This is a genomic window from Marinicauda salina (assembly GCF_003122085.1).
Classification (GTDB): Bacteria; Pseudomonadota; Alphaproteobacteria; order Caulobacterales; family Maricaulaceae; genus Maricicauda_A; species Maricicauda_A salina.
In genome coordinates this window covers 619,923-674,857 of the sequence record NZ_QEXV01000001.1, presented here as the reverse complement: position 1 = coordinate 674,857, position 54,935 = coordinate 619,923, and the positions used below count along the sequence as shown (strand labels likewise).

The following is a 54,935-nucleotide window of genomic DNA, read 5'->3' as shown; positions in this document are numbered from 1 at the left end:
CCCTCGCGGGGCTGCATCACGTCGAAGAAATCGTCCTCGGCCGCCGCCGCGCCGGCCTCGCCGGCCGGGGTCGCGCTCTCATCGGTCCGCTCTTCCGTCACGCCGTCCTCTTTCCACCGCCGGGCGCGCCGAATCCCGGCCCGCCTACGCACGCAATTTTAACCGGTTCGCGCCATCATCACCATCCGGCGACAGACACGGAGACGAACCCATGCAGCTGGTCAAGCCGACCCTCTTCCGCGCCGCGCGGCTGTGGTGGTCGATCGCGTGGCGCAGCGCCGCCTTCGGCCTCGCCGGCGGCCTCATCGCGGCGGTCTTCATCGCCGTCATCGGCGTGATCGCCGGCGCCAGCGACGAAACCCTCGCCCAGTGGGCGCAGGGCGCGGGCTTCCTGATCGCGACGCCGTCGTGCATCTACGCGGCCTATTCGCGCATCGGCAAGGCGTGCGGCGATTTCCGCCTGGTGCTCGTGCGCGTCGACGACCCCCTCGAAATCTGAGACTTGCGGCCTGCGGGCCCAGTGAAATCCGCCTCCGGGCGACCGCCTGCGCGATCCGCCCGGAGGGCGCGCGAGCGCGCATAAGCCATGCAAGGTTGCAGCGCGCGCCAGCGCCTGCAAGTCATGTGCGTTGCAAAAACAACTGCTTGGATGTCGGTTGCAAGGCGTTGCATCCGGTTATCAAAAGTTTACAAAGATTAATCCTTCGTAAATTCGGTTAATACAGCAGTCAAAAGAGCAACTGCGATAGCCGTGCCAACTCCAAAACGACCGATATTAACATTTTCGCTTTTTTGAGCTCTTAAATATTTTAACCGCTGTTGCTGAACTGCATTCAAGTCGAGCGAGCCACGAAAATCTGCGTACCAACACGGGACGCTCGCCGAAAGCGCAATGAATTCCGCAGTTTAAATGGTTAACGTATTGTAAAAAAATCCTTGGCTCGCAGCGCCGTCTGTCATAGTATTCTTCACAGGGCAGGAGAGAGCCCTGCCGCTTTTCGGGTCTGAGGGGGTTAACGCCCGACCGGTCAGCGGCGCTCTGTGAACCTAAGGAGACAGGACAATGCTGAAGCTCTTCGTGAAAGCTCAAAACGCGCTCGCCGACGTCCGCAAGGACATCGAAGGCGCCTCGCTGGCCGAATACGCGCTGCTGCTCGGCCTCATCACGGTCGTGCTGGTCACCGCGGTCACCGCGCTCAGCGGCGCCATCGGCGGCGTGCTGAACACGACCGCCAACACGATCCAGAACGGCGGCTAATCCGGGACGGATTACGGGGCGGCCCTTGCGGCCGCCCCGGCCTTCCTTCCAGGACGCCCGGCTCCTGCGATCAAGCCCGGGCGCTTATTAACCCATCGCCGCAGCGAATCGCGCCACTCTGGCGCGACATACGCAATACGGACGCGCCCGCGGGCGCACGGGGACAAGTCCAATGCGCAACGCCTCCATCATCATGCTCATCGTCGCGGCCGTCCTGGGCGTCGCCGCGGTCATCGGCGTGCGCGCCCTTCTGACGGGCGCCGGCCAGCAACCCGCCCAGCAGGCCGAGCAGGCGTCCGAGCGCCGGGACATGTCCACGGTCGTCGTGGCGCGCCGGCCGATGGAGTTCGGCACCGAGATCACCCCGGAGATGCTGCGCGAAATTCCCTGGGCGGCGACGGAGCGGCCCGAGGGCTCGTTCCGCGACGTCAACGAGATCCTCACCGGCGAGCGCCGGGTCGCGCTGCGCGCCATCGCGCCGGGCGAGGTCGTGCTGGCCGACCGCATCTCCGGCTTCGGCGGCCGCGCCGCGCTGTCGGAAGTCATCGCCGACGGCAAGCGCGCGATCAGCCTTCGCATCAACGACGTCACCGGCGCGGCGGGCTTCATCCTGCCGAGCGACTACGTCGACGTGCTGCTGACCACCAATCCCGGTCGCGACGCGCAGACGGCGGTCACCGACGTCATCCTGCAGAACGTGCGCGTGCTGGCGATCGACCAGATCGCCGACGAGAGCCAGGGCGGCGCCGTCGTCGCCAAGGCCGCCACGCTGGAGGTCGAGATCGAGGACGCCCAGCGCATCGCGCTGGCCTCGACGGTCGGCACGATCTCGCTGGCGCTGCGCAATGTCATGAACGCCGCCGAGGGCGAGGCCGAGCGCGTGCGGACGATCCGCTACAGCGATCTCGGCCCGAGCCAGCAGGCCTCCGAGGACGGCGACGAGGAGTCCGACGAGGGCGAAGGCCAGACCGCGCCCGCGCGCGTCGTGCGGGCCGCGCCGCGGCCCTCGCGCTACACCAGCATGATCATCACGCGCGGACTGGTGTCCGAGCAGGAACGCGTCATCCGCGACCGGCCCGTGAGCCTGGCGGAGACCGATCCGTCCGCGCTGGCCGGCGGGGCGCCGTGAGCCGGCGCCGATGACGAAACCGGGACTCAAACCGCGCCGATCAAGGGGCAGGTTCAAGGGGGAGACGATGCGGTCCGCCAGACAATTCTTCCAGACTCTTCGCGCGCGCTGCGGGCTCATGCTCGCTGCGGGCGCGCTCGCCGTTTCCGGCCTCGCCGGCGCCGCGCAGGCGCAGAACGGCGCGCCCGACGGGCTCGAGCCGGCGCTCTATAACGAGCTGATCCGGCTCGGCACGGTGCAGAACCCCCATGTCGGCGAGGTGGTCGTGGCGTCGGGCAAGGCCGTGGTGCTGCGCTTCGACCAGTCGGTCGACGAGGTGCTGGTCGGCGATTCCGACGTCGCCGACATCCTGCCGCTCACCGACCGCAGCCTGTACGTGCTCGGCCGCAACACCGGCTCGACCAGCCTGACGATCCTCAACGGCGACCGGCACATGATCGGCTCGATCAATCTCCAGGTCGCCGTCGACCTGCTGCCGATCAAGATGCGGCTGCACCAGCAATTCCCCGAGGAGCGCATCGAGGTGCGCGCCGTCGGCGGCTCGGTGATGCTGTCCGGCGCGGTCAGCGACAGCGAGGTTTCCTCGACGGCCTCGGAGATCGCGAGCAGCTACGCCGGCGACCGGGTGCTCAACACGCTGACCATCCGCCAGCCCCAGCAGGTCATGCTGGCCGTGCGCGTGGCCGAGATCCAGCGCACCGCGGCGCGCTCGCTCGGCCTGTCTGTGGACGCCTTCTTCGACGCCGGCGACGATGTCGACGGCTTCTTCTCCGACGTCACGAACACCGAGTCGACGTCCTCGATCATCGGCAGCTTCACCGAGGGCTCGTGGAGCGTCGACGCGGTGCTCGACGCGCTCGAGGAGCAGGGCGTCGCCACCGTGCTCGCCGAGCCCACCCTGATGGCGCTGTCGGGCCAGACGGCGAGCTTCCTCGCCGGCGGCGAGTTCCCGGTTCCGGTGGGCACGCGCAATCGCGACGATAACGATGTCGATATCCAGATCGAGTTCAAGGAGTTCGGCGTCCGGCTGGGCTTCACGCCCACCGTGCTCGGCGACACCATCAACCTGGTCGTCGAACCCGAGGTGAGCGAGCTCGACCGCCAGAACGGCATCGAGATCGAGGGCATCGTCATCCCCGGCATCTCGGCGCGGCGCGCCACGACCACCGTCGAGCTCGGCCACGGCCAGAGCTTCGCCATCGCCGGGCTCATCTCGGAGCGCTTCGCCGACCAGATCGAGTCCGTGCCCGGCCTGTCGCGCCTGCCGATCATCGGCGCGGTCGGACGCAGCGCCGCCTTCCAGCGCGAGGAGACCGAGCTCGTCATCATCGTGACGCCCTATCTCGTCACGCCGTCGACCGACGCCCAGCTGGCCGACCCGCTTCAGGACTTCGTCCGGCCGAACACGCTGGAGATGTTCTTCCTGGGCGAGAACGAGGCCGGAGAGGGCTCGTCGTATCGCTGGATGAATTCCGACCGCCGCCGCCGTGACAGCGGCGTCGACGACGCCGGCTACGTGCTCCAATAGGGGAACCGAGACGATGAAACGCTTCGCCGCCGCCTTCGCCGCCGCCTCCGCCGCTCTCGCGGCGTCGGCGTGCGCGAACATCAACGAGCCGCTCTCGCCGCTGCACGGCCAGTTCGCCGAGACCAATTTCGAGGCGATGGTCGACGATCCCCGCCCGGTCGAGGGCGATCCGGAACCGTCGGCGCGCGTGATCGATGCGGCGGTCGACCGCTACCAGTCCGGCGACGTGATTCCGCCGCGGACCTCGGAGGCGATCGTGCGGCGGGGAAGCGGCGGCTAGATGAGGCTGTCGAAGTGTGAGGTGACGAGGTGCTTGCCCGGTTCTTCCGATCGACGGATGCGGCGACGCTTCCCTATATCGCCCTGATCCTTCTTGTGCTGCTGGGCCTGATCGGGCTCGGCTACGATTTCGGCCGCCAGTTCGTGATGCGCTCCGAGCTGCAGAAGGCAGCCGACGCGGCCGCCGTCGCCGGCGCCTACCAGCTCGACATGGCCGCCGACCAGTCCACGGTCGCCACACGCGTCGGCGAGGCCGTCGCCGGCGCGGCGATCACGGCCAACGAAACGCGTTTCGCCAACCTGCCCGGCGATGTCGAGATCGCGAGCTGGCGGGGCCTTCAGGACATTCCGCCGAACGACGACGATCCGATCGGCGCGGGTTATGAAGGCCCGCCCTACGCCTATGTCGAGGTGACGACCGAGGTCTCGGCGCAGGACTTCAGCTTTCTCCGGCTGTTCGGCGGCGACTCCCTCACCGCAAGCGCCACGGCGGTCGCCGGCCGCGGCCGGGCGGTGTGCTCGATCACGCCGATGATGATCTGCAATCCGATGGAATCCCCCAGCGGCGGCGGCGGTTTCGACCCTGCCGGCTATGTCGGGCGGCAGATCCTCGCGGTGAGCCGCGGCGGTCAGAACGCCCAGTGGGCGCCGGGGAATTTCGGCTTCCTCGCCGTCAACGATCCGGGCGCGAACGCGCTGCGCGAGGCGCTGGCGAGCGTCAACGGCGCCAACCAGTGCTACGACGTCAACGGCGGAGTCGAGACCGAGCCCGGCCGCATGACCCAGCAGACCCGGCGCGGGATCAACGCCCGCTTCGGCGAGGATCCGCCCTCGCCGTCGGCGGAGAACATCCAGACCTATCCGCGCGACGCCAGTTTCGATCCGGTCACCCGCATCGGCGACGGCGTGTGGGATCACGAGGCCTACTGGAGCGCCGCCCATCCCGGCGTTCCGTTCCCGAGCAGTTTCCTGGGGAGCGACCCGACGCGCTTCGAAGTCTATCGCTACGAGATCGACAACAACATGATTCCGACCGAGCCGCCTCCCGGCGGCGAGCCCCCGAACGGCGTGCCGGTCCATACCCCGTCGGGCATGCAGGACGACCGGCGGATCATCACCATGGCCGTGCTCAACTGCGTCGAGGCTGAACTCTCCGGACGGCAGACGATGACGGCGGTGTCCTATCTCAACGCCTTCATCACCGAGCCGATCCTCGATACGCCCGACGACGACTTCTACTTCGAGATCGTCGGCGGCAGCGTCGCCGGAAACGGCGGCCTCGTGCCCGTCCCCGCGCGGGACTGGGTCGAGGTGGTGCGATGATGCGGCGCGGGCGCACCCGCGCGGCGCGCCGTTTCGCGAAATGCGATCGCGGCGCGGCCCTGGCCGAGTTCGCGCTCGTGCTGCCGCTGCTCGTCGTCATGCTCGGCGCGGTGATCGAGATCACGCGCGGCGTCTACCAGTACCATGTCGTCGCCAAGGGCGTTCAGGACGCCGCGCGCTTCCTGTCACGCCGCGAGGAGGTCGTCGAGGACGGGAACTGCCCGCCCGGCGGGAACTGGTCGACGGCCGAGGCGCTGGCCAGGAATCTCGCGCTCACCGGCTCGACGAGCGGGAGCGACTACACCATGGCCCACTGGAACGATCCGAACACCATCACGGTCACGGTGAACTGCACCTCGGGTTCGACCATGGTCAGCCCGCTCGCCTCGGGCGCGGGCGCGACCATCCCGATCGTCGAGGTCACCGCCCGCGTGCCGTTCAACGATATCGGGCTGCTGGGCTTCCTGGGCATCGAGCCGCTCACCATCAGCGCCACCCACAGCGAAATGGGCGTGGGCGGATGATGCGGCGGTCCCGGCTCTTCTCCTTCGGACGCGACCGCGACGGCGCGACTCTCGCCGAGTTCGCGATCCTGCTGCCGGTGCTCGCGCTGCTGACCTTCGCGATCATCGAGTTCGCGCTCGTGCTGTGGCAGCACCAGCAGGCCCAGATCGCCGTCAGCCGGGCGCTGCGCCTGGCGACGACGCGGGCCCTGGTCGACCCGGCCGACTTCACCGATTGCAACGGACCGAACGGGAGCGCCGCCACGGAACAGGCCGGAACCTCCTGCAGCGCGGTGGCCGGCGGCGGCGTCTGGGGGCCCGAAACTTGCACCGTCTCGTCGCCGGGATATTGCGACCCCGCCTTGCTCGCCGACATGCTGGCGGAGGTTCAGGCCCTGTTTCCGGAAGCGGAGGCGTCTAACATGGTGGTCGAGCTGGAAGGCGCCGGTCTGGGATTCGTCGGCTTCGGCCGTCCCGTCCCGATGGTGAAGGTCCGACTGACGGGAATCGACTACCAGTTCATCGCGATCGGCGGCCTCGCCGGGCTCGGCGATCTCACCCTGCCGGACTTCGAGGCGACTGCCCCGGCTGAAGATCTGAGCGGAGCATGACCATCCCTATGAAATCCCTCTCGCCGGAGAAGAAGAAGGCCGCGCAGCGCTCGCTGCGCGCCTGGGTTTGCGGCGAAGACACCGCCAGGCAGATCGAGACGGTCGCCAAGGACATTCCCGATCTCAAGGCCGTGCTCGAGCGCGAGGACGATCCGCTCGCCGCGGCCTCGTCGCATTCCGCTTCCGGCGCCGACATCGCGCTGGTCGAGCTGCCCGAGACGACCGAGGAGACGCTCAGGCAGGTCGAGCTCCTCGCCAAGGCCTGGCGCGACGACGCCTCGTTCATCGTGATGCTGCGCGATCCGACCACCGAAACCGTGCGCCGCCTGTTCCGCGCGGGCATCAGCGATGTCCTGCCCGTGCCGTGCTCCGACGCCGAGCTGGCCCCGACGCTGATGCACGCCAGCGAGAGCCTCGATGCGAAGGGCGGTCGCCGCGGCGCCGGCCGCGTCGTCACCGTGCTCAAGTCCGCCGGCGGCGTCGGCGCGAGCACGATGGCGGCCAATCTCGCCGGTGAATTCCATCGCCAGACCGAGGGCCGCGTGGCGCTGGTGGATCTCGACGTGCAGTTCGGCGATCTCGCGCTCTATCTCGACATCAAGCCCCGCCGGACGCTGCTGGAGGCGCTGCAGGCCGGCTCGCGCCTCGACGAGACGCTGCTCGCCTCGCTGATGGAGCGCCACAAGTCCGGCATCGAGCTGATGGCCGGTCCGCCCTTCATCACGCCGCTCGATCGCGTCACCGACGGTTTCCTGTCGACGCTGATCCGGCTTCTGAAGAACGAGTTCAGCGTGGTCGTGCTCGAGTTGCCGTCGGGCTGGAGCGACTGGTTCAGCACGGTGTTCGAGCAATCCGACATGCTCGCCATGATCTGCGAACCGACCGTGCGCAGCGCGTCGGGCCTCAAGCGCGTCATCCAGTGCCTGGGCGACCTGTCCTTCGACGACGCGCCGAACTGCCTGATCGCCAACAAGGTCCGCGAAGGCTCGGATTCCCGCGAGCGCGTCAATCAGCTCAAGACCACGCTGAAGCGTCCGATCGAGACGATCCGCTACGACGAGCAGGCCGCCGGGCGGGCCACCGACACCGGCGTGCTGCTCGCCGAGACCGGGGCGAACTCCCACGCCTATCGCGACCTGCAGGGGGTCGCGTCGAAGATTCTCACGCAACTCGACCTGCCCGTTCGCGCCGCGGATCCGCGCGAACAGCAAGGCTTCAAGCTGCCGTTCATCGGGAGGCTGACATGAGCGCGGACGACGGCGCGCGCCCCGAGCGCGACTCCCGCAGCGAGTTCCGATTCTTCCGGCGCAAGGATCCCGGCGGGCCCGAAGAGAAGATCGCGCCCGAGGTGGGAGAGGCCAAGGCGGCCGACACGCCGGCGAACCGGCGGGGCACGCCCCTGCCCGACACGGAGGTGCGCCAGCAGTATCTCGACGTGAAGGTGCGCCTGCACCAGCGCCTCATCGAGGAGATCAATCTCGCCGCGATCGACAAGATGAATCGCGAGGAGCTCCGCGACGAGGTCCGCGACATCATCGAATCCTTCCTCAAGGAGGAAGCCGATCCGCTCAACAGCGCCGAGCGCGTCCGGATCGTCGACGACGTGATCGACGAGCTCCTGGGACTCGGCCCGCTCGAACCGCTGCTGCAGGACCCCACGGTGTCCGACATCCTCGTGAACACGCCCGCCGAGGTGTATGTCGAGCGACACGGCGTGCTCGAGGAAACCGACGTCCGCTTCAAGGACGACGATCACCTGATGCGCATCATCGAGCGCATCGTGGTCAAGGTCGGCCGCCGCGTCGACGAGAGCAACCCGCTGGTCGACGCGCGCCTTCCGGACGGTTCGCGCGTCAACGCCGTGGTCCCGCCGATCGCGCTGGACGGCTCCCTGCTGTCGATCCGCAAGTTCGCCAAAATCCCGTTCGACCTGGAGAAGCTTGTCGAGAACGGCTCGATGACGCGCACCTGCGCGGAGATGCTCAAGGGCGTCGTCCAGTGCCGCCTCAACCTGCTGATCTCCGGGGGCACCGGCACCGGCAAGACGACGCTGCTCAACGCGGTGTCGCGGTATATCGGCGGCAAGGAACGCATCATCACGATCGAGGACGCCGCCGAGCTGCAGCTCCAGCAGCGTCATGTCGGGCGGATGGAGACCCGCCCGCCGAACATCGAGGGCCGCGGCGAGATCACCCAGCGCGACCTGGTGAAGAACGCCCTGCGCATGCGCCCGGACCGGATCATCGTCGGCGAGGTGCGCGGCGGCGAGGCCTTCGACATGCTCCAGGCGATGAACACCGGCCATGACGGCTCGATCACGACGGTGCACGCCAACTCGCCGCGCGACGCGCTCGCCCGTATCGAGCAGATGGTCTCCATGGCCAATCTCGACGTGCCCGCCCGCGCCGTGCGCACCCAGATCGCCAGCGCGCTCGACGTCGTCGTCCAGATCAAGCGCTTCTCCGACGGCACCCGCCGCCTCGTGTCGGTGTGCGAGGTCACCGGCATGGAAGGCGAGATCATCACGCTGCAGGAGATCCTGCGCTTCCGCCAGGAAGGCGTGGACAAGCAGGGCAAGGTGCTCGGCCGGTTCGAGATGACCGGCGTGCGGCCGCATTTCTACGACGTCTTCGAGGCCAACGGGATCGAGATGCCGACCGCGCACGCGGCCGACGGCTCGAAGAAGGGATAGACCGGTGTCGGACGTCTTCGCCAACCAGGTCATCTACGCGATGGTGTTCATCGCGATTCTGCTCGGCGTGGAGGGGATGTTCCTGCTCGTGCGCAGCTCGTCGCGCGCGCGCCAGGCCGTCGAGCGGCGCATGCGCGAGGAGTCGACAGCGCCCGAGGTCCAGCGCGGCGCCAGTCTCAGGCGAGGCGCAGAAACGAGCTACGGGCCGATCTCGGACCTCATCGTCCGGCTCTTCCCGAGCATCGCCGCCTTCCTGGCCCAGACCGAGTCCCGCGCCTCGCCGGCGCTGCTGGCCGCTGGCGCGCTCCTGCTCGCCATCGTCGTCACGCTGCTCCTTCAGGCGCTTGTCGGGCTGCCGCCGCTTCCCGCGCTCGGAGTCGGGCTGCTCTGCGGACTGGGCGTCCCGATCCTCGGCGTCAACATCCTGGTGGGCGTGGAGAAGGCCAAGTTCCGCAGCCAGCTGCCCAACGCCATCGACCTGGTGGCGCGCGGCCTCGAGGCCGGCCATCCCGTGCCCGTCGCGCTCGGCCTGGTCGGCAAGGAGATGGACTCCCCGATCGGCCCGGCCTTCCGGCAGGCCATCGACGAGATCAATTACGGCCTCGACCGCGCCGTCGCCCTGCGGCATGTCGCCGAGAAATATCCCGATCCGAACCTGCGCTTCTTCATCGCCTCCATCGACATGCAGCGCGAGACCGGGGGCAACCTGGTGAGCGTTCTGAAGAACCTGACGCGCGTGATCCGCGAGCGCGAGAACATGCGCAAGAAGGCGTTCGCGCTGTCGGCGGAGGGGCGCATGACCGCGTTCATCGTCGGCAGTCTGCCCTTCATCGTCATCGGGGCGATCTTCATGCTCAATCCCGACTACTACATGCGCGTGCTCGACCGCGTGTCCTTCATCATCTCGATGGTGGCCGCGTTCTCGCTGTGGGGCGCGGGATTGTTCTGGATCTGGCGCATGGTCAACGTGAAGGTCTGAGGCGTGGCTGAACTCTTCACCCCGGAGACTCTGATCCTCGCGACCGTTTTCGCGGCCGTCGTCGCCGCGATTGTCGGCGTCTGGGGCATGCTCCGCCGGAACACTGCGGCCGAGCGGATGAGCGAGGCGATCAGCGCAGGCGATATCGAGGTGGGCGACACCATCGTCGATCGCGGCCGGCTGCCGCGCGCCCTGCGCGCGATGGAGCCGCTGCAGCGACGCCTGACGCAATCCGACCCCACCCAGGTCGGCGAGGTGCGCCGCGCGCTGATCGAGGCGGGATTGTATGACCGCCGCGCCGTCGACATCTTCTTCTCCAGCCGGCTCATCCTCGGCGTTCTCTTCGGCGTCGGCGCGGCGTCAGCGCTGTTCCTGCTGCCGACTCCGCTGACCGGGCTCTACTCGCTCGTGGCCGTCCTGTCGGCGACGGCGTTGGGCTATTACGCGCCCGTGCTCTGGCTCAGGCTGCGCATCTCCGGCCGGCGCGAAGCCTTCCGCAACGGACTGCCCGACGCCCTCGACATGATCCTGGTGGGCGTCCAGGCCGGCCTGTCGCTTTCGGCGGCGCTTCGCCATGTCGTCGACGAACTCAGCGAGGCCCACCCGGTGGTCGCCGAGCAGTTCCAGGGCGTCGCGCTCGAATTCCAGGCCGGCATGAGCCGCACCGAGGCGCTGTCGCGCATGGCCGACCGGATGCAGGTCCAGGAAGCGCGCACCTTCGCGACGATGATCAGCCAGTCCGAGCAGCTGGGCACCAGCCTCGCCGACACCCTGCACGTGATCGCCGAGGAGATGCGAATCTCGCGCATGCTCAAGGCCGAGAAGACCGCCGCCGAGCTGCCGGTGAAGATGGCGCTGCCGCTGGTGCTGCTCATCTTTCCCTGCCTTTTCATCGTGATCCTGTCGCCGGTCATGATCATGATCATCGAGACCTTCCGGGATCTCGCCGGGTGACGCAGATCGAGAGCGGATGATGCGAATCTGGATGTTCACGCCGATTGTCGGCGCGCTGGCGCTGGGCGGCTGCGCGACCATGAATCCCGCCGCCGAGATCCAGCCGGCCGGGGCCCGGTCGGTCGAGGCCGTCGAGCGGCTGATCCGCGAGCAGACCGATGAGGCCGCCGCCGACGTGAGCGAGGCGGACATCGCCGAGGCCTGGACGCAGGCCGAGGCTGGCGCGTGCGAGGACGCCGCCGAGACCGCCGAAGCCCTGCTGCGCGCCGCGCCCGAGAACGTGGAGGCCCGCCTCATCGTTGCGGAGTGCGCGATGAAGTCCGGCGACGCCGCGCGCGCCGAGCGGGCCTTTGCGGACCTGGTCGATGAGACCCGCGATCCCCGCGCGCTGCGCGGCCTCGGCGTGCTGCGCGCCCGCGAGGGACGCTACGACGAGGCCGAACGGCTCCTGCGCGAGGCCGTCGAGGCGCGCCCGGACGACTGGCGCATCCTCAACGCCCTGGGCTTCCTCGCCGATGTCGAGCGGGACTGGGGCGGCGCGGTCGCCTCCTACGAGCGCGCCGCCGAGCTCGCCCCGCGCGAGCCGGCGCCGCTCAACAATCTCGGCCTGTCCTACCTCCAGCAGGGCCGGCCGGAATCGGCCATCGGCGCGTTCAACCGCGCGCTCGACCGCGACGCGGATTTCGCGCCGGCGGACAAGAATCTGCGCGTCGCGCTCATCGTCGACGGCCAGCTCGAGCGGGCGTTGTGGGGCGTTTCCGACGAAGAGCGGCCCGTCGTGCTGAACAATGCGGGCGTCATCGCCCGCGGCGCCGGCGATCTCGAGCTGGCGAGAAGCCTGTTCCAGCGCGCCCTCGACGAAAGCCCGGTCTTCTACGAGCAGGCCTATCGCAATCTGCAGGCGCTGCGCGAACCGGGAAGCCGGTGACGTGACGCCGGACGTTCCGGTCTGGCTGACGGGCGTGCTGCTGGCGATCGTCGCGGCGGCCGCCGTGTCGGATGTCCGCTCCTACACCATCCCGAACGCCTTCCCGATCGTCGTCGCGGCGCTGTTTCTCCTCGCCATTCCGCTGGCCGGTTACGGCCCGGCCCAGATCGGCTGGCACGTGCTGTCGACCGTGATCGGCTTCGGCGTCGGGTTCGGGATGTTCATGTTCCGGCTGATGGGCGGCGGCGACGTCAAGCTGTTCGCCGCGCTGGCGCTGTGGACGCCGCCGGGGATCTTCGCGACTCTCGCCGTCGCCGTGGCCATTGCGGGCGGTCTGCTCGCCGGCGGCGTGCTCGCCGCGCTGTGGATCCGCCAACGCATCAGCCAGGCGGCGCCGGACCCGGACAAGGCGATATCGAAAACCCGCCTGCCCTACGGCGTGGCCATTTTCGCCGGCGCCGCGGCGACGGCGCTGGCCGTTCACGTCTGATCATCGGCCCTTCCGGCCTCAACCGGCCTGTGCAGCGCGCGCGACAAAGCAGTCCAGCCCGCCCGCGCGAAGGCTCTCGCAGGTCCGACGGGCTTCGCCGGAGTCGGCGAAGCCGGTCAGCCTCACCCGGTGATAGACGCCCGCGTCCCCGAGATCGGTGGCGAAGATCCGCAATGGCCGGTCGGCCACGAGCTCCTCGTTGCGCGCGATGAAATCGAGCGCGTGGTCCCGGGCCGCAGCCGTGTCGCGGAACGACGCCAACTGCACCTGCCAGGGCCCGGACCGGCGGACCGCGGGCTCCGCCTCGTCGGCGAACGCCGCGCCCGAGAGGTCCAGCCGCCGCTGCGGCTCCGGCGCGGACCGGTCGCGCGCCTCACTCTCGAACTCGATCGCCGGCTCGACGCGTTCCTCGTAGCGTCTCCCGAAATTCGGATGGTCGTGAGCGCCCAGCCCGCATTCGAATTCGGCGCGGGCTCGCCGAGCCTCGCTCAGCGCGTCGGCGATCTCGCGGGCCCGGCGCTCGCACGCCTGAAAGCTGGGAAGGTCGCGGACGACCCGCACCTCCCGTCGATCCGCGCCCTCGGGATAGTAGAGGAGATCAACGTTCTCCCCGCAGCCGGCGAGAAGACCGGAGGCGGCGATCAACGCGAGGGGGCGAAACCCGGTCATCGGAAATTCCCGCAGGGCGCGAAAACAGCGAAAGTATCGCATGCAACCTCGCCTTCCCAAAGGCGAACCGACCATTCGTCGGGTCGGTCAGCGATGCGCCACGAAACACTCGCCGCCGGCCGCGCGCAGGTCTTCGCAAAGATCGACGGCGCCGCTCCGCGAGGGATATCCCTCGACCCGCAAGCGGACGAACGCGCCACGCGAGTCGAGCTCGACCTCGGAGATCGCCGGCGCCAGCCCATCCAGCAGCGCGTCATGCTGCGCCGACAGTCGACTCCAGGCCGCCTCGGCCTCCTCGCGCGAGCGATAGGCGCCCACCTGGACCTGCCAGGGCGGTTGCGCAGCGAGTTCGTCGACATAGCTCACGCGCATGGCGTCGCTCGTCGCGTTGACCGACGCCATCCGGATCACCCGGGCGCCGACGGCGGTCCCGGCGTCCGGCGCGTCATCCGCGGCCGCGATCAGCGCGGCGGCGGCGGCGGTGATGTCGAGAATCCCGATCATGCGATCGCCCGTCCCGATTCGCCCCAGAGGCGCATGGTTAAAAATGAATAAAACCTTTCTATCAAGCTTTTTCCACAAGAAAATGGTTAACGCAGACGGCGGCACCGGCGCGTTTCTTCGTGCGTCCAAAGACTTGCGAAATAGACCAAAGCCCTCGCCGTCCTTGCGATTTCCGACAGGCGCGCCCCCGACTCGGGCTAGCGTTCATTCGGAACGGCCTCCGTGCAGCATGGTTAACGCCTTTGCGATGCGCGCATCGTCGGCCTAGTTTGCCCGCCCTCCGGCGGGTCCCCGCAGGAGCTGATCAGGACGCAGCGATGATGTACGACCCGGGCGCTCTCGGCATGCTCACTCTCGCGCTCGCCGCCGGCGGCGGCGGCGCGCTGGCGGCCGGCTTGGTGAACGCATCCGCTTCGGTCTGGCGGAAGCGGGTGAACCGGCGCGGGCGGCTCGCCCATCTCGGCCTGCGCGTCGCCGTCCAGCTCGAACGCTTCTCGCAGGCCTGCTACGGCGCCATCCACGAGTGCGAGGTGTTCGAGGAAACCGGCGGGGCGGTGGGCCGGCGCGGCCGGCGCCTGCCCGATCTCGCCGAGTATCCCGACGGCGAGGGCTGGCTGGACCTGGAGCCGGAGCTCGCCGACCGGCTGCTCACCTTCCGCAACGCGCTGGCGACCGCCAATCTGCGGGTGCGCGCGGCGACCCACGACGATGTCGAGGCCGGCCAGAGCATCTTCGTCGAGGAATGCGGCGTGTGCGGCGCCGACGCGTGGGATCTCGCCCAGTCGGTGCGCCGGCGCTGCGGGCTCAAGCTCTACAATCCGCCCTACGACTTCCCGCGCATGCTCACCCAGCGCGCCCTGCTCGCCCGGGCCACCGGCGAGATCAAGGAGGACGGCCCGGCGAGCGTGCTGACCCTGCCCTCGGTCCTGCGCAAGCGCCCCGCAGAGACGGACGCCGGGCCGGCCAATACCGTGCCCTTCCGCCCGCGCGAGGACGACGCGCCTCAGCCGGCCGAGCCCGTCGAGGCGCCGCTGGTGCGCGAGGCCTCCGGCTCCTGAGCGACCGGGCGCGGCTGGCGGAACCCGAAGCACAGAAGGGTCGGAAGGATCCACGGCGCGATCCGCTCGAACGGATCGCCCGGAATCGCGGCGAGCCTCGCCAGCGCGCGGGGCGGGCCCTCGCCCATGGCCTCGACCCCGATCTGCCCCGACACGTAGAACACGACGGTCATGGAGAAGCCGGCGAGGATCGAGGCGAAGATCGCCCAGCCGCGCGGCTCCACGCCGACGACGCGGGCGAGGATGACCGGCCCGAACGCCGCGCCCAGCGCCGACCAGGAGAACAGCACGCGGTCGAAGATGGTCGCGGGCAGCGTCAGGGTGAGCCCGACCGCGAGCGCGCAGATCGTCGCCATGACGATGCGGCTGATCAGCACCTCCCGTCCCTTCAGCACGCGGACGATCCGCAGGTCGTGGGCCGCCGCCGCCGAGGCTGCGACCAGCAGCGAGTCCACCGTGCTCATCACCGCCGACAGCACCGCGGCGATGACGAGGCCCGCCAGCACGCCGGGCAGCAAGCGCGCGGCGAGTTCGTAGAACAGCGCCTCGGCGTCGGCCATGTCGGCGACGAGCGCGCGGCCCGACAGCGCCAGCACGGCCATGCCGAGATGGACGATCACGCCCCAGCTCATCGCCACGGCGAAGCCGCGCCGGCGCGAGGCCTCGTCCTTCACCGCCATCAGGCGCGCCATCAGGTGGGGCTGGCCGAGCGCGCCGAGACCGATGGCGGCCAGGCCGCCGGCGAAACCGAGCACGACGAAACCGGCGCGCCCGCCCGCCCAGTCGAGATAGGCCGGCGGCATGGTCTCGGAGAGCGTCGCCCAGACGCCGGCCGGCCCGCCCGCCGCGATCAGCGCCAGCGTCGGCAGGAGGACGGCGATGATCGCCATCATCGCGCCCTGGACCATGTCGGTGACCGACACCGCCCAGAACCCGCCGAGCAGCCCGTAGACGAGGATCACCGCCGCGCCGAGCAGCACGCTTTCGGTTCCGCCCAGCCCGAGCTGGCTCTCGAACGCGATCGCCGCGGCGCCGAACTGGGCGGCGATGTAGAACACGAAGGCGAACAGGACGAGCCCGCCCGCGAGCACGGGAATCGCCGTCCGCCAGACCGGGCCGGATTCGGCGGCGAGGAAGTCGCTGAGCGTGACATGGCCGCGTTCGGCGGTCTCGCGCCTCAGCCGCGGGCCGAAGCCGAGCCAGATCACGACGTAGGCCGCCAGGATCCCCGGCGCCATCCACAGCGCGGAGACGCCGGCGACATAGATGAAGCCGGAATAGCCCAGCAGCACCCAGGCCGACGAGGTCGAGGCGGCGTAGGACAGCCCCGCCACCCACGGGCCGAGCCCGCGGCCGCCGAGGAAGAAGTCGGATTCGTCCTTGTTGAGATGGGCCGCCCACACGCCGATGCCGACGAGGACGAGCTTGTAGACCACGAGCGTCGCGAGAATGACGCCGGCGGCGGGTTCGGCGTCCGGCATGTGCCCCCCTTGGAAAAGCGCAGCCGCGATTTAAACCCCGCCCGGCGCGCCGCGCCAAGCCGCGAGCGCGCGACGCCTCACACGCCGAAGGGGAAGGTCTCCTCCTCGCCCGCCTCGGGCGTCGAGGGCCGGGCGTCGACGGCGCGGGTCTGCTCGAACCAGACCCAGGCGTCGAACTGGGCGGGCAGATCGGCCTCGAAATAGTGCGAGGCCCGCTCGGTCTCGGGCCGGTAGACGACCCCGATCGCGCGCTCGAGCGCCGGCGCGGTCAGCGCCTCGCGGTCGGCCTCGCCGAGCCGCGTCATGTCCAGCAGGAAGCGCGGGACGCCGGTGTCGCCGCAATGGCGCTCCCAGCTGCCCTCCATGGCGCGACGCACCGTCTTGACGGTCATTCGCCCGCCCCACTCGTCGGCGGCGGCGACCTCGCCGCGCTCGGTCCCGAACCCGATCAGCGCGGCGCCGTCGCCGAAACGCTGGCGGACGAGCTGGCCGATAGTGTGCTCGCCGCGCACCCGGCCCATCTCGGTCGCCCGCGCGTCGCCGACATGGGAGTTGTGCGCCCAGACGACGGCCTTCGCATCCGGTCCGCGATGGACGAGCAGGCGTTCGAGCGTGTCGAACATGTGCTGGTCGCGCAGATTCCACGAGGACGGCCCGCCGTAATACATCGTGCGGTAATAGCGCTCGGCCTCGGCGACGATGCGCGCGTTCTGCTCGGCGTCGAACACCGCCTCGCCGTTTGCGAGGCGCCGGGCGAGCATGTCGGCGAGCACCGAGGCGACGCGGTCCTCGCAGCGCCGGTAGCCGTCGTCGATGCGCATGCGTCCGTAGGCGGCCGGATCGCCGCAATACGGCGTCAGGCAGGCGTAGCGTTCGCGGGCGACCGCGGCGGCGTCGGGCTCGGCCTCTTCGAGAAAGTCGAGCACGACGCCGATCGACTCGCACAGGGAGTAGACGTCGAGGCCGTAAAAACCGGCCTGGCGCTCCGGCGAACGGTCGTCATTGATCGCCTTGAGGCGCTTCAGGAGGTCCCAGGTCTCCTGGTTGCGCCACATCCAGCGTGGAAACCGCATGAAGGGCTCGGCGGCGGCGCGGCCCCCGAAGCCCGACCGGATCGCGCGGTCGTAATAGGCCGCGTCTGACCAGTCGGCCTCGACGGCGACGACGGTGAAGCCGTGATCGCGCACCAGGCGCTCGGTGATCGCTGCGCGCGCGGCGTAGAATTCCGAGGTGCCGTGGGTGGCCTCGCCGAGGCAGACCACGCGTTTGTCGGCGAAGCGCGCGACCAGGCGGGCGAGATCGTCATGGCTCTCGAAGGGTTCGGCGGCGCGCGCGATGACGACGGACGGCCCCTCCGCGGGGCGTTCCGGCTTCGGCCGCGCCTCGGCCCTCTCCGCTCCCGCGACGGAGGCGATCAGCGGCACGAAGCGCACCGCATCGTGCTCGACCGTCTCGAAGCGGTCCGCGTTCAGGCGGCGGACCACGGCGAGGACCTGCACATTACCCTTCGGCAGCGGGATGACGAGACGCCCGCCCACGGCGAGCTGGTCCTTGAGCGCGGCGGGCAGCTCGCCGCCGGCGGAGACCACGATCGCGTCGAAGGGGGCTTCGTCCGGCAGGCCTTCCGTGCCGTCGCCGTGGACGATCTCGAGATTGTCGTAGCCGAGTCCTTCGATCGCTTCGCGGGCGGCCTCGGCGAGCGGCCCATGGCGCTCGATGGCGAAGACCCGCTCGGCGATCCGGCTCATCACCGCGGCGGCGTAGCCCGATCCGGCGCCGACCTCGAGCACCCGGTCGCCGGGTTCGAGTTCGGCCAGCTCGATCATGCGCCCGACGATGAAGGGTTGCGAGATGGTCTGGCCCGAAGCGATCGGCAGCGGGCTGTCCTCGTAGGCGAACTCGGCCATGTCGGCGGGCAGGAAGGCCTCGCGCGGGACCTCGCCCATGGCGTCGAGGACGCGCCGGTCGGCGATTCCGCGGCGGGCGAGCTGGTTGGTGACCATCGCGGCGCGGTCGTCGGCGAAACTATCGGTCAGGGTCATCGGCGCGGCCCTCCGAAGCGTGCGTCCGTCACCATGCGCCCGGCGCGCACGCCGAGCAGCCCGACAAATCGTCGCCGTCGCGGCGGTTCAGCCGGCCGGCGTCCAGGCCAGCGAAGCGATATAGCCCGCATAGAGCGCGAGCAGCACGCCGCCCTCCATCCGGCTGACGCGCTGGCCGGTGAGCGCGAACGCGATCAAGAGCCCGCTCGCGCCGAGCATCACCCAGAGATCCGGGCCGAGCACGCGCGGCGGCGTCTCGAACGGGGCGACCAGCGCCGCCGAGCCGAGAATCCCGAGCCCGTTGAAGATGTTGGATCCGACGATATTGCCGAAGGCGAGATCGCCGTGACCGCGGCGGGCCGCGACCAGCGAGGCGGCGAGTTCGGGCAGCGAGGTGCCGACCGCGACGATGCTGAGCCCGATCACCGTCTCGGGCACGCCGAGCGCCCCGGCGATCGCCACCGCGCCGGTCACCAGCAGCCAGGCGCCGCCCACCACGCCGGCGATGCCGAGACCGAGAAAGAGCGCCGAGGCCGCCCCGTCGGGCGGCGTCACCGACTCGGCCTCGGCCTCGTGCAGCTTGGCCGCCGCGTCGCGCATGGCCCGGTCGATCAGGTAGGAGGCGAGGATATAGGCCAGCAGCAACCCGACGAGGATCGCGCCGGTGAGCCTCACCATCGGCGCGAAGGCGAGCGCGCCCGCCGCGATCAGCATGGCCGCGGCCAGCGCCGGGCCGTCGCGGCGGAAGGCGCGCGGTTCGACGACGACGGGCGACATGAGCGCGGCGGCGCCGAGGATCAGAAGCACGTTGGCGATGTTGGAGCCGACGACGTTTCCCACCGCCACGCCCGGCGAGCCGGCGAGCGAGGCCGACACGCTGGTGGTGAGCTCCGGCGCCGAGGTGCCGAAGCCCACGACGACGAGCCCGATCAGCAGCGGCGACACGCCCAGCCGCCCGGCGACGCCGACCGCGCCGCGCACCAGCGCCTCGCCGCCGACGAGCAGCACGACCAGGCCGGCGATGACGAAGACATAGTCCATCGGCTCACTCCCCGCGGGCGCGCGGGCATCTCTGCACCGGAACGTGATCGCCGCAAACCCGGTTGCGCGCCCCCGCGAGGATGACGCCGGGCCGACGCCTTCCTATGTTCCCGGTGAGACGACGCGATGGAGATCCCGATGGGCGTTCTCGACGACCGCAAGTGGAAGACCGAGCTGGTTCCCCCGGAGAAGGCCCTGCCCGGCCGCTTCCAGGCGATCCCGACCGCCGAGACGCATTTCGTCAACGGCCGGCCGCTCAAAGGGCCCTATCCCGAGACCGCCGAGATCGTCTATTTCGGCATGGGCTGCTTCTGGGGCGCGGAACGCGTGTTCTGGGAGACCGACGGCGTGTGGGTCACCGCGGCGGGCTATGCCGGCGGGCTCACGCCGAACCCGACCTACGAGGAAGTGTGCTCGGGCCGCACCGGCCAGGCCGAGGTCGTCATGGTCGTCCACGAGCCCGAGAAGGTCTCGTTCGAGGACCTGCTCAAGCTGTTCTGGGAGAGCCACGACCCGACCCAGGGCATGCGCCAGGGCGGCGATGTCGGCACGCAGTACCGCTCGGCGATCTACTGGACGACCGAGACCCAGCGCGACGCCGCCGAGGCCTCGGCCGAGGCCTATGACGCCGCGCTCAAGGCTGCGGGCAAGGGCGGGATCACGACCGAGATCCGCGAGATCGGGCCGTTCTACTTCGCCGAGGCCTACCACCAGCAATATCTCGCCAAGAACCCGGACGGCTATTGCGGGATCGGCGGGACCGGCGTCGCCTGCCCGATCGGGACCGGCGTCGCGGCGGGTTAGGCGGGGCGGCTCAACGGGGCGCTACGAGCGAGCAGGCAGCCGGCTCGGCGCGCTCGAGGTGGGCGAGATTGTCGTAGATGAGTTTGTCTGCGTTTTCGGAAATTTCAAACTTGATAGACACAGTTACAATCAGAATTTTCAAACGCTTCATACTCATACGCTCCGCCACCGGACACCATACATTTGCTATGTGTTACGTTTTTTAAGCCTTACCCATCTATCCCGCGTGATTACAGGAAGCCCTGTCGAATCAAAATCTACCATGTGATCAAAATTTTCATTCTTCGCGATTTCATTAAATCGCATCCAAAATCTTGCGAGCTCTTTATAAATTAAATTCTTTTCAAATAGACCACGATAAGCAGTCCTAGATATTTCTAAACATATATCTATTTTGTTCGATGCACTTTTACGCACTGTAAAAATGCCGACTTGCGAAAAGATATCTCCCTCACAAATTTCTGTTTTTAACTGCATACATCGTTGAATATCTAATACTAATGTAGATATGAAGACATTTTCGATGCGAACAATTCCAGAGTTATGTATATCTATGTACCCTAATGATGAAAGACCATCTTCGTGCGTAATATTTTCGCCATGAATTATGTCCATCGAAATATCAATAGGTATGAACTCAATTTTATGCATGTTGCATCCTTTTATCGGCACAACTTACGTTGGCCGAACCGGCTGAACAGTCGTAGTCTTCAGGCCGCTCCAAGCGGGATCCGGTACAGGTTTTTGCCCCCCACGGGTCCGTCGCGTTCATCGGATCATTGCCGACATAGGCGTAGAGATTGGCGCCGCCGTTCCAGCGGATCCGGTCGGGTTGGATGGTGAGGCGGAGATGCGATCGAGCCTGGGGATCGATCGCCCGCCGAACGCCCGTGCCCTGATTGTAGTCGCGATTGCGCGCGAAACGGAGCCCGGTCGCAAGCGCGCGGCCGCAGCCCAGCGCCGGGCATCCCGGATCAAGTCCGGGACAGGCTCCGCGGCGCAGGACCGCGCCGGAGCCGTTCCGGTCGACGATCCAGGTGGCGCCAGCGGAGGCATGGTTCATCGTCACATTGTCGAGCCTAGCCCGGCGCGTCCGGCGCGCAACCGTGAAGCGACCCCCTCACCCCAACCGTCCCTGTGGCGGCGCGACGAGCGAGCAGGCAGCCGGCTCGGCGCGCTTGTGGTTGCCGAGATTATCGTAATCCAGGGCATCCGAATACATGGCGCCCGATGCGCTAATCGCCAATATCGAAAATATCAGGGCTATATGAAGCGGCATCAATCCGATCGCTCGCTTATCATATCCGCTCGCGCCCTCTCGGGCGACACGATCGACCAACCGTCTGGCATATCGCCACACGCCATAAACTGTTGCTGGTCCAAATTGTATATAATGCGCACGCCCTCCAACTCTCTATTTTCGACATTCATGCGCCCGACTATTGCTACTCGTTGACCCCTCAGGGTTATGGCACACTCCAAGATAGCGGCTATTAGGTGCAAATCTAAATATTGTGAATCCTCATTAAGTTCCGAAGTGCTATACCTTAGATACCAATCGTCATTTCTATTTATGAGATAGCCTGAAGACAGAACGACCATCCCTTCATAATCCTCCGGGATTCGGTCTAACGCATGAGCCGGCACTTCCGGGACCACTTGTTCAAGACATCCTGTCATCACCAAAGATAATGCAGCAATAAATATATATCTAAAGTAGGGCAATTAACCTTCCCTCCCAGGCGCCAAGATGACCCAGCCCCTCGGCGTGTCGCCACATGACATATAACCTTCCTGACTTATATTATATATTATTTGAACACCCTCCAGATAATTATCACCCGCATCAACATATCCAACAACACCGACCCTCTCCCCGATCAGAGATTCGGCGCAAGCCTGTATTTCGCGAGCCAAATCGACATTCAACTGCCCTGTATCACCCTGATCATCGGTAATTCTATATCTTAAATACCACTCCCCGCCGTCATTAAGCAGTGTCCCTCCTGTCAGAACCACCGCCCCCTCGAATCGTTCTGGCTGAAGTTTCAATGCATGGGCGCCAATATCCAATACAGCCTTATCGGAGCACCCAGCCGCCCAAAGGAGCGCCAAATACGCAACCAGTCTGCCTACCAGCAAAATTGCCTCCCTGAACTTGCTTTCCCGCGGACTTGCCTCAACCCAACCGCCCCAGCGGAAACGCGAACGCGACCGTCCAGTTGGGCGCGTCGACGATCTCGGCGATGGAGAGATCGCCGCAGACGCTGCACATGAGATAGGCCGCCTCAGCGCTCAGCCCGCGCCGGGCGGTGAGTTCGTCGATCATCTGGCGCACGGCGGTCCTCGACGCGTCCATCAGGTCCGGCCCGACCCCGGTCGTGACCAGGCGCGGCTCTGCGGCGGCGGGCCCGGCCTCGGCGGGCGTCTCGATGACCGGGGCGCGCGGCGCGGCGGCCTTCATCAGTTCGAGTTCGACCGAGAGCCGCATGCCGGTCTCGATCGCCGTGCCGCAGACCTCGCCGTCGCCCTGGGCGGCGTGGCCGTCGCCGGCCGAGACCAGGCCGCCCGCGGCCTCGACGGGCAGGATCAGGCGCGCGCCGGAGACCAGCTTGCGGCAATCCATGTTGCCGCCGGTCCTGTAGGGCGGGATGATCCCGTGCGGGCCGGGCGCGCCGGGGGCGAGCCCGATCGTGCCCATGAAGGGTTTGACCGGCGCCCAGCCGATCCCGCCCGGCGCCTCGCCGCGGCCGCGCGCGCGGTCGATCGTCCAGCGCCAGAAGACCGGATGGGGGAAGTCCCCGGCCAGCAGGCCGAAGCCGGGAATGTTCGCCGTCCAGCCCCAGCCGTCGGTTTCCAGATCCGTCAGCGTCACCGCGATCGCGTCGCCCGGCTCGGCGCCGTCGATCGCGATCGGGCCGTTGACCGGATTGACCTTGTCCTGGTCCATCGCCGCGACGTCGGCGGGGGCGGAGTCCGGGCCGAGCTGTCCGCCCGAGGCGTCGAGCGTCGCAAGCGAAACCGCCTCGCCGGGCGCGACGACGAGCGCCGGGGCGCGATCGCGATCCCAGTCGCAATGGCGATGATCGTGCAGGGTGTGTCCCATCGGCCTCGCCTCCCGCGGCGGCGGCGTTTGAGTGAACCGCATGGTGGCCCGGCGGCCGCGATCACGCTAAGGGCTCGGGCGATGGCGGAGAACCCCATGAACCGACTGATCGTCTTCGACGTCGATTCCACCCTGTTGGCCGAAGAGAGCCTCGATTTCGCGGTCCGGCGCGCGCTCGCCGCCGCCGAGGACGGGGCGGAGCGCGCCCGCCGGCTGGAGGAGCTCACCGAGCGCGGCATGGCCGGGGAGCTCGATTTCCGCAAGTCGCTGGAATTGCGCCTCGAGATCGGCGGGCTCACCCGCGAGGCGATCGACGCGGCGGCCGGCGCGCTGCGCGAGCGCGCGACGCCGGGCATGGACGACCTGCTGGCCAAGCTGCGCGAGCGCGGCCGCGAGGTCTACGCGGTCTCCGGCGGGTTCTCGCAGCTGGTCGAGCCCGCGCTCATGGATCTCGGCTTCGCCACCGGCGAGATCCGCGCCAATCGCTTCGTCTTCGACGGCGCGCGCGCAGTGGATTTCGACCGCGACAACCCGCTCTCGCGCAATGGCGGCAAGGCCGCGGTGGTGGCGAGCCTGAAAGCGCAGAGCCGGCGCGACATCGCCATCATGGTCGGCGACGGCATCACCGATTACGAGGCCTTCGCCGAGGGCGCGGCCGACGCCTTCATCGGCTTCGGCGGGGTGAAGCGCCGCGAGGCCGTCGCGGAGAAGGCCCCGGCCTGGGCCGACGACGTCGCCGAGCTTTCGCGGCTGCTGCTCGGCTGAACGCGCTTGCGCGGACCGCGCGCCGGGCGCATCTAGCGTCGGTGTACGGATGCCGCCCATGAACCCCACAGCCTGCGCGCCCGCGCCCTTCTTCGGAGACAATCTGACCGCCGCGCTGATCGGCGATCTGGAGACGCGCGGCTGGGCGTTCGCCCCCGACGCGCTGCCCGCCGATCTCGTCGCCGAGCTGCGCGCCGAGGCGAGAGCGCTCGCCCGCGAAGGCTGGATGCGCGAAGGCCGGGTGGGGCGCGGCGAGCGGGAGACGCGCGCGGCCGATGTCAGGCGCGCCGCGATCCGCTGGCTCGACGGATCGACGCCGGCGCAGGCCCGCTTCCTCGACGGCTGCGAGGCGCTGCGCGTCGCGATCAACCGGACGCTCTACGCCGGGCTGTTCGAGTTCGAGGCCCATTACGCGGTCTATCCGCCGGGCGGCTTCTACGCCCGGCATCTCGACGCCTTCGCCGGCCCGCCGAACGGGGCGGGCGCGGCGGCCGCGGCCGGGCGCATCGGGATGCGCTCGCGCTTGGTCTCGCTCGTCGCCTATCTCAACGAGGCCTGGGAAGCGCCCGACGGCGGCCGGCTCGCCGTCTGGGAGGCCGCGCCCCTCGACGCCGAGGGCCGGCCCGATCTCGTCCGGCTCGACGCCGTGCCGCCCGCCGCCGAGCTCGACCCGCGCGGGGGCTCGCTCGTGCTGATGCTGTCGGAACGCATTCCCCACGAGGTCCGCCCCGCCGCGGCCGAGCGCGCGGCGATCGCGGGCTGGTGGCGCGTCAATGCGAGCGTCGGCGGCGTCGTCGATCCGCCGCGCTGATTGCAACACCTTTCGTGATAGGGTGTTTTCCGCCCATGACGGAAAGCCTCGCGCCCGACGACTCCTGCGCCGACCTGCCCGCGCTGATCCGCGCGGAGATCGCCAATGCGCGCGCCGCCCTCGACATGGCCGAAGACGATCCGGTCGTGGCCTTCCACGAGGCGCGCAAGGCGATAAAGAAGGCGCGCTCGAACGCCCGCCTGATGCGCAAGGCCGACAAGGACGCGTCGAAGCGGATCAACGCGGCGGGCCGCCGCGCCGCCCACATGCTCGCCGAAGCCCGCGACGCCGACAGCCTCGAGCAGATCGCGCGGGCCGCCGCGATCAAGTGCGACGACGCCGACCTCGCCGCCGTGCTGCGCGAGGAGGCCGACCGGGCGCGCGCCGACGGCGAACGCGTCGACCGGGCCGAAGCGGCCGACCAGGCCCGCGCCATGCTCGACGAGATGGAGCGCGAGACGGCCGCCGCCGGTCCGATCACCGAACCCGGGACGGCCGTCGCGAAAGGGCTGGCGCGCACCTATGCGCGCGCCTGCGACCGGCTCGCCGAGGCGAAGGCCGATCCGAACGGCGTGACGCTCCACGAGCTGCGCAAGCGGGTGAAGGACTGGCGCCATCACGCCGAGGCGCTGGGCGATGTCTGGCCCGGCGGGATCAAGGCCCGCCGCAGGAAGGCGAAGACCGCCGCCGACCTGCTGGGCGACCATCACGATCTCGTCCGCCTGATCGAACGCCTCGAGGCGCGCGAGGGCGACGGGCTCGACGCCGCGATCGAGTCGCTCAGGACCAGCCGCGACCGACTGGCGAAGAAGGCGTTGAAGCGGACCGCCAGGGCGTTCAGGCGCGGCAAATCCAGGGCGAAGAAGAAGCTCGTCGGCGCCGCGTAGACGTCCACCCGCTCACGCCCCCTTCGGCGCGGGCGTCTTCTCCCTGAACTTGCAGATGTCGGCGATGACGCAGCGCCAGCACTCGGGCTTGCGGGCCTTGCAGACATAGCGCCCGTGCAGGATCAGCCAGTGATGCGCGCCGTGCATGAAGCGCTCCGGCGTGATCGCCATCAGGCGCTCCTCGACCGCCTCGGGCGTCTCGCCCGGGGCGAGCTTCGTGCGGTTGGAGACGCGGAAGACATGAGTGTCGACGGCGATCGCGTGCTCGCCGAAGGCCTCCGACAGCACGACATTGGCCGTCTTGCGCCCGACGCCGGGCAAGGCGGTCAGCGCCTCACGTGTGCGCGGAACCTCCCCGTCATGATCCTCGAGAAGCTTCTCCGACAGGGCGACGACGTTCTTGGCCTTGTTGCGGAAAAGCCCGATCGTCTTGATGTGCTCGCGCACGCCGTCCTCGCCCAGCGCGACCATCTTCTCGGGCGTGTCGGCGGCGGCGAACAGGCCCCTCGTGGCCTTGTTCACCCCGACATCGGTGGCCTGGGCCGACAGCACGACGGCGACCAGCAGCGTGTAGGGGCTGGTGTATTCGAGCTCGGTCTTCGGCTCGGACAGCACCTCGACGAGACGTTCGTAGAGCGTCTCCGCGTCGGCCTTGCTGAGGCCCGGCGCGCGGCGCTTCCTGCGTTTGACGGGCTGTTTGCTCATGACGCCGGGTTAGCCGGGCGGGCGGCGGCGGGCAAGGTCGAACCGGCTTTCCTTCGCGGACGCAGCACGGCATAAACCGGGCTTCCTTCCGCCGCCGGTTCCAAGCCCCATGAAGCCCGATCCAGCCCGCCTGAAGCGCGAGACCTATCCCGTCGTGATCACGGTTCCCACGCGGTTCCAGGATCTCGACCCGCTCGGCCACATCAACAATGTCGCCATCGGCGCCTTCTACGAGGAAGCCCGCGGCGCGCTGAACCGGGCCGTGTTCCCGAAGGGCTCGCGCCACGAGCTCGGCGTGCGGATCCTCATCGCCGACGTGCACATCGTCTATCTGGGCGAGGCCTTCCATCCGCGCGAACTGGAGGTCGGCGCCGGGATCGAGCGCATCGGGACGAGCTCCTACACGATCGCCTCGGGCCTGTTCCAGGACGGCGCGTGCATCGGGACCAGCGAGACCGTGATCGTCAACACCGCCGAGGGCCGGTCCGCGCCGCTGCCGGACAAGGCGAAGGCGCTGCTGGAGGAGTACCGGCTGAAGACCGGCTGACGGCGCGTTTGCGCCGCGCGGGCGGTTTGTCATGATCCGCCGCTGAGCAAGCTGCGAGGCGCCATGGCCGAGAACATCGTCATCCTGACCGGCGCGGGGGTGTCGGCCGAGAGCGGGCTGGGCACGTTCCGCGACACCGGCGGCATCTGGGAGCAGTTCGACCCGATGAAGCTCGCCACGCCGGAGGGCTTCGCCGCCGATCCGGAGACGGTGCACGGCTTCTACAACGCCCGCCGGGCGAATCTCGGCGAGGCCGCGCCCAACCCCGCCCATGAGGCGCTGGCCGAGCTGGAGCGAGCCTGGAAAGCGCAAGACCGCGGCGAATTCCTGCTGGTCACCCAGAATATCGACGATCTCCACGAGCAGGCGGGCTCGAGCGACCTGATCCACATGCACGGCGAGCTCTCCAAGAGCCGCTGCAATCATTGCGGCCACCTGTTCGAACATCTCGACGCATTGAGCGTCGAGCGCGCCTGCGCGGGCTGCGGCGAGCCGGGCGGGCTGAGGCCGCACGTCGTCTGGTTCGGCGAGATGCCGCTCGGGCTCGACCGGATCTACGCCGCGCTGGAGGCCTGCGACCTGTTCGTCGCGGTCGGCACGTCGGGGACGGTCTATCCCGCCGCCGGCTTCGTCCAGGAGGCCCGCGCCGCCGGCGCGCGCACCGTCGAACTCACGCTCGAGCCCGGCGAGATCAGCGCGCTGTTCGACGAGCGGATCTATGGTCCGGCGAGCCGAGTAGTGCCGGACTGGGCGGCGAAGGCGATCGGCGCATGACGCCGGACTACCAGGCGCTGCTGCAGGCCGGCTTCAAGGCCTTCTCCGCCGGCCGTCTCGACGAGGCCGGCCGCATCGCCGACGACGCGCTCGCGCGCATGTCCGGCGAGCCCAACGCGCTCCATCTCAAGGCCGCCGCCCTGTTCGCCGCTGACCGCGCCGGAGAGGCGAAGCCCTTCGCCGAGCGCGCCAGCGCGGCGATGGCCGGCAATCCGCATGCGGCCAACCTGCTGGGCCTGATCCTCAGGCGCCTCGGCGAGCGCGAGGCCGCGCGCGCGGCCTTCGACCGGGCCGCCGGCTGGGCGCCGGGCTGGCATGAGCCGGCGTTCAACCGCGCCCGCCTCGCCAACGAGGCCGGCGACCCGGAAGCCGCCATCGCCGACCTGCGCCGGGCGCTGGAGATCAAGCCCGGCGATGCGCCCGCCCAGGCCCTGCTGGCGAGCCTGCTGCTTGCGCGCGGTGAGACCGGGGAGGCGAAGGCCCTCGCCGAGGCCGCGCTCGCCGCCGATCCTCACGACCTCATCGCCGCGCGCGTGCTGGCGCGATTGGACTTCGACGCAGGCGAGCGCGACGACGCCGCCTCCCGGCTCGAGGCCGCGCTCGACCGGTCCCCGGACCGGGGCGCCAACCGCTCTATCGCGCTCGGCCTGCTGGGCGATGTCCGCGACGCCGGGGGCGATGTCGCGGCGGCGTACGCGGCCTGGTCCGAAGCCAACGCCCTGCTCGCCGAGCGCCACGCCGAGCTAGAGACCACGCCCGGGCCCTACGCGCTGGCGACCGCGGAGCGGCTGGCCGAAATCCATGACGGGCTGTCCCCGCAGCCCGCCGCCCCGGCGGGCGAGGGGCCCGTCCCGGCCTTCATCGTCGGCTTCCCGCGCTCGGGCACGACCCTGCTCGAGCAGGTGCTCGACGCCCATCCCGGCGTGAGAACGACGGACGAGGCGCCGCTGCTTTCCCCGATCATCGAAGCCGCCGGCGGCGCCGAACCCGATCCCGCCTGGTTCGCCTCGCTCGACGCCGCCGAGCGAAACCGCCTGCGCGCGGCCTACTGGGACGCCGCCGGCGGACCGCCGGAGCCGGGCGTGCTGCTCGTCGACAAGCTGCCGCTCAACCTCATCTGGCTCGGGGCGATCGCGGCTGTGTTCCCCGAGGCGAAGATCATCCTCGCCCTGCGCGATCCGCGCGACTGCGTGCTGAGCGCCTTCCGCCAGCGCTTCGGCATGAACCCGGCCATGTACCGCATGCTGACGATCGAGGGCGCGGCGGCCTATTACGACGCCGCGATGCGCGCCGGCGAGGCCGCGCGCTCCGCCTTCCCGGATCTCGCCGTGCTCGAGCACCGCTACGAGGACATGGTGGGAGACCTCGAGGGCCGCGCCCGGGCCGCGCTCGATCATCTCGGCGTCGGCTGGCATGACGATGTGGCGGCCTATCGCGACCGGCTGAAGGCCAAGCACATCTCGACGCCCTCGGCGACCCAGGTGAAGAAGCCGGTCTATGCGACGAGCGTCGCCAAGTGGCGGGATTACGACTTCGCGCTCGACCCGGTCCGGCCCGTCCTCGATCCGTGGGCGGAGCGCTGGGGGTACGAGGCCAGTTAGCCCGCCTCGTCCTCGATGGCGTGCATGTCGGCGTCGGACAGGCCGAAATGATGGCCGATCTCGTGGACGAGCACGTGCGTGATCAGCGCCTTGAGCGTGACGTCGCCGCGCTCGCACCACTCCAGCAGGATCGGCATGCGGTAGAGGAAGACGTGATCCGGACCCGCCTGGGGGTGGGTGACGGATTTCTGCGTGAGATCCACCCCGTGATAGAGGCCGCTGAGCTCGTACGGGCTCTCCATGCCGAAATGGTCGAGCGTGGCGTCGTCGGCGAAATCGGTCACCTGGACGACGACGTTTCCGCACATCTGGCGGAACGCCTCGGGCAGCTCGGCCCAGGCGTCTTCTGCGATGGCCAGGAAGTCTTCCTGCGACGGGGCGTAGGCGTCTCCGGTCATGCGCGCACGTATAGGCGAGACGGGCCCCGCGCGTCAGCCGGAATCGGGCGGGCGGGGCCGGTTATTCCCGCATTACAGATATGACGACTCAGGGTAGCATTCGATGCTCCACCACGGGGGACGGGGCATGCGGCGACACAATTGGTACGGCCGGAGCGGCCGGGGCTATGTCTTCGACGTGTTCGAACTCGGCGCAGCGCTCGCCGAGACGGCCGGCGTCTACATCCTCGCGCGGCTGGACGGGGAGGACGGCTATTTCGACCCGCTCTATGTCGGCGAATGCGAGTGCCTGAACGCCCGCGCCGGACGCGGGATCGACTCCCACGACCGGATCGACGCCGCCCGCCACGCCGGCGCGACCCATGTCCATGCGCTCGCCGTCGACGGCGGGGCGATGACAAGGCGCGCGATCGGCCTCGACCTGCGCAACCGCCTCCACCCGCCCTGCAACCGGGGATAGGAACGGGTCGGTAAAGGATACAGACGCCCCGGCTTGGGCGATATTATACTTAACGTACCCATATGGCTGAGATACCTCGTGACACAAGGGAGATACGGCCATGTCAGTTCTTTCGCGTCCTGAGTTTCACGAAGAAGAAGCGGCTTACGAGTACGTCGAAGCGCGGCTCTGGCCGAACGGCCCGGTCTGCCCGCGTTGCGGCGAGACCGAGCGCGTCGGCAAGCTGAAAGGCAAGACCACGCGCATTGGCGTTCACAAGTGCTACAAGTGCCGCAAGCCGTTCACCGTCAAAGTCCGCACCATCTTCGAGGCGAGCCATGTGCCGATGCATCTCTGGCTTCAGGCGATCTACCTGATTTGCGGATCCAAGAAGGGCTTCAGCGCGAACCAGCTTCACCGGACGCTTGGCGTCACCCTGAAGACGGCCTGGTTCATGTCGCACCGTATTCGCGAGGCGATGCGCTCTGGCGACCTTGATCCTTTTGGCGGCAACGGCGGAGCGGTCGAGGTGGACGAGACCTTTATCGGCCGGGACCGCATGAAGAAGGCGGAGCGTGTCGGCTACCAGCACAAGCACAAGGTTCTGACGCTGGTTGATCGCGACAGCGGCCGCGCCTGCTCCATCGTGGTCGACAAACTGCGCATGACCGTGATCGCCGACATCCTTGACGCCAATGTCAGCCGCGAGGCGCACTTCATGACGGACGAAGCGGGATGGTATACGACGCTGGGCTGGAATTTCGCCGAGCATGGCACGGTCAACCACGGCCGCGATGAGTACGTGAACCCGGCGGATCGCACGATCCACACGAACACGATTGAGGGCTTTTTCTCCGTGTTCAAACGGGGGATGCGCGGCGTGTACCAGCACTGCTCGAAGCGCCATCTTCAGCGCTACATGGCGGAATACGATTTCCGCTACAGCAACCGCGCCGCGCTTGGTGTAAATGACGAGGAACGCGCGGACAATCTGCTCCACGGCGTGATCGGCCGTCGCCTCACCTACGCCCAGCCTGTTCGGCGCTAGTCGTCAGCGGCGCCATCGTCGTCCGCGCCGCCGCTGTCCGCCTCCGGTTCATCACCGGAGGTTTCTTTTTTGCGCAGATCGAGCCGCTTCATGATCCGGTCCAGCTCAGCCGGGTCTTCGTCGCATCCGGCCTCGCGCGCGGCTTTGATGAAGCGTTGCGATTGCGCTCCAGCGCGTTCGTTGTCGGTCATGTTAAGGCCCCTTGCGACTCAGTCATGGTCCGCGTTAAAAGACGCAATGTCATTCACGAGGACCGTCATGGGAAAGCCGGATCATCTCACAGCGCTGCGCGCGATCAAGGCCGAGTACGAAGCCAAGCTGGCCGATAACGCGGATTTTCAAGCGTTGCGCGCCGTTGAGGCTGCCATTGAACAGATGAGCGACAGCTCGAAAAGACTAGCACAGCCGGAGCGACGGCGCGAGGCGACTGGCGAGAGCGCTACCTCGCGTGCCGCTATTGCGAAGCAGGTGTTCGAAAAGGTCGAAACGCCGCTAACGACGCAGCTTATGCTTCAGGAGTTTGAGAAGCTTGGGCAGCCTATTGCCGGAAAAGACCCGGCGACAAATCTCGCATCCTCGCTCTCGCGCAGCGATAAATTCCGCTCTGTAATCTACAAGGGGCAGCGCGCGTGGTGGCTGACAGATCGTCCATATCCGGGAGAGCTCGTGCAAGAGCCGATGCCGGAGATGGGCGAAAGCAATGTTAACTCCTTGTTAACCACAAGCGAGGACAACGCTTAAGGGGCACCGATACGCAACCAGTCGCCGCGGGACGCCTCCCGGATCTGTGGCAAAATGTGAGAATAAGGCGGCGGGACCGCTACCAACGAACCCCCGCCGCCTTTGTGTCGAAGCAAATAAGGAGGATCCGATATGGACCCGCCCTAGCTGATCCCCGGTGAAAGCCGGGCCGAGCGCTTCAGGCTAGCGATATGCGGCCTTGGCGCTCTCTTCATTGCCCTCGTGCCGAAATCGGTAGACGGGCCACAATAGGACTGTGGTGAGCCTGCGGGCTCGTCCGGGTTCGATCCCCGGCGGGGGCACCTTATTTATACAACGCCCTGATTTCGAAGGCAAATTATGAATTAGGGCGCCAGATCAACGGTTTAGCGTATGCGTATTAGCATAGAAGGCTTTTTGTGGGTCTGCCTGCCAATTATTTGCAACGCGCTCTTCACGATGGTGATTTTCGGCGTTCCAGATTTTCTAAGAGCGCACGTGTGGGCGTCCTATTTCGCTGCTGTGTGCTTGATAACTGCGTCAGCGGCTGGACTAATTGGGCTCGTCAAACACCAGATTGAGGCCCGTCACGCGCTCATATCGCTTGGGCTTATGGCCGCAATTCTTATCACTGCATTTGCGGCGATCCATAACGCACACGATTACGCCTCTGGGGCCGCCAACAACTTTGGTGACAGCTTATATTTTTCGATTGTGACGTGGACGACGCTTGGATACGGAGACTTTCAGCCAGATCCGCAGTTGAGGCTTCTAGCGGCAGTTCAGGCCGTCTTAGGCTACATTTATCTCGGCGCTGGCGTTGGTCTCATAGGCGCGCTGATTATCCAATCTGAGAGCCAATAAGGAGGACCACCGCGCCAATGATGGGCGCAGCTGAAAGTGCGATCGCCACGATCCCGATGGGATGCTTTTTGATATAGCTGGCCATGGCACTCTCCCCTTCGCTGCCGATATATATAAGCTAACTCCTAACGATGGCCAAACGATGCCGGGTTCGCGCTAGAAAGAAGGAACAGGAGCGTTCCGCATTGGCCACACATTATAGCGCGCTATTCGTAAGCGCATCACGATCCTAGCTGCAAAAAGCCCAACAGGGAGTTTCCAGGTGATCGAGCGCTTAGCTAGTGTGACTTTTTCAGCGTGAAAAAGGGCACACCAGCCAAGATGCGCAGGTTTAGCGAGCGTTTGCTAAAAATCTGGGTACGCGAAGTATAATATCGCCCCTTCTTGACCGCGCGAACAAAGTTCGAACACAGTGGGCGCATGCCGTCCGCCACGGATCCCGCGCCCCTGGCCTCGCCGGCCAACCCGGCGATCGACGACGCGACCGCGCTGATGCGCGGCGCGGCGCGGCTGATGTTCGATCTCGGCGTCAATCCGATCGCCGAGTTCGCCCTGCCCTGCGGCCGGCGCGCCGATCTCGCCGGGCTCGGCCGAAAGGGCGAGATCGTCATCGTCGAGATCAAGTCCGGCGTCGCGGATTTCCGCTCCGATCAGAAATGGCCGGACTATCTCGACTGGTGCGACCGCTTCTTCTTCGCGGTCTCGGATCGCTTTCCCGTCGAGATCCTGCCCGCCGAGCCCGGGCTCATCATCGCCGACGCCTTCGGCGCGGGGATCGTGCGCGAGAGCCCGGAGAGCCCGCTCGCGCCGGCCCGCCGCAAGGCGCTCACGCTGAGGTTCGCGCGCACCGCCGCCGAGCGCGCCATGCGGAGCCTGCGGACGCCGGACTGACGGCGCACCGACGACGAACCGACGGCGGCGCGCTCGCCGTTCAGTTGACCTCCGCTCCCGCGTTAACCATTGTTCGCGTCGGGGAGAGGGGGTGTCGTCATGATCAATCTGTTCATACGCGCGATCGTCGCCGCTGCGCTCGCCGGCATCGCGGCGACCGCCGCGCTGACCGGCCTGGACCGGCTCGCCGGATCGGAGCCGCGCGCCTGGGACCTGCGCACCAGCGCCGAAGGCCAGGAATTCGTCGAGGTCGCCGAGGCGCGCCCGCGCCGCGGGCCGACGCCCGACTGGGTCGATCCCGTCGCGATCCCGGACCCGGACGCCGCCGAGGCCGCCCGCATCCAGGGCGTGCGCGTCCTCTTGTGGGACCAGCAGTACGAGGGCGCGGACGAGACCCCGACCTCGTTCAACCGCACGGTCTTCCAGGTGATGTCGGCGGCCGGCGCCCGGACCGCCTCGACCTACAGCTACGAGTTCGACCCCGCCCACCAGGACCTGGTCCTGCACGAGGCGGTCGTGCATCGCGACGGCGCGCGGCTGGACCGGATGGACGACCTCGTCGTCACCATGACGCGCCCGCAGGCCGATCTCTCCACGGCCATGGTCACCGGAGCGGTCGCCGCGCTGGTGCGCGTGCCGGACGTGCGCGCCGGCGATCTCGTCGAGCTGAGCTACAGCGTCGTCGGCGTGCACGACATGCTCGATCATGCGGCCAATTTCGCGCCGAGCGCGCCGTCCGCGCCGGTCGCGCACCTGCATGTGACCGCACGCCTGCCGGCGGGATCGAACGTGTCCGCCTTCGGCGCCTTCGCCGGGTATGACAGCGTCGAATCCGGCGGCGCGCAGGACGTGACGCTGCACGACGGCGCCTACGCGCCGACGGCCGTCGACCCGCTGATCCCGCCCTGGCGCTTCCCTGCGGATTTCGCGCTGATGAGCTCGCTCGACGGCTGGGAGCCGGTCGCCGAATGGGCCGCGCCCTATTACGAGCCGCAGGTCACCCCGGCGGTGGAAGAGATCGCCCGCGAGATCGCCGGGCGAACGCGCGACCCCGACGAACGAGTCGTCGAAGCGCTGCGCTTCGTCCAGCGCGAGATCCGCTATTTCGCCGTCTCGCTCGGCCAGGGCGGCTATCAGCCGATCAGCCCCGACGAGACGCTCCGGCTGCGCGAAGGCGACTGCAAGGCGAAGACGCTGCTGCTAATCTCGATCCTCGCCGCGCTCGACATCGACGCCGACGCCGCGCTCGCCAATCTCACGGTTGGGCGCGGGCTCGACGCGCTGGCGCCGTCGCCGCTGGCCTTCGACCACGTCATCGTAACGCTGGAGCGCGACGGCCGGCGCTACTGGCTCGACCCGACCCGGTCGGAGCAGGGCGGGAGCCTCGAAACGCTGAGCCAGGCCGATTACGGCTTCGCCCTGATCGCCGAGGTCGGTCAGACCGACCTGACCGCGATGGAGGTCGCGCCCGCCGCGCCGCTGCTCGAGGTGACCGAGCGCTATGTGCTCGACGCCGAGAACCCCGCCATGGCGCGCGCCGAGCTGAGCTGGCGCTATCGCGGCGGCTGGGCGGACGCCATTCGCCAGATCGAGGAGGTCTCCGGCCCGGAAGTCCTCGCCCGCAATCATGGCGCGATCTACGCCCAGCGCTTCGAGACCGAAACGGTGATCGAACCGTTCGCGCTGTCGAGCGATCTCGAGGCGAATGTGAGCGAGCTCTCGGGCGTCCGCCGGGTGCGGCTGCACGATCTGGGCGCGGGCCAGGCGCCGGTTTTCGCCTTCACCGCCCACGCCGCGACGCCGATGGCGGTGCTCGCCGCGCCGGGCCGCGAGGACCCGGTGCTGCTGCCCTACCCGCACCATGTGCGTCACCGCATCGAGGTGGTCGCGCCGTCAGGGACCGACGGGATCCGCCTGCCGGAGACCGAGACGCTGGAGTTCGTCAACGCCGCCTTCCGCCAAGCCAGCCGCATCGAACGCAGCGGCGCGGAGGTCGCGCTCGTCAATGAAGTCGAAGTGCTCGCCCCCGAGATCGCCGGCAAGGACGTCCGCCGCGCGCTCGAACATCAGCAGGCCGCGCTGTTCGCGATGCCGCTCATCATCGGCGATCCGAGCCGGGGCCTGGCGAGCCAGTCGCGCATGCGCGCGATCCTGCAGCCCTCGCTGTGGCCGACGAAGGCGTGGGAGCAGGAGAACCAGGCGTCGTGAATTAGCGCGGCGCCCGCTTGGCGAGAATCCGCTGCAGCGTGCGGCGGTGCATGTTCAGCCGGCGGGCCGTCTCCGAGACGTTGTGATCGCACAGCTCGAAGACGCGCTGGATGTGCTCCCAGCGCACCCGGTCCGCGCTCATCGGGTTCTCGGGCGGATCGGGCTTGGCGTCCGGCGAAGCCAGCAGCGCCTTTACGACGTCGTCGGCGTCGGCGGGCTTGGAGAGATAGTCGATGGCGCCGGACTTCACCGCGGCCACGGCGGTGGCGATGTTTCCGTAGCCGGTGAGCACCACGGCGCGGCAGTCGGCGCGACTGTCGTGGAGCGCCTTGACCACGTCCAGGCCGTCGCCGTCCTCGAGCCGGAGATCGACCACGGCGAAGGCCGGCGGATCGCGGCGCGCCAGGCTGATCGCCTCGCTCACTGTCTCCACGGTCGTGACCTCGAATCCGCGCGCGGTGAGCGCGCGGCCGAGCCGGTTGCGGAACGGCGCGTCGTCGTCGACGACCATGAGGGTCTTGTCTTCGGGCAGCTCAAGCTCGCCTGGCTCGGTCACGGTCTCCGGCCTCCTTGCGCGGATGTCGCGTTCTCACACGTTAGATAGGACAATTCGCCGCGAGAGCGAAGCCCGTCTTCGCTCATGCAGCACCGTCGCCCGCCGAGCGCTCCAGCGGCTTGCGCGGCAAGGCGATTACGACCCGCGCGCCGCCGCCTCGGCCGACATTCTCGAACCGGACCGACCCGCCCAGCCGTTCGACCAGCGTCTGAGCGATGAAAACACCGAGGCCCAGCCCGCCCTGGCCCGGTGAGGCCGGGCGCGTGGAGATGTAGGGCTCGCCGAGCTTGGCGAGCACCTCCGGGGGAAATCCCGGCCCGTCGTCGTCGATCGTCACCGTGATCGTGTCGGCGTCCCAGGCGCCGGTGACGGTGACCTGCGCGCGGGCGAAATCGATCGCGTTCTCGATGAAATTGCCCATGGCGTAGACCAGCTCGGCGCGGCGGCGCATCACCGGCGGCTCCGGCGCGTCGGGCGGCGGCTCGAGCTCGATGCGGATATCCGCGCCGAGCCCCTTCAGCGGCGCGGCGGCCTCGTCCATCGCCTCGCGCAGGCCGAGGCGCTCATGCATCTCGTCGCTCGCCTCGCGGGTCTGGGAGAGACGCTTGAGGATGTCGCGGCAGCGCTCGGCCTGGGAGACCAGGAGCTCGGCGTCCTCGCGCAACAGCTCGTCGTCGGAAGGCGCGGCGCGCGCCATCTCCTTGGCGGTGAGCTGGATCGTCGCCAGCGGCGTGCCCAGCTCGTGGGCGGCCGCGGCGGCCAGGGCGCCCAGTGCGGACAGGCGCTGCTCGCGGGCGAGCACCGTCTGCGTGGCCGCCAGCGCGGTGCTCATCCGGCGCGCCTCCGAGCCGACCCGCCAAGCGTAAACCGCGGTGAAGGCGATCGCGATGGCCAGCGCGGTCCAGATTGCCAGCTGGTACATGGTCGGCAGCACGACCGGCGCGGCGTCGCCCCAGGGCAGCGGCAGATGCACGACGCCGATCACGCCCGATCCGGCCGCGGCGATCGCGCCGAGCAGCAGCCACCAGCGCGGCGGCAGCGCGGCCACGCCGATGACGATCGGCGCGACGAGCATGACCGAGAAGGGATTGGTCAGCCCGCCGGTCAGACCCAGCAGCGCGATCAGCTGCACGACGTCGTAGGCGAGCTGGGCGAACGCCTCCCAGTCCTTGGCGAAGCGCTGGGTGGCCATCGCGAAGGAGAGCCAGGAATTGAGCCAGACGCTCGCCGCGATCACGCCCAGGCAGGGCCCGATCGGCAGGTCGAAGCCGAGGCCGTAATGTACGAAGAGCACGGTCAGCGTCTGGCCGGCGACCGCCAGCCAGCGCAGGATGATGAGCGTGCGCAGGCGCACGCGTCCGAACACGGCCACCAGGGCGGCGTCGGGAGCGGCGCGGTCGCGGCCGGGCTCGGCGATGTCGGCGTGCGCGTCGGGCATGTGCAGGCTGATGCTGGATTCGGCGGGAACGGGCTCCTAGTTTCGCGCCCGCTGCATGAGATGGAAAGCCCATGAACCGGTCGACGCGGCCCGATGACGCGCCCGCCGCGGAGGTCCGCGGCCTGACGAAACGCTTCGGCGCGGCGACCGCCGTCGACGACGTCGCCTTCACGATCGGGCGCGGCGAGACCGTCGCCCTGCTCGGCGGCAACGGGGCGGGCAAGACCACCACCATCGCCATGCTGCTCGGCCTGATCACGCCCAGCGCGGGAACGATCGCCGTGCTCGGTCACGACATCGCCCGCCAGGGCGCGGCGGCGCGGGCGCGGATGAATTTCCAGAGCCCCTATGTCGACCTGCCCAAGCGTCTCAGCGTGCGGCGCAACCTCACCGTCTACGCGCGCCTGTACGGCCTCGCCCGTCCCGCCGAGGCGGTCGCGCGGGTGTGCGCGGAGCTCAAGCTCGAACCGCTGATGGACCGGCGCACGGGATCGCTGTCGGCGGGCCAGTCGACGCGGGTCGGGCTCGCCAAGGCGCTGGTCAACGATCCGGATTTCCTGCTGCTCGACGAGCCGACGGCTTCGCTCGATCCCGACACCGCCGACTGGGTGCGCTCCGCGCTGGAGACCTGGCGGGCGCGCCATCGCGCCGCGATCCTGCTGGCCTCGCACAATATGGGCGAGGTCGAGCGCCTCGCCGATCGGGTGCTGATGATGAAGAGCGGGCGCATCGTCGACGACGCCTCGCCGCGCGCCCTGCTCGACAAGTACGGGCGGACGACGCTCGAGGAGGTCTTCCTCCATGTCGCGCGCGGAACCGCGGAGGACGCGGCGTGAACGCGCTGGCCTCGCGCATCCGCGCCCTGGTCGAACGCCAGTGGGTGCTGATCGCCGGCTCGTGGCCGCGCATGGTGGACCTGTTCTACTGGCCGCTGGTGCAGATCACGGTCTGGGGCTTCATCCAGCTGCACGTCTTCACCGCGATCGAGAACCCCGGCGCGGCCGTGCTCGCCGCCGTCCTCGGCGCGGTGCTTCTGTGGGATATCTGCTGGCGCAGCCAGCTCGGGCTTTCGCTGGCCTATTTCGAGGAGATCTGGTCGCGCAATCTCGGCAATCTGCTGGTCAGCCCGCTCAGACCCGGCGAGCTGCTGGCGAGCCTCATGGTGGTGTCGGTGACGAAGACGGCGCTGGCCATGATCCCCGCCGTTCTCGTGGCCGCCTTCGCGTTCGATTTCAATGTCTTCCGGCTCGGCGCGCCGCTCGCGCTATTCGTGCTGAACCTGGTCGTGTTCGGCTGGTCGCTGAGCCTCGCCGCGGCCGGCCTGGTGACGCGCTTCGGCCAGGGCGCGCAGGACATGCCGTGGGCGATCATGTTCGGCCTGACGCCGTTCTGCGCGGTCTATTATCCCGTCGCGACCCTGCCCGAGGTGTTGCAGCCGGTGGCCAATCTGCTGCCGCCGGCCCATATATTCGAGGGTCTCCGCGCGCTGGTGAACGACAACGCGTTCGCCGCGGGGCATCTGCTCGCCGCCGCGGCGCTCAACGCGGTCTGGATCGGCGGCGGGCTCTGGCTCTACTTCGCGCTGCTGCGCGCGTCGCGACGCAGCGGAACCCTGGTTCAGATCGGCGAGTGAGGTCGGCGATGAATTTCAGCAATCGTCCGGTATGGCTGCTTCCCGCGATCGCCGCGGCCGTCTCCCTGGTCGCGGTCTTCGCGATCCTCGCCGCCCGCGACATGGGCGGAAGCCAGGCCGGCGCGGCGCGGTCGGGGCCGGTCCGCGTCTCCGGCGAGGCCGATATCGGCGGGCCGTTCACGCTGGTGAACCATCACGGCGAGACCGTCACCGAGGCGGATTTCCGCGGCCGGCCGATGCTGATCTATTTCGGCTTCACCTACTGTCCCGACATCTGCCCGATGTCGCTGCAGGTGATGGGCGCGGCGCTGGATCAGTTGCCGGACGACATGGCCGAACGCGTCCAGCCCGTGCTGATCAGCGTCGATCCCGAGCGCGACACGCCCGAACAGCTGGCCCGGTACGTCGACTCCGAGGCCTTCCCCGACAACCTGGTCGGCTTGACCGGAACGCCCGCGCAGGTCCGTAATGCCGCCGACGCGTACCGGGTCTACTACGCGCGCATCGAATCGGAGGGGATGTCCGATTATCTGATGGACCATAGTTCGGTCATTTACCTGATGGACGGCGAGGGGAAGTTCGTCGAGGTGTTCCCGCACGGGACCGCGCCCGACGCGCTCGCGGACCGTCTTCAACACTTTCTAGAGGAAACCGCTGCACGCTCCTGACAGAGTCGCGCGGTAATTCGCCGCGCGCCGGCAGGACGCGCTCCGTCATGCTCTATTCGTTCGTCGAACTCACACGCGCCGCGATGCTGCCCTGGCGGGCCGCCGCCAACGTCACGCGCCGCGCGCTTCGCTCGCCCTTCCATCCCGCCTCCGACACGCTGGCCGGGCGCGCCGCGGCCGCCGCCGCCGACGTGTTCGAGAGCCTGACGCGCTATTACGGCAAGCCCGAATGGGGCGTCTCGCCGATCGAGATCGAAGGCGAACCCGTCGATATCGCGATCGAGTCCGTCTGGTCGAAGCCGTTCTGCGATCTGCTTCACTTCGACCGCGACCGCGACCAGCTCGCCCGCGCCCGCAAGACGAAGCCGGGCGCGATCGACGATCCCAAAGTGCTGCTGGTCGCGCCGATGTCGGGCCACCACGCCACGCTGCTGCGCGGCACGGTGGAGGCCTTCCTGCCCGATCACGAGGTCTACATCACCGACTGGACCGACGCGCGCATGGTCCCCGTGATCGAGGGCCGCTTCGATCTCGACGACTATGTCGACTATGTCCGCGAGATGATCGCGGCGATCCCGGGCGAGGTCCACGTCGTCGCGGTGTGCCAGCCGGGCCCGCCGGTGCTGGCGGCGGTCTCCCTGATGGCCGAGGACGGCGATCCCGCCCGGCCGGCCTCGATGACCTTCATGGGTTCGCCGATCGACGCGCGCGAGTCGCCTACGGTTCCCAACAAGCTGGCCGAGGAGCGGCCCTATTCCTGGTTCGAGAACAATCTCATCCACACCGTACCCGCGCCCTATCCCGGCGCGATGCGGCGGGTCTATCCGGGCTTTCTGCAGCTCACCGGCTTCATCAACATGAATTTCGAGCGCCATGTCGACGCCCACTACAAGTTCTTCAATCACCTGGTCGAAGGCGACGGCGACAGCGCGGAGAAGCATCGCGGCTTCTATGACGAGTATCTCTCGGTGATGGACCTGACCGAGGAGTTCTACCTCCAGACCATCCGGGACGTGTTCCAGGAGCACCGGCTGGCCCGGGGCGAGATGGTCCATCGCGGCCGGCCGGTCCGGCCCGAGGCGATCGCCGACGTCGCGCTGATGACCGTCGAGGGCGAGAAGGACGACATCTCCGGCATCGGCCAGACCCAGGCCGCCCATGCGCTGTGCGCGGGCCTGCCCGACGCGCTGCAGGAAGACCATGTCCAGGACGGCGTCGGCCATTACGGCGTGTTCAACGGCCGGCGCTTCCGCGAAGAGATCGCCCCGCGCATGAAGGCCTTCATGCGCAAGCACGCCGGTCGAGGCTCTGCGAAAAAGAAGAAGGCGGCGTAGGGCTCAGAGCCCCATCTGCTTGACGGCGAGATCCTTCATGATCTCCTCCGAGCCGCCGCCGATCGCCATCACCTTGACTTCGCGATAGATGCGCTCGACGGGCTGGCCCCGGAGATAGCCCGCCCCGCCCAGGATCTGCATGGCTTCGGACGCGCAGAACTCGGCGGTCTTGGAGGCGGCGAACTTCGCCTTGGACAGCTGGGCGACGGGCATCTCGGCCTCGTTGATCGCCCAGGCGATGTGCAGGAGATAACTCTCCAGCGCGTCGATCTTCGCGCTCATCTCCGCGATCTTGTGGCGGACCGCCTGGTGCTCGATCAGCCTGCGCCCGAACGTCTGGCGGGCCTGCGCCCAGCCGACGGCCTCGGCGAGGCAGCGCTGCGCCATGCCGAGGCAGCCGGCGGCCAGCGCCAGGCGCTCGTAGTTGAAATTGTTCATGATCGACAGCAGGCAGGCGCCCTCCTCGCCGAGCTGGTTCTCGGCGGGCACGAAGCAGTCGTCGAAATGCAGCGTCGCGGTGTCCGACGCCCACCAGCCCATCTTGCGCTCGATGGGCGTGCGCGCGAAGCCCTCGGCGCCGGCCTCGACGAGAAACAGCGAGATCCCGCCGAAGCCTTCGCCGCCGGTGCGCGCGCCGACGACGTAATAGCCGGCCTTCATCCCGCCGGTGATGAAGGTCTTCTCGCCCTTGAGCCGCCAGCCGTTCCCGTCGCGCTTCGCCGTCGTCTTCATGCGGGAAAGATCCGAGCCGCCCGAGGGCTCGGTCATGGCCAGCGCCCCGCCGGCGCGTCCCGAGACGATCTCGGGCAGGACGCGCTTCTTGATCGCCTCGCTCGCCAGCTCGACGATCGGCGCGGTCATGATGTTGCGCGATCCCAGCGAGGCGTTGACCCCGCCCGCGCCCGTCCAGGCCAGCGCGATCCCGCTGTCCAGCCGCATCAGCGCGTCGTCGAAGCCGAGCCCGCCATAGTCGGCGGGAATGCCGAAGCCGAACAGGCCGATCTCGCCGGCCTTCTCGTGCAGGCTCCAGGGAAAGTCGCCGGCCTCGTCCCAGTCGTCGGCGAAAGGCTCGATCTCCTCGCGGGCGAAGCGGCGGACGGTCTCGCGCCAGGCGCGGCGCTCGGGCGTGTCGAAGGGGCTCTGCATGGGCGGGCTCCGGGGCTGGAGCGGCGAGCGTAGCGGCTTTCGCCGACCCCTGTCAGCGGGGCGGGGGCGCGCGTCCCTCCTTCTTCCGCGAAAGGCCCTCATCCTGAGGGCCCCGATCCCCGTCCTTCGAGACGGCCGCTCCGCGGCCTCCTCAGGATGAGGGGATCGGGGCGTCTCGAAGGACGAGGGCCGAGTGGCATAGCAGCCCTTGAACCCCCGGCCGCGCAGCGAGCCGGGGCCTCGCGGCGATCAATCGCGAGGCGGTCCCGGATCGCGCCTGCGGCGCGTCCGGGATTTCAGCTCACCCCGCGCCAGCCCTCCCCCGCTCGCGGGGGAGGGTCGGGGTGGGGGCGCGGGCCAAGGGATGCGGCGCGGCCTTCCCCTCCTCCGCGCCGCGCGCTAGGTCCGCGCCATGGACGCCCCCGCCCTGGCCGCCTTCGCCGCGGCCATCTTCGTGCTCTTCTTCACCCCCGGCCCCGGCAACGCCGCGATGGTCGCGCGCACGCTCGACCGCGGCCCGGTCCACGGCTTCGTCTACGGGGCGGGGATCATCACCGGCGACATTTTCTGGCTGACGGTCGCGGTGACAGGGCTCACAGCGCTGGCGGGGTCGCTCGGCGGCTGGACCTGGGTCGCGAAACTGGCCGGGGCGGGCTTTCTCGGCTGGATGGCCTGGGGCGCGTTCCGCAATGCGCTCGACCCCGAGGCCGCCGCGCGCAGGGTCCGTCCGCGCACAAGGCTGGGGCTGGCGGCGACTTACGCCGCGGGCGTGGCGATGCCGCTGTCCAACCCCAAGCCGATCGTCTTCTACCTGTCCTTCCTGCCGGCCTTCTTCGACCTCTCCGCCGTCACGCCGGCGGTCTACGCGGCGATGATCGGGATGATGCTGGCGATGTATTTTCTCGTCGCCGGGGTGCATGTCGGCCTCGCCCACCGGGCGCGGGACTGGCTGACCTCGAAGGGCGTCAAGCGCTGGGCCGACGCGATCACCGGGACCATTCTCGCCGCCGTGGCGGTCGTGCTGCTTTTTCGCTAGCGCCTCGCGCGCGTACGTACGCGTGCGCGCGCATGCGTGCGCGCGATGGCCATGGGCCCCGACGCAGTTTAGAAGGGGCGCATGACGGATGAATCGAACCCCAATAACGGCGAATACGGCGCGGAATCGATCAAGGTCCTCAAGGGCCTCGACGCGGTGCGCAAGCGCCCCGGCATGTATATCGGCGACACAGACGACGGCTCGGGCCTGCACCACATGGTCTACGAGGTCGTCGACAACGCCATCGACGAGGCGCTGGCGGGCTATTGCTCGCAGGTCACCGTGACGCTGCACGCCGACGGCTCGGCCAGCGTCGAGGACGACGGCCGCGGCGTGCCCACCCAGATCCACGAGGAGGAGGGCGTCTCGGCCGCCCAGGTCATCATGACCCAGCTCCACGCGGGCGGGAAATTCGACCAGAACTCCTACAAGGTCTCCGGCGGTCTGCACGGCGTCGGCGTGTCGGTCGTCAACGCGTTGAGCGAATGGCTCGACATGACGATCTGGCGCGACGGCAAGGAACACTTCATGCGGTTCCGCCACGGCGAACCGGATAACGGCGAGGACCTCAAGGTCGTCGGCGACGCGCCGGACCGCTCGGGCACGCGCGTGCGCTTCCTGCCCAGCCAGGAGACCTTCTCCGACATCAATTTCGACCGCGCCCGGCTGCATCACCGGCTGCGCGAGCTCGCCTTCCTGAATTCCGGCGTCCGCATCGTGCTGCGCGACGAGCGCGAGGCCGAGCCGGTCGAGGAGGTGATGGAGTATGACGGCGGCGTCGCGGCCTTCGTGGCCCATCTCGACCGCACCAAGCACCCGCTCTTCCCCGACCCGGTGCTGTTCACCGGCGAGCGCGAGGGCGTCAGCGTCGACATCGCGATGCAGTGGAACGACAGCTACCACGAGACGGTGCTGTGCTTCACCAACAACATCCCCCAGCGCGACGGCGGCACCCACCTCGCCGGCTTCCGCGGCGCGCTCACCCGGGTGATCAACAACTACGCCGCCAGCTCGGGCATCGCGTCCAAGGCCAAGGTCGCCATCACCGGCGACGACGCGCGCGAGGGGCTGACCTGCGTTCTGTCGGTGAAGGTCCCCGACCCGAAATTCTCCTCCCAGACCAAGGACAAGCTGGTCTCTTCCGAGGTTCGCCCGGCCGTCGAGGGCCTGGTCTATGAAAAGCTCACCGAGTGGTTCGAGGAGCACCCCGCCGAGGCCAAGTCGATCATCACCAAGATCGTCGAGGCCGCGACCGCGCGCGAGGCCGCGCGCAAGGCCCGCGAGCTGACGCGCCGCAAGTCCGCGCTCGACATCACCTCGCTGCCGGGCAAGCTCGCCGACTGTCAGGAGAAGGATCCGGCGAAGTCCGAGCTGTTCATCGTGGAGGGCGACTCCGCGGGCGGATCGGCCAAGCAGGGCCGGCACCGGAATTTCCAGGCCGTGCTGCCGCTTCGGGGCAAGATTCTCAATGTCGAGCGCGCGCGCTTCGACAAGATGCTGTCATCCGACCAGATCGGCACGCTGATCACGGCGCTCGGCACCGGCATCGGGCGCGACCAGCTCGATATCGACAAGCTGCGCTACCACAAGGTCATCATCATGACCGACGCCGACGTGGACGGCGCCCATATCCGCACGCTGCTGCTGACCTTCTTCTACCGGCAGATGCCCGAGCTGATCGAGCGCGGCCATCTCTACATAGCCCAGCCGCCGCTCTACAAGGTCGCGCGCGGCAAGTCGGAACGCTACATGACCGACCAGGCCGAGATGGACAACTCGCTGATCGAGGAAGGCTCCCACGAGGCCAGCCTCGAACTCGAGAACGGCGAGGTGCTCACCGGCGCCGACCTCGCCGAACGCGTCAAGCAGGCCCGCGGCGTGGTGCTCGCGCTGGAGCGGCTGACCGCCCGCGCGCCCGCCTTCGCGCTCGAGGCCGCCGCGCTGTCGGGCGCGCTGCATCCCGACGTCACGCAGGACCAGGCCGACGCGACGGCGGCCCGGCTGGCGCGGTCGTCCGACGAGGGGGAGCAGGACTGGCATGGAACCGTCGCGCCCGAGGGCGCGCTGGTGCTCAAGCGCGAGGTGCGCGGGGTGACCGAGACCGTCGTGCTCGACGAGAAGATCCTCGCCAGCCCCGACGCCAAGCGCCTGCAGGAACGCGCGGGCGCGATCGCCGGCGATTACGACGGCCCGGCGGTGTTCCGCCGCAAGGACGTCGACACCGTGGTCTACGGGCCGTGGGGGCTCGTGGAGACCGTTCAGAAGGCCGGCGCCAAGGGCATGAAGATCCAGCGCTACAAGGGGCTGGGCGAGATGAACCCGGACCAGCTCTGGGAGACCACGCTCGATCCCGAGGCGCGCTCGCTGCTCCAGGTCTCGATCAAGGAGGCCGACACCGCCGACGAGCTGTTCTCCCGGCTCATGGGCGACGTCGTCGAGCCCCGCCGCGAGTTCATCCAGGAATTCGCGCTCGAAGCCGAGGTGGATGTTTGATCGCATTGAAATCCCGGACGGCGCGCAGCGCCGATCCGGGACCTCGTCGCGATTAACCTCCATGAGGCCCCGGCTCTCGCTCCGCTCGGCCGGGGTTTCAGGAACTGAGCTGAACTGAAATCCCGGAAACGGCGAAGCCGTTATCCGGGACCTCCCGGCGATTGTCCTCCCAGAGGCCCCGGCTCTTCCTGCGGTCGGCCGGGCTTTCAGGTCAGCAGATCCGGATAGAGGTCGCGCCAATCCGGATTGACCGACTCGATCAGTTCGATCTTCCAGGCGCGCCGCCATTTCTTCATGCGGCGCTCGCGTTCAGCCGCCCCCATAACGTCGACATGCCCCTCGAAATAGACGAGCCGGGTCAGATTGTACTTTGCGGTGAAGCGGCTGCCGGCGCCGCAGCGATGCTCCCACATGCGGCGGATCAGCTCGGCGTTGCACATGCCGATATAGAGAACCCCATACGGCCGGTTGGTGAGGATATAGACCCAGGCGCCGTACATCGCCGAACTCGAGTTGCGCGATTAACGACTTTTGATTGTATTTGAACTCCCGGAAGTCGCGAAGCGGCGATCCGGACCTCGTGGCGGAGATCCTCCCGGAGGCCGCGGCTCTCCCTTCGGTCGGCCGGGGTTTCAGTGCTGCAATGTGGATGAAATTCCGGACGGCGCGCAGCGCCGATCCGGGACCTCGTCGCGATTGACTTCAAAGAGGCCCCGGCGCTCGCTTCGCTCGGCCGGGGATTCAGGGATGAATCAGCCTCAAACCTTCTCCACCACGCGCTTGAGCGCGTCGCGCACCTCGCCGGCGATCGCGCCCAGAGAGTCGTTCTCCACGGCCTGCATCGAGGCGACGGGATCGACGGCGGCGATCTCGGTTCCGCCCTTCGCCTCCTGGAGAATGACGTTGCAGGGCAGCATGACGCCGATCTTGTCCTCGGCCTGAAGCGCCTGGTGGGCCATCTCCGGGTTACAGGCGCCGAGGATGCGATAGGGGCGGAAATCGCGGCCGATCTTGGCCTTGAGCGTAGCGGCCACGTCGATCTCGGTGAGCACGCCGAAGCCCTCGGACTTCAGCGCCTCGCGCACGCGCGTCTCGACGGCGTCGACGTCGGTCTCGGGCACGGTGCGGGCGATGTAGTAGCTCATGGACTCTCTCCTGTTTCGCCGGAAACGCGCGCGGATCGGCGGAGTTCCGGAGCGGCCTCAACTCCGCTCGGTCCTTGGGCTTCCCCGCCTTCGCGGGGACAGGTGACCCAATGATCAGTCATCAATGACCGCGCAGGCAATTCCGAAGGCCCTCGTTCTTCGAGACGCCCCGATCCCCTCATCCTGAGGAGGCCTGTCCCCTCGTGCTTCGAGACGCTCGCTGACGCTCGCCCTCAGCATGAGGGAACAGGCCGTCTCGAAGGACGGGGATCGGGGCCCTCAGAGCCTGCTCCGGACTTGATCCGGGGGCGAGGGCCTTGTGACGCCTGAATTCCGGGCCGCCCCCTACTCCGCCGGCGCGTCCCCGCCGGCCTCGTAGCCGTCCATCAGCTCCTGCATCAGGAAGGTGTACTCGAGCGCGAGGCGCCGCGCGGTCTCGCGCAGATTGGCCGCGGCGGAATGGCCGCCCTCGATGTTCTCGTAATACAGGACGTCCTCGCCGAGCGCGTCGAGCAGATAGGCCATCTTGCGGGCGTGGCCCGGGTGGACGCGGTCGTCCTTCGTCGAGGTCAGAAGGAAGAGCGGGGGATAGTCCGTCTCCGGATCGACATTGTGCAGCGGCGAAATCGAGCGCAGGAAGGCGCGCTCGTCGGGGTTCTCGTCCGGGAAGCCGTACTCGTCCTGCCAGCTCGCGCCCGCCAGAAGCAGGTGGAAGCGCAGCATGTCGAGCAGCGGCACTTGGCTGATCACCGCGCCCCAGAGATCGGGCCGCTGGGTGTACATCACGCCGGTGAGCAGGCCGCCATTGGAGCCGCCCTGCACGGCGAGCTGGTCGGACGTCGTCACGCCCCCGGCGATAAGGTCCTCGGCCACCGCGATCATGTCGTCATAGATGCGCTGGCGATTGGTCCTGAGGCCGGCCTGGTGCCATTCGGGGCCGAACTCGCCGCCGCCGCGGATATTGGCGAGCACGAAGGTCCCGCCATTCTCCAGCCACAGCCGGCCGCGCGTGCCCGAGTAGGACGGGTCGAGGCTGACCTGGAAGCCGCCATAGCCGTAGAGCAGCGTCGCGCCCGGCTCGGTCCGGCCTTCCGGACGGACGACGAAATAGGGGATCATCGTTCCGTCGGCGCTCTCGGCCTCGCGCTGTTCGACGGTGAAGCCCGACGCGTCGAACCAGTTCGGCAGCGCCTTCGCCGGCTCGAGGCTCAGCGTCTCCGGCTCGACGCGATAGAGCGTGTCCGGCGTGAGATAGCCCTCGGCCTGGACGAAGGCGATCTCGGAGTGGTCGTCGGTCGCGACGATGTTGATCGCGCTGTTGTCGGGCGCGTCCACCGGCTCGCTGCTCCAGCCCGAGTCTTCGGAGAAGGTGAAGGCCTCGAGCGAGCCCACGACGTTGCGGTTGATCACCATGTAGAGCCGGCTCGCCGTCGTGCCCATGCCGCCGACGGATTCGCGCTCGCCCGGCGCGTAGACGGTGTGAATCTCGGGCAGCTGGCCGGACTCGGCGAATTCGCTCATGGAGAAGGACAGCACCGCGCCGGTGGCGTAGGTCGGCCCGCCCTCGACCGGCGTCCAGTCCTGCTCGATCGTGAACAAGAACTGGTCGCCGAACAGGCCGCGCGGGCTCGATTTCGGCGGCAGCGGCATGCGCACGGGCTCGCCGCGGGCTTCGTCCGGCAGCAGCCAGTACGCGCTCTCGAAGAAGGTGTTGGATTCGATGGCGACGAAGTACGGATCCTCGTCGGCGTACTGGAAGCGCGCCGGCCAGACGCCGACATCGCTGGCGTCGCCGGAGATCACCGTTTCGGCGTCTTCGATCGGGGTTCCCCGCTCCCAGCGCTTGATGACGAAGGGATAGCCCGACGTGGTCGTCTCGTCCGGATCGAGCGCGGTGGCGATCAGGAGCGCGTCCCGGTCGATCCAGGTCGTCGCCCCCTTGGTCTCGGCGATCTCGAAGCCGTCCGCGACGAAGCTCTGCGAGGGAATGTCGAACTCGCGGCGCACCGCGGCGTCGGACCCGCCGTCCGACAGGGTCAGGATGCAGCGGTTATAATCCGGCGCCAGGCAGCTCGCGCCCTGCCAGACCCAGTTCGTGTCTTCTTCCTCGGCCAGCGCGTCGAGATCGAGCACGACCTCCCACTCCGGGGCGTCGGTCATGTAGCTCTCGGGCGAGGTGCGCCGCCAGATCCCGTGGGTGTGCTCGGCGTCGCGCCAGAAATTCCAGAGCTGGCCGCCGCGCACGCCCGGATAGGGAATGCGCGCATCGCTCTCGACGATCTCGAGCGCCTGCTCGTAGAGCCGGTCATAGCGCGGATCGGCCTGCAGCCGGCCCAGCGAGCGCTCGTTCATCGAACGGGCGAACTCGAGCGCGCGCTCGCCCTCGACCTCCTCGAGCCAGACAAGCGGCGTCTCCTCGGCCTGGATCGCGGCGTTCAATTCGGCGCCGGACATCTCGCTCGCGTCGGTCTCGGTCTCTGCAGTCACGTCGGCGTCCTCTTCGGCGGGCGGCTCGCAAGCGGCGAGCGCCAGCACGGCGGCCGCGGCGGACAGGATCAGGCGCGTCTGGCGCATGAAGTCGATCTCCCGGAAATGTCGTGAACCCTCGCGCGCATTCAAGCGCGCGCCGGGCGAGGCGTCAAAGGCCTCGACTACCCCTCCGACGCCTCGTCGGCCTGGTTGTATTTGAGCGTGATCGGCACGCTGGCCATGGCGAAGATCAGCGTGAGCGGCATCACGCCCCAGAACTTGAAATTCGCCCAGAAGGCCTCGCTGATCGCGAACCAGTCGAACCAGCGCGCGCTCGCGCTCACCGTGGAGTCGGTGATGTGGCGCCAGAGGAACTCGTTGAGCAGCGCCAGGAACTGGAAGAACACCGCCCAGCGGATGGCGAGTATCGTCCAGACCCGCTCGGGCAGCGAGAACAGCGATCCGAACAGCGCCTTCCACACATTGAAGCCGAACGCGAAGCTGATGAGGATCGCATACGAGAAGATCAGGTTGATGATGGTCGGCTTGAGATAGATGAAGATCGGGTCGCGCAGATAGATCGTCATGCCGCCGAACAGCATGACGATGACGAAGGTCACCACGAGCATGGGCGGGAAGCGCTTCTGGGCGGTCACCGAGACGACGAGCGCCAGCGCCGTGGCGGCCATGAACGTCCCCGTCGCCCAGTAGATCGCCATGTCGCCGGCCATGCGGTTGGCGACGTTGTAGACGATCATGAAGACCGCCACCGGCCCCACGTCGACCAGCAGCTTCGAGCCCTGGCCCAGCGTTTCGGCGTTCTTGCTCATGCGCGGCGCGCTCCCTCGGTCAGCCCCCGCCGCCCTGCATGCCTCAATACGACGGCGATGGCCAGACGGATGCGGCGGGACTCAGCCCGCGCTGCGGCCCCAACGGGCCCGCCAGCCGCGCTCGTCGACATGGACGAAGGGGCCGTGGGCGGACGTCGAGCCGTAGTCGCCGAGACCGCCGAGATAGGGCGCGAAATTCGGCGTGTCCGACAGCTCTTCGACCAGCTCGTACAGCGCCGCGGCGTCGGCGGGCGTGACCTGCCCGTCGCCGTCGAGATCGTCCATGATCCCGTCGCCGTCGGCGTCGATATAGATGTCGGCCGCCCCGCCATAGATGTGGCGGGAATAGCGGCCGTTGCCGATCGCGGCGTTGTAGGCGGGCGTGCGGTAACCGCTCATCACCGTGAAGGTGTCGGCGCGCCAGCCGCGGTCGTTGGCCGCTTCGAGCAGCACTTCGAGCTTGGCCAGCAGCCGCTCGCTCAGCACCAGGTAGGGCGCGCCGTCGGCGGGCTGCTTGCACAGGAACTGGCCGAGCGTGAAGTGCGGCGAGATCTGCAGGTTTCGCAGATCCTCGGAGACCTCGGCGAAATGCCGCGGGGGCAGGTAGTTCTCGCGGCCGCGATAGGGCTCGGAGGGGTAGCGGCCCAGCCGATAGCCGTTGATGGCGTCGCCGCTGTCGGGATCGTGGGCGTGCATGACGATCAGGTTCAGGCGCATCGCCGCGCCCGCGCCGTCGATCAGGTCGACAACGGTCAGGCCGGGCGTCTCCGGGGCGGTCCAGTCGAGAGTGCGCGAGGCGGGCCGCGACGCGCCGCCCGTTCGCCAGACCAGCGGCCGGTCGGCGCGGATCGCGACCGTCTCGCCGGGCTCGGCGAAGATCGTGAACACCTCGAGATCGACCGAGAGACCGTCGCGAATGGAAAGCGAGATCGGCGTGCGCCCGGGATCGAAGGCGTCAGCCCGGGCCGGCGACGTCAGCATCAGCGCCGTCGGAATAAGGAATGCACACAGGGCGATCAGTCTCGGAATCGGGCTCATGATCCTCCTCGTTCCGCGCCGGAGCCTCCAGCGCGGCGATCAGCGCCCCGTCCCGGCCATATAGGTCCTCGAGGAAGCGCACGCCAGACTCTCCGTCAGCGACCACCGTCCAGTAGACGATGTGCACGGGGAGAGACTCCGCGAGTTCTCCCGGCGTCGCCTGCGCGCCTTCGGCGGTCTTGCGGACCCGTTGCGGCGGCCAGGCCGGCGTGTCCTGCAGCGCCCAGTCGGCGAGCTTCATCACGTCGCGGACGCGGATGCAGCCCGAGGAGAAGGCCCGCCTTTCGCGGTCGAACAGCTCCCGGTTCGGCGTGTCGTGGAGATGCACGCCATGGGGCGCGTCGAGCAGCAGCTTGATCTCGCCCAGCGCGTTGAGCGGGCCCGGCGCCTGGCGCAGCCGGTAGGGGAAGGCCTCCGCCGAGACGCTGTTCCAGTCGATCGTGTCGGGATCGACGATGTCGCCCGTGCGGTCGACGACCTGGAATCCCAGCCGCCTCACCTCGGCGGGATCGCGGCGAAAGCTCGGCAGCTCGTCCAGGATCGCGATCGAGAACGGCGTCTCCCACCAGGGATTGATGACGAAGCGCTGCAGCGGCGCGGAGAAGGCCGGCGTCGAACGGGAAGGCTGGCCCACGATGACGTCGTGGACGCGCTCGACCGCGCCGTTCGACCGGGCCTCGAGCCGGAAGGCGGGGATATTGACGACGATGCGCCGGCCGCCGTTCTCGCGCATGAGCCAGCGGCGGCGCTCGAGATTGACGCGGATCCGCGCGGCCCGCTCGGCGGGGTCGAGATTGAGCGCGGCGAGGGTGAGCGGCCCGACGACGGCGTCGGGCTCGAGCCCCGCCTGGCGCTGGAATTCCTGCACCGCGCGGGCCAGCCCGTCGTCGAAGCGCGGAGCGCCGCCGGGGTCCGCCGCGTGGAGGCCGTTCGCCCTCAAGCGTGCGCGCAGCATCTCGACGCGCCGGCCCTTGTCGCCGGGACGCAGCGCGTCTCCGGCCGGCACGTCCGGCGGCGCGTCCGTCGCCGCGCCGGCGAGGATCTCGTAGCGGGCCAGCGCCGCCCGCAGCGCGGCGTATTCGGCGTCCTGCGGCGCCAGCGCCTCCAGGCTCTCGATGACGCGATCCGTCGCGAGCGCCTCGCGCAGGCGCAGGGCGAGATCGTGGTTCGGCGGACGCGCCGGGCGATCGGGCTCGAACCGGTGCGGGTCGAGCCGGCCCTGGTCGAGATGGCAGGCGAGCCTCAGCCAGGCCCGCGTCGCGGCGCGCTCGGCGGCGTGCGAAGCCAGGCGCGGATCGCGGGCGCGCAGCGCCTCGAAGCCGTAATCGGCGGGATCGAGGCCGTGGCTCGCCGCGCCGCGCACCGCTTCGACCAGCGCGGAGTAACGATGCGCATTGTCGGGTCCGGTCCAGACCGGCCGATCGGCACGCGCGGCGTGGAAACGCGTCTCGGCGTCGGCGACGCGGGCCGCGCAGTGCTCCGAGGCGCGCGCCGGCGCGGCGCCCGCCGCGAGGACGAACACGCAAGCGATGGCGATGCGAAAGGCCAGGCCGGTCATGGGGACCCCGCAGACGGCGCGTTCCCCCGATGTCCTAGCACGGGCGCGCCGCGCGCCGGTACGGGCGCGCCTACGCCATCTGCAGGATCGCCAGCCCGAGGGCGAGCACGATCGCGAGAACGGTTCGCCGCAGCCCGAACGGCTCCTTGAGCACCAGCGCGGCGAGGATCGCGCCGAACACGATCGAGCTCTCGCGCATCGCCGCCATCGGGGCGACCGGCGCGAGCGAGAAGGCGAACAGGGCCAGCCCGTAGCTGCCCGCGCCGAACACCGCGCCGAGCGTCGCGCCCGCGCCTTCGGACCGCATGAGGCCGGGCAGGCGCCGGCCGCGGCGGACAAGCGCGGTCAGCGTGATCGGGATCGCGGTGATCAGGAAGAACCAGGCGACATAGACCAGCGGGTTTCCCGCCGCCCGCGCGCCGGAGGCGTCATTGACCGAGTAGAGCGCCGTCATGGAGGCGGCGACCAGCGCGAAGCCGAGCGCGGCGGCCTTGGGCGCGCCGTCCTTCTCCGGCCAGCCGAAGCCGATCACGGCCGCCGAGGCGATCGCCAGTCCCAGCCCGCTCAACGGCCCCAGCGGCTCGCCGAGGATGAAGGCCGCCGCGACGCCCGCCAGCGCCGGCGCGGCGCCGCGCATGACGGGATAGACGAGGCTCATGTCGCCGCGCTCGTAGGCCGCGATCGTGGCCATCTGGAAAAGCCAGTGAATGACCGCGCCGATCAGCAGGAAGCGGAACGCCTCCCAGCCCGGCGGCGGGAACAGCACGAAAACCGGAGAATAGAGCGCGACGCCGACGAGCATCAGCACGGCCCGGAACACGAGCTTGTCCGGCGACCGCTTGGTCAGCAGGCTCATCACCGCGTGCAGCAGCGCCGAGCCCAGCATCGCCGCGGCGCCGAGAAGGGCGGGATCGGTCATGGCGGCGTTCTAGGGCGTTTCGCGGGCGGGGGCAGCGGAAAGCTGGCTGAAATCCCGGACGGGCCGCAGGTCCGATCCGGGACCTCTTCGCGAGTAATCTCCCGGAGGCCCCGGCTCTCGCGCTGCTCAAGACCCTCATCCTGAGGCGCCCGATCCCCTTGACCCTTCGAGGCTCGCTGGGCTCGCACCTCAGGATAAGGGGATCGGGCTCCTCAGGATGCGGGCCTGAACGAGAGGGGCTGCTGCATTCCAAGCTGGAGGCGTGCGCGATTTGGCGCCCTCCCTCCCCTTGATGGGGAGGGTCGCGAGCGCAGCGAGCGGGGTGGGGTGACAGCCGAAAGGCGCTCTACGCTCGCCCCCACCGGACCCGGCCTGCGGCCGGGCCACCCTCCCCACGGAGGGGGAGGGAGGGAGGAAGCGAATCCCGACAGAGGGGACGCCTACCCCTCCAGCCCCGCCAGCGCCCTTGCGAACGCCCGGGCGTCGAAGTCCTGCAGATCGGCCTCGCCCTCGCCGACGCCGATATAGTGGATCGGCAGCTTGAACGTCTCGGCGACCTGGACCAGCGCGCCGCCCTTGGCGGTGCCGTCGAGCTTGGTCATGACGATGCCGGTGATCTCGGCGGCCTCCATGAA

57 protein-coding genes and 1 tRNA gene (2 of these 58 cut by a window edge) are annotated in these 54,935 nt (G+C 68.6%); 35 read left to right on the top strand and 23 right to left on the bottom strand.

The window, feature by feature from the left end; genetic code table 11:
- Positions 1–101, bottom strand: the beginning of a protein-coding gene (locus DDZ18_RS03075) for an HlyD family type I secretion periplasmic adaptor subunit (RefSeq protein WP_109251875.1). The gene continues 1,255 nt to the left of window position 1, outside the view; only the first 101 of its 1,356 coding nucleotides appear in the window; its start codon is at positions 99–101; its stop codon lies off the left edge, out of view.
- A 110-nt stretch (positions 102–211) separates the two neighbouring features.
- Here DDZ18_RS03075 and DDZ18_RS03070 point away from each other — a divergent pair, with 110 nt between their 5' ends.
- The 14 genes from DDZ18_RS03070 to DDZ18_RS03005 all read left to right on the top strand — a co-directional run bounded on the left by DDZ18_RS03070 (position 212) and on the right by DDZ18_RS03005 (position 12,674).
- Positions 212–499, top strand: coding sequence for a hypothetical protein (locus DDZ18_RS03070; RefSeq protein WP_109251874.1), 288 nt, complete (start codon positions 212–214; stop codon positions 497–499).
- Positions 500–1,063: 564 nt separating this feature from the next.
- Positions 1,064–1,258, top strand: a complete 195-nt coding sequence (locus DDZ18_RS03065; protein WP_109251873.1) for a Flp family type IVb pilin — start codon at positions 1,064–1,066, stop codon at positions 1,256–1,258.
- Between the two features lie 172 nt (positions 1,259–1,430).
- Complete coding sequence (gene cpaB / locus DDZ18_RS03060) at positions 1,431–2,387, top strand: Flp pilus assembly protein CpaB (RefSeq protein WP_109251872.1); 957 nt, start codon at positions 1,431–1,433, stop codon at positions 2,385–2,387.
- A 67-nt stretch (positions 2,388–2,454) separates the two neighbouring features.
- Positions 2,455–3,915: a type II and III secretion system protein family protein gene (locus tag DDZ18_RS03055; protein ID WP_158272049.1), complete on the top strand. Its 1,461-nt coding sequence runs from the start codon at positions 2,455–2,457 to the stop codon at positions 3,913–3,915.
- A 13-nt stretch (positions 3,916–3,928) separates the two neighbouring features.
- Positions 3,929–4,195 carry a hypothetical protein gene (locus tag DDZ18_RS03050; protein ID WP_109251870.1) on the top strand — a complete coding sequence of 89 codons (267 nt, stop codon included), beginning with the start codon at positions 3,929–3,931 and terminating at the stop codon, positions 4,193–4,195.
- Between the two features lie 29 nt (positions 4,196–4,224).
- Entirely contained in the window at positions 4,225–5,517 is a 1,293-nt protein-coding gene (locus DDZ18_RS03045; RefSeq protein ID WP_109251869.1) for a pilus assembly protein TadG-related protein, read from the top strand.
- Complete coding sequence (locus DDZ18_RS03040; protein ID WP_109251868.1) at positions 5,514–6,041, top strand: TadE/TadG family type IV pilus assembly protein; 528 nt, start codon at positions 5,514–5,516, stop codon at positions 6,039–6,041. The genes DDZ18_RS03045 and DDZ18_RS03040 overlap by 4 nt, the downstream gene beginning before the upstream one ends.
- Entirely contained in the window at positions 6,038–6,631 is a 594-nt protein-coding gene (locus tag DDZ18_RS03035; RefSeq protein WP_109251867.1) for a TadE/TadG family type IV pilus assembly protein, read from the top strand. Before DDZ18_RS03040 ends, DDZ18_RS03035 begins: the two co-directional genes overlap by 4 nt.
- Positions 6,628–7,878: an AAA family ATPase gene (locus tag DDZ18_RS03030; RefSeq protein ID WP_109251866.1), complete on the top strand. Its 1,251-nt coding sequence runs from the start codon at positions 6,628–6,630 to the stop codon at positions 7,876–7,878. Before DDZ18_RS03035 ends, DDZ18_RS03030 begins: the two co-directional genes overlap by 4 nt.
- Entirely contained in the window at positions 7,875–9,323 is a 1,449-nt protein-coding gene (locus DDZ18_RS03025; RefSeq protein ID WP_109251865.1) for a CpaF family protein, read from the top strand. The genes DDZ18_RS03030 and DDZ18_RS03025 overlap by 4 nt, the downstream gene beginning before the upstream one ends.
- 4 nt (positions 9,324–9,327) lie before the next feature.
- Complete coding sequence (locus tag DDZ18_RS03020; RefSeq protein WP_109251864.1) at positions 9,328–10,302, top strand: type II secretion system F family protein; 975 nt, start codon at positions 9,328–9,330, stop codon at positions 10,300–10,302.
- Between the two features lie 3 nt (positions 10,303–10,305).
- Positions 10,306–11,256, top strand: a complete 951-nt coding sequence (locus tag DDZ18_RS03015; RefSeq protein ID WP_109251863.1) for a type II secretion system F family protein — start codon at positions 10,306–10,308, stop codon at positions 11,254–11,256.
- Between the two features lie 19 nt (positions 11,257–11,275).
- On the top strand, positions 11,276–12,184 hold the full coding sequence (locus DDZ18_RS03010; RefSeq protein WP_158272048.1) for a tetratricopeptide repeat protein: 909 nt from the start codon (positions 11,276–11,278) through the stop codon (positions 12,182–12,184).
- A gap of 1 nt (position 12,185) precedes the next feature.
- Positions 12,186–12,674 (top strand): A24 family peptidase, encoded by a 489-nt coding sequence (locus tag DDZ18_RS03005; RefSeq protein WP_158272047.1) that lies wholly within the window; start codon positions 12,186–12,188, stop codon positions 12,672–12,674.
- A gap of 18 nt (positions 12,675–12,692) precedes the next feature.
- On the opposite strand, the gene DDZ18_RS03000 is transcribed toward DDZ18_RS03005, so the two are convergent.
- Entirely contained in the window at positions 12,693–13,343 is a 651-nt protein-coding gene (locus DDZ18_RS03000; protein WP_158272046.1) for an SPOR domain-containing protein, read from the bottom strand.
- Between the two features lie 87 nt (positions 13,344–13,430).
- Positions 13,431–13,847 (bottom strand): SPOR domain-containing protein, encoded by a 417-nt coding sequence (locus DDZ18_RS02995; RefSeq protein WP_109251859.1) that lies wholly within the window; start codon positions 13,845–13,847, stop codon positions 13,431–13,433.
- 317 nt (positions 13,848–14,164) lie between these two features.
- Between DDZ18_RS02995 and DDZ18_RS02990 the strand changes: the two genes are divergently transcribed.
- Positions 14,165–14,905 (top strand): hypothetical protein, encoded by a 741-nt coding sequence (locus tag DDZ18_RS02990; RefSeq protein ID WP_109251858.1) that lies wholly within the window; start codon positions 14,165–14,167, stop codon positions 14,903–14,905.
- Here DDZ18_RS02990 and DDZ18_RS02985 read toward each other — a convergent pair.
- The 3 genes from DDZ18_RS02985 to DDZ18_RS02975 form a co-directional block, all read right to left on the bottom strand.
- Positions 14,851–16,386: a sodium/proline symporter gene (locus tag DDZ18_RS02985; protein WP_109251857.1), complete on the bottom strand. Its 1,536-nt coding sequence runs from the start codon at positions 16,384–16,386 to the stop codon at positions 14,851–14,853. The genes DDZ18_RS02990 and DDZ18_RS02985 overlap by 55 nt on opposite strands.
- A gap of 77 nt (positions 16,387–16,463) precedes the next feature.
- Positions 16,464–18,428 carry a protein-L-isoaspartate(D-aspartate) O-methyltransferase gene (locus DDZ18_RS02980; protein WP_233245681.1) on the bottom strand — a complete coding sequence of 655 codons (1,965 nt, stop codon included), beginning with the start codon at positions 18,426–18,428 and terminating at the stop codon, positions 16,464–16,466.
- Positions 18,429–18,515: 87 nt separating this feature from the next.
- Positions 18,516–19,469 (bottom strand): calcium/sodium antiporter, encoded by a 954-nt coding sequence (locus tag DDZ18_RS02975; RefSeq protein WP_109251856.1) that lies wholly within the window; start codon positions 19,467–19,469, stop codon positions 18,516–18,518.
- Positions 19,470–19,607: 138 nt separating this feature from the next.
- On the opposite strand from DDZ18_RS02975, the gene msrA reads away from it, so the two are divergent.
- On the top strand, positions 19,608–20,273 hold the full coding sequence (gene msrA, locus DDZ18_RS02970; protein WP_109252212.1) for a peptide-methionine (S)-S-oxide reductase MsrA: 666 nt from the start codon (positions 19,608–19,610) through the stop codon (positions 20,271–20,273).
- A 186-nt stretch (positions 20,274–20,459) separates the two neighbouring features.
- Here msrA and DDZ18_RS13660 read toward each other — a convergent pair whose 3' ends face one another.
- The 3 genes from DDZ18_RS13660 to DDZ18_RS02965 form a co-directional block, all read right to left on the bottom strand.
- Positions 20,460–20,924, bottom strand: coding sequence for a hypothetical protein (locus DDZ18_RS13660; protein WP_146190592.1), 465 nt, complete (start codon positions 20,922–20,924; stop codon positions 20,460–20,462).
- On the bottom strand, positions 20,917–21,336 hold the full coding sequence (locus DDZ18_RS13655) for an RHS repeat-associated core domain-containing protein (RefSeq protein WP_146190591.1): 420 nt from the start codon (positions 21,334–21,336) through the stop codon (positions 20,917–20,919). Before DDZ18_RS13655 ends, DDZ18_RS13660 begins: the two co-directional genes overlap by 8 nt.
- A 1,116-nt stretch (positions 21,337–22,452) precedes the next feature.
- Positions 22,453–23,379 (bottom strand): acetamidase/formamidase family protein, encoded by a 927-nt coding sequence (locus DDZ18_RS02965; protein WP_109251855.1) that lies wholly within the window; start codon positions 23,377–23,379, stop codon positions 22,453–22,455.
- A 96-nt stretch (positions 23,380–23,475) separates the two neighbouring features.
- On the opposite strand from DDZ18_RS02965, the gene DDZ18_RS02960 reads away from it, so the two are divergent.
- The 3 genes from DDZ18_RS02960 to DDZ18_RS02950 are packed head-to-tail and all read left to right on the top strand — an operon-like array spanning position 23,476 to position 25,842.
- A complete protein-coding gene (locus tag DDZ18_RS02960; RefSeq protein WP_109251854.1) occupies positions 23,476–24,144 on the top strand; it encodes an HAD-IB family phosphatase in 669 nt (222 codons plus the stop codon).
- Between the two features lie 58 nt (positions 24,145–24,202).
- Positions 24,203–24,955 (top strand): 2OG-Fe(II) oxygenase, encoded by a 753-nt coding sequence (locus tag DDZ18_RS02955; RefSeq protein ID WP_109251853.1) that lies wholly within the window; start codon positions 24,203–24,205, stop codon positions 24,953–24,955.
- Positions 24,956–24,990: 35 nt separating this feature from the next.
- Complete coding sequence (locus DDZ18_RS02950) at positions 24,991–25,842, top strand: CHAD domain-containing protein (RefSeq protein WP_109251852.1); 852 nt, start codon at positions 24,991–24,993, stop codon at positions 25,840–25,842.
- A gap of 12 nt (positions 25,843–25,854) precedes the next feature.
- Here DDZ18_RS02950 and nth read toward each other — a convergent pair whose 3' ends face one another.
- A complete protein-coding gene (nth, locus tag DDZ18_RS02945; RefSeq protein ID WP_109251851.1) occupies positions 25,855–26,547 on the bottom strand; it encodes an endonuclease III in 693 nt (230 codons plus the stop codon).
- 109 nt (positions 26,548–26,656) lie between these two features.
- Between nth and DDZ18_RS02940 the strand changes: the two genes are divergently transcribed.
- The 3 genes from DDZ18_RS02940 to DDZ18_RS02930 are packed head-to-tail and all read left to right on the top strand — an operon-like array spanning position 26,657 to position 29,469.
- Entirely contained in the window at positions 26,657–27,094 is a 438-nt protein-coding gene (locus DDZ18_RS02940; RefSeq protein WP_109251850.1) for an acyl-CoA thioesterase, read from the top strand.
- Between the two features lie 51 nt (positions 27,095–27,145).
- Positions 27,146–27,868 (top strand): NAD-dependent deacylase, encoded by a 723-nt coding sequence (locus DDZ18_RS02935; protein ID WP_408631530.1) that lies wholly within the window; start codon positions 27,146–27,148, stop codon positions 27,866–27,868.
- Positions 27,865–29,469, top strand: coding sequence for a tetratricopeptide repeat-containing sulfotransferase family protein (locus DDZ18_RS02930; RefSeq protein ID WP_109251848.1), 1,605 nt, complete (start codon positions 27,865–27,867; stop codon positions 29,467–29,469). Before DDZ18_RS02935 ends, DDZ18_RS02930 begins: the two co-directional genes overlap by 4 nt.
- On the opposite strand, the gene DDZ18_RS02925 is transcribed toward DDZ18_RS02930, so the two are convergent.
- Positions 29,466–29,867, bottom strand: a complete 402-nt coding sequence (locus DDZ18_RS02925; protein WP_109251847.1) for a metallopeptidase family protein — start codon at positions 29,865–29,867, stop codon at positions 29,466–29,468. The genes DDZ18_RS02930 and DDZ18_RS02925 overlap by 4 nt on opposite strands.
- A 127-nt stretch (positions 29,868–29,994) precedes the next feature.
- Here DDZ18_RS02925 and DDZ18_RS02920 point away from each other — a divergent pair, with 127 nt between their 5' ends.
- Both DDZ18_RS02920 and DDZ18_RS02915 read left to right on the top strand, forming a co-directional pair.
- Positions 29,995–30,327: a hypothetical protein gene (locus DDZ18_RS02920; protein ID WP_109251846.1), complete on the top strand. Its 333-nt coding sequence runs from the start codon at positions 29,995–29,997 to the stop codon at positions 30,325–30,327.
- Between the two features lie 100 nt (positions 30,328–30,427).
- Positions 30,428–31,354: an IS1595 family transposase gene (locus tag DDZ18_RS02915; RefSeq protein ID WP_109251845.1), complete on the top strand. Its 927-nt coding sequence runs from the start codon at positions 30,428–30,430 to the stop codon at positions 31,352–31,354.
- On the opposite strand, the gene DDZ18_RS02910 is transcribed toward DDZ18_RS02915, so the two are convergent.
- A complete protein-coding gene (locus DDZ18_RS02910; RefSeq protein ID WP_109251844.1) occupies positions 31,351–31,545 on the bottom strand; it encodes a hypothetical protein in 195 nt (64 codons plus the stop codon). The two genes, DDZ18_RS02915 and DDZ18_RS02910, sit on opposite strands and share 4 nt — an antisense overlap.
- A gap of 67 nt (positions 31,546–31,612) precedes the next feature.
- On the opposite strand from DDZ18_RS02910, the gene DDZ18_RS02905 reads away from it, so the two are divergent.
- From DDZ18_RS02905 to DDZ18_RS02885, 5 genes are all read left to right on the top strand, one after another.
- Positions 31,613–32,095, top strand: coding sequence for a hypothetical protein (locus DDZ18_RS02905; protein ID WP_109251843.1), 483 nt, complete (start codon positions 31,613–31,615; stop codon positions 32,093–32,095).
- A 216-nt stretch (positions 32,096–32,311) separates the two neighbouring features.
- Positions 32,312–32,397: transfer RNA gene (locus DDZ18_RS02900), tRNA-Pro, on the top strand.
- A gap of 70 nt (positions 32,398–32,467) precedes the next feature.
- Positions 32,468–32,938, top strand: coding sequence for a potassium channel family protein (locus tag DDZ18_RS14280; protein ID WP_109251842.1), 471 nt, complete (start codon positions 32,468–32,470; stop codon positions 32,936–32,938).
- Between the two features lie 420 nt (positions 32,939–33,358).
- Complete coding sequence (locus tag DDZ18_RS02890) at positions 33,359–33,829, top strand: MmcB family DNA repair protein (RefSeq protein WP_109251841.1); 471 nt, start codon at positions 33,359–33,361, stop codon at positions 33,827–33,829.
- A gap of 99 nt (positions 33,830–33,928) precedes the next feature.
- Entirely contained in the window at positions 33,929–36,037 is a 2,109-nt protein-coding gene (locus tag DDZ18_RS02885) for a DUF3857 domain-containing protein (RefSeq protein ID WP_109251840.1), read from the top strand.
- A 1-nt stretch (position 36,038) separates the two neighbouring features.
- Here DDZ18_RS02885 and DDZ18_RS02880 read toward each other — a convergent pair whose 3' ends face one another.
- Entirely contained in the window at positions 36,039–36,548 is a 510-nt protein-coding gene (locus DDZ18_RS02880) for an ActR/PrrA/RegA family redox response regulator transcription factor (RefSeq protein ID WP_109252211.1), read from the bottom strand.
- Positions 36,549–36,675: 127 nt separating this feature from the next.
- The gene (locus DDZ18_RS02875; RefSeq protein ID WP_109251839.1) at positions 36,676–38,031 is read right to left on the bottom strand and encodes an ActS/PrrB/RegB family redox-sensitive histidine kinase; all 1,356 of its coding nucleotides are present in this window, start codon (positions 38,029–38,031) and stop codon (positions 36,676–36,678) included.
- A 71-nt stretch (positions 38,032–38,102) separates the two neighbouring features.
- Between DDZ18_RS02875 and DDZ18_RS02870 the strand changes: the two genes are divergently transcribed.
- From DDZ18_RS02870 to DDZ18_RS02855, 4 genes are read left to right on the top strand one after another with little or no spacing between them, the layout of a single operon-like run.
- Positions 38,103–38,867, top strand: coding sequence for an ABC transporter ATP-binding protein (locus DDZ18_RS02870; protein ID WP_109251838.1), 765 nt, complete (start codon positions 38,103–38,105; stop codon positions 38,865–38,867).
- Positions 38,864–39,664: an ABC transporter permease gene (locus DDZ18_RS02865; RefSeq protein ID WP_109251837.1), complete on the top strand. Its 801-nt coding sequence runs from the start codon at positions 38,864–38,866 to the stop codon at positions 39,662–39,664. Before DDZ18_RS02870 ends, DDZ18_RS02865 begins: the two co-directional genes overlap by 4 nt.
- Positions 39,665–39,672: 8 nt before the next feature.
- On the top strand, positions 39,673–40,332 hold the full coding sequence (locus DDZ18_RS02860; protein WP_109251836.1) for an SCO family protein: 660 nt from the start codon (positions 39,673–39,675) through the stop codon (positions 40,330–40,332).
- A 47-nt stretch (positions 40,333–40,379) separates the two neighbouring features.
- Entirely contained in the window at positions 40,380–41,666 is a 1,287-nt protein-coding gene (locus tag DDZ18_RS02855; RefSeq protein ID WP_109251835.1) for a polyhydroxyalkanoate depolymerase, read from the top strand.
- Positions 41,667–41,669: 3 nt separating this feature from the next.
- Here DDZ18_RS02855 and DDZ18_RS02850 read toward each other — a convergent pair whose 3' ends face one another.
- The gene (locus DDZ18_RS02850; protein WP_109251834.1) at positions 41,670–42,812 is read right to left on the bottom strand and encodes an acyl-CoA dehydrogenase family protein; all 1,143 of its coding nucleotides are present in this window, start codon (positions 42,810–42,812) and stop codon (positions 41,670–41,672) included.
- Positions 42,813–43,224: 412 nt separating this feature from the next.
- Between DDZ18_RS02850 and DDZ18_RS02845 the strand changes: the two genes are divergently transcribed.
- Positions 43,225–43,848, top strand: a complete 624-nt coding sequence (locus DDZ18_RS02845) for a LysE family translocator (RefSeq protein ID WP_109251833.1) — start codon at positions 43,225–43,227, stop codon at positions 43,846–43,848.
- A gap of 81 nt (positions 43,849–43,929) precedes the next feature.
- Positions 43,930–46,341, top strand: a complete 2,412-nt coding sequence (gyrB, locus tag DDZ18_RS02840) for a DNA topoisomerase (ATP-hydrolyzing) subunit B (RefSeq protein ID WP_109251832.1) — start codon at positions 43,930–43,932, stop codon at positions 46,339–46,341.
- Between the two features lie 206 nt (positions 46,342–46,547).
- Here the strand turns inward: gyrB and DDZ18_RS02835 are convergent, their stop codons facing one another.
- From DDZ18_RS02835 to ftsY, 8 genes are all read right to left on the bottom strand, one after another.
- Complete coding sequence (locus DDZ18_RS02835) at positions 46,548–46,841, bottom strand: GIY-YIG nuclease family protein (RefSeq protein WP_109251831.1); 294 nt, start codon at positions 46,839–46,841, stop codon at positions 46,548–46,550.
- Positions 46,842–47,099: 258 nt separating this feature from the next.
- Positions 47,100–47,486 (bottom strand): DUF302 domain-containing protein, encoded by a 387-nt coding sequence (locus DDZ18_RS02830; protein WP_109251830.1) that lies wholly within the window; start codon positions 47,484–47,486, stop codon positions 47,100–47,102.
- Between the two features lie 345 nt (positions 47,487–47,831).
- Positions 47,832–50,060, bottom strand: coding sequence for a prolyl oligopeptidase family serine peptidase (locus DDZ18_RS02825; protein WP_109251829.1), 2,229 nt, complete (start codon positions 50,058–50,060; stop codon positions 47,832–47,834).
- A 77-nt stretch (positions 50,061–50,137) separates the two neighbouring features.
- Complete coding sequence (locus DDZ18_RS02820) at positions 50,138–50,785, bottom strand: inner membrane-spanning protein YciB (RefSeq protein ID WP_109251828.1); 648 nt, start codon at positions 50,783–50,785, stop codon at positions 50,138–50,140.
- Between the two features lie 81 nt (positions 50,786–50,866).
- On the bottom strand, positions 50,867–51,766 hold the full coding sequence (locus DDZ18_RS02815; RefSeq protein ID WP_158272045.1) for a D-Ala-D-Ala carboxypeptidase family metallohydrolase: 900 nt from the start codon (positions 51,764–51,766) through the stop codon (positions 50,867–50,869).
- On the bottom strand, positions 51,741–53,381 hold the full coding sequence (locus DDZ18_RS02810; RefSeq protein ID WP_109251826.1) for a L,D-transpeptidase family protein: 1,641 nt from the start codon (positions 53,379–53,381) through the stop codon (positions 51,741–51,743). Before DDZ18_RS02810 ends, DDZ18_RS02815 begins: the two co-directional genes overlap by 26 nt.
- 70 nt (positions 53,382–53,451) lie before the next feature.
- Positions 53,452–54,300, bottom strand: coding sequence for a DMT family transporter (locus DDZ18_RS02805; protein ID WP_109251825.1), 849 nt, complete (start codon positions 54,298–54,300; stop codon positions 53,452–53,454).
- 440 nt (positions 54,301–54,740) lie between these two features.
- Positions 54,741–54,935 carry the end of a signal recognition particle-docking protein FtsY gene (gene ftsY / locus DDZ18_RS02800; protein WP_109251824.1) on the bottom strand. Its footprint extends 1,155 nt past the window's final position, so only the last 195 of its 1,350 coding nucleotides appear in the window; its start codon lies beyond the right edge, outside the window; its stop codon occupies positions 54,741–54,743.

Coding starts and splice junctions, on each gene's coding strand:
- DDZ18_RS03070 (WP_109251874.1), top strand. CDS start 212: ATGCAGCTGGTCAAGCCGACCCTCTTCCGCGCCGCGCGGCTGTGGTGG.
- DDZ18_RS03065 (WP_109251873.1), top strand. CDS start 1,064: ATGCTGAAGCTCTTCGTGAAAGCTCAAAACGCGCTCGCCGACGTCCGC.
- cpaB (WP_109251872.1), top strand. CDS start 1,431: ATGCGCAACGCCTCCATCATCATGCTCATCGTCGCGGCCGTCCTGGGC.
- DDZ18_RS03055 (WP_158272049.1), top strand. CDS start 2,455: ATGCGGTCCGCCAGACAATTCTTCCAGACTCTTCGCGCGCGCTGCGGG.
- DDZ18_RS03050 (WP_109251870.1), top strand. CDS start 3,929: ATGAAACGCTTCGCCGCCGCCTTCGCCGCCGCCTCCGCCGCTCTCGCG.
- DDZ18_RS03040 (WP_109251868.1), top strand. CDS start 5,514: ATGATGCGGCGCGGGCGCACCCGCGCGGCGCGCCGTTTCGCGAAATGC.
- DDZ18_RS03035 (WP_109251867.1), top strand. CDS start 6,038: ATGATGCGGCGGTCCCGGCTCTTCTCCTTCGGACGCGACCGCGACGGC.
- DDZ18_RS03030 (WP_109251866.1), top strand. CDS start 6,628: ATGACCATCCCTATGAAATCCCTCTCGCCGGAGAAGAAGAAGGCCGCG.
- DDZ18_RS03025 (WP_109251865.1), top strand. CDS start 7,875: ATGAGCGCGGACGACGGCGCGCGCCCCGAGCGCGACTCCCGCAGCGAG.
- DDZ18_RS03010 (WP_158272048.1), top strand. CDS start 11,276: ATGCGAATCTGGATGTTCACGCCGATTGTCGGCGCGCTGGCGCTGGGC.
- DDZ18_RS03000 (WP_158272046.1), bottom strand. CDS start 13,343: ATGACCGGGTTTCGCCCCCTCGCGTTGATCGCCGCCTCCGGTCTTCTC.
- DDZ18_RS02995 (WP_109251859.1), bottom strand. CDS start 13,847: ATGATCGGGATTCTCGACATCACCGCCGCCGCCGCCGCGCTGATCGCG.
- DDZ18_RS02990 (WP_109251858.1), top strand. CDS start 14,165: ATGATGTACGACCCGGGCGCTCTCGGCATGCTCACTCTCGCGCTCGCC.
- DDZ18_RS02985 (WP_109251857.1), bottom strand. CDS start 16,386: ATGCCGGACGCCGAACCCGCCGCCGGCGTCATTCTCGCGACGCTCGTG.
- DDZ18_RS02980 (WP_233245681.1), bottom strand. CDS start 18,428: ATGACCCTGACCGATAGTTTCGCCGACGACCGCGCCGCGATGGTCACC.
- DDZ18_RS02975 (WP_109251856.1), bottom strand. CDS start 19,469: ATGGACTATGTCTTCGTCATCGCCGGCCTGGTCGTGCTGCTCGTCGGC.
- msrA (WP_109252212.1), top strand. CDS start 19,608: ATGGGCGTTCTCGACGACCGCAAGTGGAAGACCGAGCTGGTTCCCCCG.
- DDZ18_RS13660 (WP_146190592.1), bottom strand. CDS start 20,924: ATGCATAAAATTGAGTTCATACCTATTGATATTTCGATGGACATAATT.
- DDZ18_RS13655 (WP_146190591.1), bottom strand. CDS start 21,336: ATGAACCATGCCTCCGCTGGCGCCACCTGGATCGTCGACCGGAACGGC.
- DDZ18_RS02965 (WP_109251855.1), bottom strand. CDS start 23,379: ATGGGACACACCCTGCACGATCATCGCCATTGCGACTGGGATCGCGAT.
- DDZ18_RS02960 (WP_109251854.1), top strand. CDS start 23,476: ATGAACCGACTGATCGTCTTCGACGTCGATTCCACCCTGTTGGCCGAA.
- DDZ18_RS02955 (WP_109251853.1), top strand. CDS start 24,203: ATGAACCCCACAGCCTGCGCGCCCGCGCCCTTCTTCGGAGACAATCTG.
- DDZ18_RS02950 (WP_109251852.1), top strand. CDS start 24,991: ATGACGGAAAGCCTCGCGCCCGACGACTCCTGCGCCGACCTGCCCGCG.
- nth (WP_109251851.1), bottom strand. CDS start 26,547: ATGAGCAAACAGCCCGTCAAACGCAGGAAGCGCCGCGCGCCGGGCCTC.
- DDZ18_RS02940 (WP_109251850.1), top strand. CDS start 26,657: ATGAAGCCCGATCCAGCCCGCCTGAAGCGCGAGACCTATCCCGTCGTG.
- DDZ18_RS02930 (WP_109251848.1), top strand. CDS start 27,865: ATGACGCCGGACTACCAGGCGCTGCTGCAGGCCGGCTTCAAGGCCTTC.
- DDZ18_RS02925 (WP_109251847.1), bottom strand. CDS start 29,867: ATGACCGGAGACGCCTACGCCCCGTCGCAGGAAGACTTCCTGGCCATC.
- DDZ18_RS02920 (WP_109251846.1), top strand. CDS start 29,995: ATGCGGCGACACAATTGGTACGGCCGGAGCGGCCGGGGCTATGTCTTC.
- DDZ18_RS02915 (WP_109251845.1), top strand. CDS start 30,428: ATGTCAGTTCTTTCGCGTCCTGAGTTTCACGAAGAAGAAGCGGCTTAC.
- DDZ18_RS02910 (WP_109251844.1), bottom strand. CDS start 31,545: ATGACCGACAACGAACGCGCTGGAGCGCAATCGCAACGCTTCATCAAA.
- DDZ18_RS02905 (WP_109251843.1), top strand. CDS start 31,613: ATGGGAAAGCCGGATCATCTCACAGCGCTGCGCGCGATCAAGGCCGAG.
- DDZ18_RS14280 (WP_109251842.1), top strand. CDS start 32,468: ATGCGTATTAGCATAGAAGGCTTTTTGTGGGTCTGCCTGCCAATTATT.
- DDZ18_RS02890 (WP_109251841.1), top strand. CDS start 33,359: ATGCCGTCCGCCACGGATCCCGCGCCCCTGGCCTCGCCGGCCAACCCG.
- DDZ18_RS02885 (WP_109251840.1), top strand. CDS start 33,929: ATGATCAATCTGTTCATACGCGCGATCGTCGCCGCTGCGCTCGCCGGC.
- DDZ18_RS02880 (WP_109252211.1), bottom strand. CDS start 36,548: ATGGTCGTCGACGACGACGCGCCGTTCCGCAACCGGCTCGGCCGCGCG.
- DDZ18_RS02875 (WP_109251839.1), bottom strand. CDS start 38,031: ATGCCCGACGCGCACGCCGACATCGCCGAGCCCGGCCGCGACCGCGCC.
- DDZ18_RS02870 (WP_109251838.1), top strand. CDS start 38,103: ATGAACCGGTCGACGCGGCCCGATGACGCGCCCGCCGCGGAGGTCCGC.
- DDZ18_RS02860 (WP_109251836.1), top strand. CDS start 39,673: ATGAATTTCAGCAATCGTCCGGTATGGCTGCTTCCCGCGATCGCCGCG.
- DDZ18_RS02855 (WP_109251835.1), top strand. CDS start 40,380: ATGCTCTATTCGTTCGTCGAACTCACACGCGCCGCGATGCTGCCCTGG.
- DDZ18_RS02850 (WP_109251834.1), bottom strand. CDS start 42,812: ATGCAGAGCCCCTTCGACACGCCCGAGCGCCGCGCCTGGCGCGAGACC.
- DDZ18_RS02845 (WP_109251833.1), top strand. CDS start 43,225: ATGGACGCCCCCGCCCTGGCCGCCTTCGCCGCGGCCATCTTCGTGCTC.
- gyrB (WP_109251832.1), top strand. CDS start 43,930: ATGACGGATGAATCGAACCCCAATAACGGCGAATACGGCGCGGAATCG.
- DDZ18_RS02835 (WP_109251831.1), bottom strand. CDS start 46,841: ATGTACGGCGCCTGGGTCTATATCCTCACCAACCGGCCGTATGGGGTT.
- DDZ18_RS02830 (WP_109251830.1), bottom strand. CDS start 47,486: ATGAGCTACTACATCGCCCGCACCGTGCCCGAGACCGACGTCGACGCC.
- DDZ18_RS02825 (WP_109251829.1), bottom strand. CDS start 50,060: ATGCGCCAGACGCGCCTGATCCTGTCCGCCGCGGCCGCCGTGCTGGCG.
- DDZ18_RS02820 (WP_109251828.1), bottom strand. CDS start 50,785: ATGAGCAAGAACGCCGAAACGCTGGGCCAGGGCTCGAAGCTGCTGGTC.
- DDZ18_RS02815 (WP_158272045.1), bottom strand. CDS start 51,766: ATGCTGACGTCGCCGGCCCGGGCTGACGCCTTCGATCCCGGGCGCACG.
- DDZ18_RS02810 (WP_109251826.1), bottom strand. CDS start 53,381: ATGACCGGCCTGGCCTTTCGCATCGCCATCGCTTGCGTGTTCGTCCTC.
- DDZ18_RS02805 (WP_109251825.1), bottom strand. CDS start 54,300: ATGACCGATCCCGCCCTTCTCGGCGCCGCGGCGATGCTGGGCTCGGCG.